Source organism: Pseudomonas marvdashtae, assembly GCF_014268655.2.
Lineage (GTDB): Bacteria > Pseudomonadota > Gammaproteobacteria > Pseudomonadales > Pseudomonadaceae > Aquipseudomonas > Aquipseudomonas marvdashtae.
This window is the reverse complement of the sequence record NZ_JABWQX020000006.1, coordinates 1-57,671: the sequence shown is the minus strand read 5'-3', so window position 1 is coordinate 57,671 and position 57,671 is coordinate 1. Positions and strand designations below refer to the sequence as shown.

49 protein-coding genes (1 of these 49 running past the window's edge) are annotated in these 57,671 nt (G+C 62.1%); 17 read left to right on the top strand and 32 right to left on the bottom strand.

Annotation, left to right across the window (positions count from 1 at the left end; genetic code table 11):
* The 5 genes in view from HU742_RS25130 to HU742_RS25110 are tightly spaced (at most 10 nt apart) and all read right to left on the bottom strand, a layout consistent with a single transcriptional unit that may run on beyond the window.
* On the bottom strand, window positions 1-277 hold the start of the coding sequence (locus HU742_RS25130) for an SCO family protein (RefSeq protein WP_186643358.1). Its footprint begins 359 nt before the window's first position; the window shows 277 of its 636 coding nt (coding positions 1-277); it begins with the start codon at window positions 275-277; the stop codon falls past the left edge of the window.
* Window positions 274-1,173 (bottom strand): heme o synthase, encoded by a 900-nt coding sequence (gene cyoE / locus HU742_RS25125; protein ID WP_018600879.1) that lies wholly within the window; start codon window positions 1,171-1,173, stop codon window positions 274-276. The genes HU742_RS25130 and cyoE overlap by 4 nt, the downstream gene beginning before the upstream one ends.
* Window positions 1,161-2,240, bottom strand: a complete 1,080-nt coding sequence (locus HU742_RS25120; protein ID WP_186643359.1) for a COX15/CtaA family protein — start codon at window positions 2,238-2,240, stop codon at window positions 1,161-1,163. Before HU742_RS25120 ends, cyoE begins: the two co-directional genes overlap by 13 nt.
* A 10-nt stretch (window positions 2,241-2,250) precedes the next feature.
* Window positions 2,251-2,844 (bottom strand): PA_0111/PP_0108 family redox-active disulfide protein, encoded by a 594-nt coding sequence (locus tag HU742_RS25115; RefSeq protein WP_186643360.1) that lies wholly within the window; start codon window positions 2,842-2,844, stop codon window positions 2,251-2,253.
* Window positions 2,810-3,547: an SURF1 family protein gene (locus HU742_RS25110; RefSeq protein WP_186633530.1), complete on the bottom strand. Its 738-nt coding sequence runs from the start codon at window positions 3,545-3,547 to the stop codon at window positions 2,810-2,812. Before HU742_RS25110 ends, HU742_RS25115 begins: the two co-directional genes overlap by 35 nt.
* Before the next feature lie 70 nt (window positions 3,548-3,617).
* On the opposite strand from HU742_RS25110, the gene HU742_RS25105 reads away from it, so the two are divergent.
* Complete coding sequence (locus tag HU742_RS25105) at window positions 3,618-3,821, top strand: twin transmembrane helix small protein (RefSeq protein ID WP_186633533.1); 204 nt, start codon at window positions 3,618-3,620, stop codon at window positions 3,819-3,821.
* A 24-nt stretch (window positions 3,822-3,845) separates the two neighbouring features.
* On the opposite strand, the gene HU742_RS25100 is transcribed toward HU742_RS25105, so the two are convergent.
* From HU742_RS25100 to coxB, 4 genes are all read right to left on the bottom strand, one after another.
* On the bottom strand, window positions 3,846-4,733 hold the full coding sequence (locus tag HU742_RS25100; RefSeq protein WP_186633536.1) for a cytochrome c oxidase subunit 3: 888 nt from the start codon (window positions 4,731-4,733) through the stop codon (window positions 3,846-3,848).
* Window positions 4,734-4,757: 24 nt separating this feature from the next.
* Complete coding sequence (locus HU742_RS25095) at window positions 4,758-5,309, bottom strand: cytochrome c oxidase assembly protein (RefSeq protein WP_186643361.1); 552 nt, start codon at window positions 5,307-5,309, stop codon at window positions 4,758-4,760.
* A gap of 39 nt (window positions 5,310-5,348) precedes the next feature.
* Complete coding sequence (gene ctaD / locus HU742_RS25090) at window positions 5,349-6,941, bottom strand: cytochrome c oxidase subunit I (protein WP_135843045.1); 1,593 nt, start codon at window positions 6,939-6,941, stop codon at window positions 5,349-5,351.
* Window positions 6,942-7,023: 82 nt separating this feature from the next.
* Complete coding sequence (coxB, locus tag HU742_RS25085; protein WP_186633542.1) at window positions 7,024-8,151, bottom strand: cytochrome c oxidase subunit II; 1,128 nt, start codon at window positions 8,149-8,151, stop codon at window positions 7,024-7,026.
* 374 nt (window positions 8,152-8,525) lie between these two features.
* On the opposite strand from coxB, the gene HU742_RS25080 reads away from it, so the two are divergent.
* On the top strand, window positions 8,526-9,176 hold the full coding sequence (locus tag HU742_RS25080; RefSeq protein ID WP_186633545.1) for a hypothetical protein: 651 nt from the start codon (window positions 8,526-8,528) through the stop codon (window positions 9,174-9,176).
* A gap of 64 nt (window positions 9,177-9,240) precedes the next feature.
* On the opposite strand, the gene HU742_RS25075 is transcribed toward HU742_RS25080, so the two are convergent.
* The 3 genes from HU742_RS25075 to HU742_RS25065 form a co-directional block, all read right to left on the bottom strand.
* Window positions 9,241-10,770, bottom strand: coding sequence for a SulP family inorganic anion transporter (locus HU742_RS25075; RefSeq protein ID WP_186633548.1), 1,530 nt, complete (start codon window positions 10,768-10,770; stop codon window positions 9,241-9,243).
* Between the two features lie 91 nt (window positions 10,771-10,861).
* The gene (locus HU742_RS25070; RefSeq protein WP_186615599.1) at window positions 10,862-11,593 is read right to left on the bottom strand and encodes a carbonic anhydrase; all 732 of its coding nucleotides are present in this window, start codon (window positions 11,591-11,593) and stop codon (window positions 10,862-10,864) included.
* A gap of 212 nt (window positions 11,594-11,805) precedes the next feature.
* A complete protein-coding gene (locus tag HU742_RS25065) occupies window positions 11,806-12,864 on the bottom strand; it encodes a PA0069 family radical SAM protein (RefSeq protein WP_186633551.1) in 1,059 nt (352 codons plus the stop codon).
* A gap of 179 nt (window positions 12,865-13,043) precedes the next feature.
* On the opposite strand from HU742_RS25065, the gene HU742_RS25060 reads away from it, so the two are divergent.
* Window positions 13,044-13,718, top strand: coding sequence for a phosphatase domain-containing protein (locus HU742_RS25060; RefSeq protein WP_186633554.1), 675 nt, complete (start codon window positions 13,044-13,046; stop codon window positions 13,716-13,718).
* On the opposite strand, the gene HU742_RS25055 is transcribed toward HU742_RS25060, so the two are convergent.
* From HU742_RS25055 to prlC, 3 genes are all read right to left on the bottom strand, one after another.
* Window positions 13,694-15,709, bottom strand: a complete 2,016-nt coding sequence (locus tag HU742_RS25055) for a M3 family metallopeptidase (protein ID WP_186643362.1) — start codon at window positions 15,707-15,709, stop codon at window positions 13,694-13,696. The genes HU742_RS25060 and HU742_RS25055 overlap by 25 nt on opposite strands.
* A 116-nt stretch (window positions 15,710-15,825) precedes the next feature.
* Window positions 15,826-16,104, bottom strand: a complete 279-nt coding sequence (locus HU742_RS25050; RefSeq protein WP_186633560.1) for a YheV family putative zinc ribbon protein — start codon at window positions 16,102-16,104, stop codon at window positions 15,826-15,828.
* Window positions 16,101-18,179, bottom strand: a complete 2,079-nt coding sequence (gene prlC, locus HU742_RS25045; protein WP_186643363.1) for an oligopeptidase A — start codon at window positions 18,177-18,179, stop codon at window positions 16,101-16,103. The genes HU742_RS25050 and prlC overlap by 4 nt, the downstream gene beginning before the upstream one ends.
* Window positions 18,180-18,251: 72 nt before the next feature.
* Between prlC and HU742_RS25040 the strand changes: the two genes are divergently transcribed.
* Together HU742_RS25040 and HU742_RS25035 are read left to right on the top strand one after the other, a co-directional pair.
* Complete coding sequence (locus tag HU742_RS25040; protein WP_186643364.1) at window positions 18,252-18,797, top strand: gamma carbonic anhydrase family protein; 546 nt, start codon at window positions 18,252-18,254, stop codon at window positions 18,795-18,797.
* 28 nt (window positions 18,798-18,825) lie between these two features.
* Window positions 18,826-19,476, top strand: coding sequence for an HAD family hydrolase (locus HU742_RS25035; RefSeq protein ID WP_186633569.1), 651 nt, complete (start codon window positions 18,826-18,828; stop codon window positions 19,474-19,476).
* An 11-nt stretch (window positions 19,477-19,487) separates the two neighbouring features.
* Here the strand turns inward: HU742_RS25035 and HU742_RS25030 are convergent, their stop codons facing one another.
* From HU742_RS25030 to tssA, 16 genes are all read right to left on the bottom strand, one after another.
* A complete protein-coding gene (locus tag HU742_RS25030) occupies window positions 19,488-19,844 on the bottom strand; it encodes a DUF6124 family protein (protein WP_186643365.1) in 357 nt (118 codons plus the stop codon).
* Between the two features lie 539 nt (window positions 19,845-20,383).
* Window positions 20,384-21,049 carry a hypothetical protein gene (locus HU742_RS25025; RefSeq protein WP_186643366.1) on the bottom strand — a complete coding sequence of 222 codons (666 nt, stop codon included), beginning with the start codon at window positions 21,047-21,049 and terminating at the stop codon, window positions 20,384-20,386.
* Window positions 21,050-21,086: 37 nt separating this feature from the next.
* Window positions 21,087-21,674, bottom strand: a complete 588-nt coding sequence (locus HU742_RS25020) for a DUF8309 domain-containing protein (protein ID WP_186633578.1) — start codon at window positions 21,672-21,674, stop codon at window positions 21,087-21,089.
* A gap of 33 nt (window positions 21,675-21,707) precedes the next feature.
* A complete protein-coding gene (locus HU742_RS25015) occupies window positions 21,708-26,186 on the bottom strand; it encodes an RHS repeat-associated core domain-containing protein (protein ID WP_186643367.1) in 4,479 nt (1,492 codons plus the stop codon).
* A gap of 9 nt (window positions 26,187-26,195) precedes the next feature.
* A complete protein-coding gene (locus tag HU742_RS25010) occupies window positions 26,196-26,633 on the bottom strand; it encodes a DcrB-related protein (protein WP_186633585.1) in 438 nt (145 codons plus the stop codon).
* An 18-nt stretch (window positions 26,634-26,651) separates the two neighbouring features.
* The gene (locus tag HU742_RS25005; RefSeq protein WP_186615132.1) at window positions 26,652-28,589 is read right to left on the bottom strand and encodes a type VI secretion system Vgr family protein; all 1,938 of its coding nucleotides are present in this window, start codon (window positions 28,587-28,589) and stop codon (window positions 26,652-26,654) included.
* Between the two features lie 90 nt (window positions 28,590-28,679).
* A complete protein-coding gene (gene tssH / locus HU742_RS25000) occupies window positions 28,680-31,370 on the bottom strand; it encodes a type VI secretion system ATPase TssH (protein ID WP_186643368.1) in 2,691 nt (896 codons plus the stop codon).
* A complete protein-coding gene (gene tssG / locus HU742_RS24995) occupies window positions 31,363-32,415 on the bottom strand; it encodes a type VI secretion system baseplate subunit TssG (protein ID WP_186643369.1) in 1,053 nt (350 codons plus the stop codon). Before tssG ends, tssH begins: the two co-directional genes overlap by 8 nt.
* Entirely contained in the window at window positions 32,379-34,238 is a 1,860-nt protein-coding gene (tssF, locus tag HU742_RS24990; protein WP_186633596.1) for a type VI secretion system baseplate subunit TssF, read from the bottom strand. The genes tssG and tssF overlap by 37 nt, the downstream gene beginning before the upstream one ends.
* Complete coding sequence (gene tssE / locus HU742_RS24985; RefSeq protein ID WP_186615140.1) at window positions 34,235-34,747, bottom strand: type VI secretion system baseplate subunit TssE; 513 nt, start codon at window positions 34,745-34,747, stop codon at window positions 34,235-34,237. The genes tssF and tssE overlap by 4 nt, the downstream gene beginning before the upstream one ends.
* Entirely contained in the window at window positions 34,741-35,190 is a 450-nt protein-coding gene (locus HU742_RS24980; protein WP_186643370.1) for a hypothetical protein, read from the bottom strand. Before HU742_RS24980 ends, tssE begins: the two co-directional genes overlap by 7 nt.
* Window positions 35,187-35,642: a type VI secretion system amidase effector protein Tae4 gene (locus tag HU742_RS24975; RefSeq protein ID WP_186633603.1), complete on the bottom strand. Its 456-nt coding sequence runs from the start codon at window positions 35,640-35,642 to the stop codon at window positions 35,187-35,189. The genes HU742_RS24980 and HU742_RS24975 overlap by 4 nt, the downstream gene beginning before the upstream one ends.
* A gap of 81 nt (window positions 35,643-35,723) precedes the next feature.
* Window positions 35,724-36,212: an Hcp family type VI secretion system effector gene (locus tag HU742_RS24970; RefSeq protein ID WP_186633606.1), complete on the bottom strand. Its 489-nt coding sequence runs from the start codon at window positions 36,210-36,212 to the stop codon at window positions 35,724-35,726.
* A gap of 155 nt (window positions 36,213-36,367) precedes the next feature.
* The gene (gene tssC, locus HU742_RS24965; protein ID WP_186615148.1) at window positions 36,368-37,864 is read right to left on the bottom strand and encodes a type VI secretion system contractile sheath large subunit; all 1,497 of its coding nucleotides are present in this window, start codon (window positions 37,862-37,864) and stop codon (window positions 36,368-36,370) included.
* 12 nt (window positions 37,865-37,876) lie between these two features.
* On the bottom strand, window positions 37,877-38,392 hold the full coding sequence (tssB, locus tag HU742_RS24960) for a type VI secretion system contractile sheath small subunit (RefSeq protein ID WP_186633609.1): 516 nt from the start codon (window positions 38,390-38,392) through the stop codon (window positions 37,877-37,879).
* Between the two features lie 80 nt (window positions 38,393-38,472).
* Window positions 38,473-39,498, bottom strand: coding sequence for a type VI secretion system protein TssA (tssA, locus tag HU742_RS24955; protein WP_186633612.1), 1,026 nt, complete (start codon window positions 39,496-39,498; stop codon window positions 38,473-38,475).
* A gap of 402 nt (window positions 39,499-39,900) precedes the next feature.
* On the opposite strand from tssA, the gene tagH reads away from it, so the two are divergent.
* The 12 genes from tagH (at window position 39,901) to tagQ (ending at window position 57,165) form a co-directional block, all read left to right on the top strand.
* Window positions 39,901-41,307: a type VI secretion system-associated FHA domain protein TagH gene (tagH, locus tag HU742_RS24950; RefSeq protein WP_186643371.1), complete on the top strand. Its 1,407-nt coding sequence runs from the start codon at window positions 39,901-39,903 to the stop codon at window positions 41,305-41,307.
* 69 nt (window positions 41,308-41,376) lie between these two features.
* Window positions 41,377-41,883, top strand: a complete 507-nt coding sequence (tssJ, locus tag HU742_RS24945; protein WP_186633618.1) for a type VI secretion system lipoprotein TssJ — start codon at window positions 41,377-41,379, stop codon at window positions 41,881-41,883.
* A 15-nt stretch (window positions 41,884-41,898) separates the two neighbouring features.
* Window positions 41,899-43,233 (top strand): type VI secretion system baseplate subunit TssK, encoded by a 1,335-nt coding sequence (gene tssK, locus HU742_RS24940; protein ID WP_186633621.1) that lies wholly within the window; start codon window positions 41,899-41,901, stop codon window positions 43,231-43,233.
* 6 nt (window positions 43,234-43,239) lie between these two features.
* Window positions 43,240-44,550: a DotU family type VI secretion system protein gene (locus tag HU742_RS24935; protein ID WP_186643372.1), complete on the top strand. Its 1,311-nt coding sequence runs from the start codon at window positions 43,240-43,242 to the stop codon at window positions 44,548-44,550.
* On the top strand, window positions 44,547-48,047 hold the full coding sequence (gene tssM / locus HU742_RS24930; RefSeq protein WP_186643373.1) for a type VI secretion system membrane subunit TssM: 3,501 nt from the start codon (window positions 44,547-44,549) through the stop codon (window positions 48,045-48,047). Before HU742_RS24935 ends, tssM begins: the two co-directional genes overlap by 4 nt.
* Window positions 48,044-48,697, top strand: a complete 654-nt coding sequence (gene tagF / locus HU742_RS24925; RefSeq protein WP_186643374.1) for a type VI secretion system-associated protein TagF — start codon at window positions 48,044-48,046, stop codon at window positions 48,695-48,697. Before tssM ends, tagF begins: the two co-directional genes overlap by 4 nt.
* Complete coding sequence (locus HU742_RS24920; RefSeq protein ID WP_186643375.1) at window positions 48,698-49,429, top strand: PP2C family protein-serine/threonine phosphatase; 732 nt, start codon at window positions 48,698-48,700, stop codon at window positions 49,427-49,429.
* Entirely contained in the window at window positions 49,426-52,509 is a 3,084-nt protein-coding gene (locus HU742_RS24915) for a serine/threonine-protein kinase (protein ID WP_186643376.1), read from the top strand. The genes HU742_RS24920 and HU742_RS24915 overlap by 4 nt, the downstream gene beginning before the upstream one ends.
* Entirely contained in the window at window positions 52,509-53,225 is a 717-nt protein-coding gene (locus tag HU742_RS24910; protein ID WP_186634427.1) for an ABC transporter ATP-binding protein, read from the top strand. Before HU742_RS24915 ends, HU742_RS24910 begins: the two co-directional genes overlap by 1 nt.
* Window positions 53,225-54,421: an ABC transporter permease gene (locus HU742_RS24905; RefSeq protein ID WP_186643377.1), complete on the top strand. Its 1,197-nt coding sequence runs from the start codon at window positions 53,225-53,227 to the stop codon at window positions 54,419-54,421. The genes HU742_RS24910 and HU742_RS24905 overlap by 1 nt, the downstream gene beginning before the upstream one ends.
* Complete coding sequence (locus HU742_RS24900) at window positions 54,414-56,141, top strand: formylglycine-generating enzyme family protein (RefSeq protein ID WP_437179912.1); 1,728 nt, start codon at window positions 54,414-54,416, stop codon at window positions 56,139-56,141. Before HU742_RS24905 ends, HU742_RS24900 begins: the two co-directional genes overlap by 8 nt.
* Before the next feature lie 85 nt (window positions 56,142-56,226).
* Window positions 56,227-57,165 carry a type VI secretion system-associated lipoprotein TagQ gene (tagQ, locus tag HU742_RS24895; RefSeq protein WP_186643378.1) on the top strand — a complete coding sequence of 313 codons (939 nt, stop codon included), beginning with the start codon at window positions 56,227-56,229 and terminating at the stop codon, window positions 57,163-57,165.
* Between the two features lie 385 nt (window positions 57,166-57,550).
* Here the strand turns inward: tagQ and HU742_RS27160 are convergent.
* A partial coding sequence (locus HU742_RS27160) for a DUF6124 family protein (protein ID WP_437179913.1) occupies window positions 57,551-57,671 on the bottom strand: 121 nt, incomplete at its 5' end.

The following is a 57,671-nucleotide window of genomic DNA, read 5'->3' as shown; positions in this document are numbered from 1 at the left end:
CGAGGGTGGTCGGGCAGATGTCGGGGCAGAAAGTGTAGCCGAAGAACAGCAGGCTCCATTTGTCTTTCAAGCCATCCATCGCCACCGGCTGGCCGTCCTGGTCGGTCATTTTCACGTCCGGCAGGTTGCGGCTTTGCGGCAACAGGATGATGCCGGCGTCGATCAGCGCGGTCGGGTCGCCTTGGCCTTTGCTGGAAAGCACTTTATTGATGGTCAGGCCGAGGATCACTGCGATCACGGCCGCAAGGATGAAGACGGTTTTCTGGGTTCGAGTCATAGGCTCAACAGTAGGTAGTGATCAACAAGCAGGGCGATGAACAGCAGGAACAAGTACCAGATAGAGTACTTGAACGTGTTGATCGCCGCGTGCGGCCGACTGCCACGGTACAGCACCACGGCCCATTGCAGGAACCTGGCACCCAGCACCAAGGCACAAATCAGGTAGAGCATCCCGCTCATCTGGATCACGAATGGCATCAGGCTCACCGCCAGCAGCACCAGGGTGTACAGCAGGATGTGGATCTTGGTGTAGTGCTCGCCGTGGGTCACCGGCAGCATCGGGATATCTGCCTTGGCGTATTCCTCTTTGCGATGAATCGCCAGCGCCCAGAAATGCGGCGGGGTCCAGGCGAAGATGATCAGCACCAGCAGCAGCGGTTCGGCGCTGACATGACCGGTGGCCGCGACCCAGCCCAGCAGTGGCGGCGCGGCGCCAGCGAGGCCGCCGATGACGATGTTCTGTGGCGTCGCCCGTTTCAGGAAACCGGTATAGACCACCGCATACCCTAGCAACGAGGCGAGGGTCAGCCAGGCCGTCAGCGGGTTGGTGAATGCCAGCAGCATCGCCTGGCCGGCCACCGCCAGGGCCAGGGCGAAGGTCAGTGCGGCGGCCGGTGAGACCCGGCCCTCGGCCAGTGGCCGCTTGTGGGTGCGGGCCATCACTGCGTCGATGCGACGGTCCACCACATGATTGACCGCCGCCGCGCCACCGGCGCACAGCGCAATCCCCAGGTTGCCGAACACCAGCACCGTCCACGGCACGCCGGCACGGGTGGCGAGGAACATACCGACCAGCGAGGTGATCAGCATCAGCACCACCACTTTCGGCTTGGTCAGCTCCAGGTAATCGCGCCAGATCGCCTGGCTGTGGCGTTCGCCGGTCAAGGTTGCCATGGCATCGCTCCTTTAATCGTGATGGGCCCGACGCTGTGTTTGTGCGGGTTGAAGCGCCAGCGCAGCGGGACCTGATGCTTGACCCGGACCAGGCTGGTCCGGGCGTGATAGTTGACCAGCACCAAGGTCAGCAACAGCGCTGCGCCCCCGGCGTTGTGGGCCACGGCCACCGGCAGCGGCAAGTGAAACACGACGTTGCTGATACCCAAGGTGATTTGCGCGGCGAGCGCGGTGAGCACCAGCCCCGCCAGCCGGGTCATGCCCACCGTTTTCAGTTGCCAGGCCAGTCCCAGCAGCACGAGCGTCACCAGCACTGCGCCGATGCGATGAGTCACGTGGATGGCGGTGCGGGCGTCGCTGTCCAGTTGCCCGCCCAGGTAATTCGGGCCGATGTGCTGGGTCAGGTGAAAGCCATTGGCGAAATCGGCGGGCGGCATCCATTGGCCGTGGCAGGTCGGAAAGTCGATGCACGCCACGGCGGCGTAATTGGAACTGACCCAGCCGCCCAGGGCAATCTGGCCAATCACCAACAGCAGTCCGGCGGTGGCCCAATGTTGCAAGCGCTTGGGCACGGTCAGCGCGGGTAATACGCCAGACAATCTCAGCGTCAACAGGAACAGCAGGCTCAAGGTCGCGAATCCGCCCAGCAAATGCCCAGTGACCACTTGCGGCCAAAGCTTGAGCGTCACGGTCCACATGCCGAACGCCGCTTGGGCGAATACCACCGCCAGCAGGAACAGCGGCAATTTCAAAGGCTGGCCGGGCCGGCGACGGTTCATCCAGGCCCGGGCGGCCAGTGCGGTAATCATCAGCCCCAAGGCTCCAGCGAAATAGCGATGGACCATCTCGTTCCAGCCTTTATGGGCTTCCACCGGAGCATCGGGAAAATGCAGTTCGGCATGGGCCAGTTGGGCTTCGCCCTTTGGCACGCTGATGAAACCGTAGCAACCGGGCCAATCGGGGCAACCGAGGCCGGCGTGAGTCAGGCGGGTGTAGGCGCCCAACAGTACGACAATCAATGCCAGCAGCGTGGCAAACAGCGCGAGGCGAAATCCTGGCTTGGCCATGTCGATGCCCTTATCCGATGTTGGACAATTTCAGCAGGTGCCTCAGATCGTTGAGCAGGTCCTTGCCCTTGACCCGGGCGTCGTAGCGCAGCACCAGGTTGCTGTGGGGGTCGATGATCCACAGTTGCGCGCCGCCGGAGCCCTGGGCGCCTTTCTGATACGCCGGCAGGTCCAGCGGGTAGCGCTGCAATTGCGGATATTCGCGCAGCAGTTGGGCGTCGTATTCGGCGTCCAGCGGTTGCGCAATCGCCAGCGCATGGCTGGCGCGTCCGGCCTCGCGGCCCAGGCCGATCTGTACCTGCCGGGCCAGATAGACCAATTGCCGGCAATCCACCGAACATTCCTGCGGCGCCGTGACGAGGATCTGCCAGCGTTGCTCGTCGGCCTGTACGCCAATCTCCGCGCGGGTCTGGCCATTGCCAATCAGCTCGCCGTGGTAGCTGCGGCTGTCGGGCACCCAGAACTGGAATTTGTACATGCCGGTGGCCAGGATCATCGGGCCGATCACGCCCAGCACAATCAACAGCAATTGCACGCGCCCCTTGCGCCGGCTGCGCGCCGTGGGTGCCTCAGACATGTTGGTTGGATTCATGGTGGTGCCCATGGTGTCTCCCTGCGTTGTGCCATCCGAGATAAAGGAAAAGACCGAACAGTGCCGCCGCCATGGCAAACCACTGCACGGCATAACCGAGGTGTTTTTCCGGCCCCATGGCCACGACCGGCCAATCGGTCCGGTAGGCGCCGGGGCCGCTTTGTTGGCGTAACTCATAGGCGAAACCGCCGCGGCCCAGTTCGGCCCAGAGCTTGTCCGGCTCGACGGTGGTGACCAGTCGCGGCCACGGTGCGCTGGCCGGGTCGGCATGCAATTGGAACGTGGCGCCAGGCGCGACATAGACCCACGCCTGCAAGTCGACCGTTTGTCCGGGGGTGCTGAAGACCGGCGGGGTGCGGCGATCAGGCCACGGCAGCCAGCCACGATTGACCAGCAGCCACAGTCCGGTGGCATGGTCGAGGAACGGTTGCAGCAACTCGACCCCGACCTTGCCGTCGTGCTGGCGGTTATCCAGCAGCAGGCTGTGCTCGGCGTCGAACTGGCCGTGCAGGCTGACGGGGCGAAAGGCCGGGTCCGCCGTGCGTTGCAGTTCGGCACTGTCCATCGGCGCCGCCACGCGACGCTCGGCGTAGGTGTCCATGAGCACGCGCTTCTGTTCGCCCCGGCTCAATTGCCAGAACCCCAGGCACACCATCACCGGCACCAGCACGGCGACCACCAATGACGGCACGATGCCCGGCCGGAAGCCTTTCATGGCGCCGTCCAAAAGCTGTTGAACGAGATAGCTATACTCACGTGCATCGCGTCCCCCCGGAGTGTCCCTAATGCTCAAAGCAGCCATCGCCCTGATGCTGATCGCCACGGTTGCCAGCCTGTTCAGCGGCCTGTTTTTTCTGGTCAAGGACGAAAGCAATTCCAATCGCCTGGTCATCGCCCTGGCGATTCGAGTCAGCTTGGCCGTCGTCACCGTCGGCTTGATTGCCTGGGGCTTTTTCAGCGGCCAACTGGTGTCGCATGCTCCTTGGTAAAGAGCCGCCCTGATAACGGTTGCTTCAAAGTATGTAGACGAAGAAGAACAAGCCGATCCACACCACATCGACGAAGTGCCAGTACCAGCTCGCGGCCTCGAAGCCGAACTGATGCTCGTTGTCGAAATGCCCGCGCATGACGCGCATCAGCATCACGAACAAAATGATCGTGCCGATGGTGACGTGGGCGCCGTGGAACCCGGTGAGCATGAAGAACGTCGCGCCGTAGATCCCCGAGCCCAAGGTCAGGCCCAGCTCTTTATAGGCGTGGATGTATTCCTCGGCCTGGAAGCCCAGGAAGGCGCAACCCAGCAGCACGGTGATCGCCAGCCAGATTTTCAGCGCACCGCGATGACCTTTTTTCAGGGCATGGTGGGCGATGGTCACGGTGACGCTGGAGGTGACCAGCAGGATAGTGTTGAGCAGCGGCAGGCCCCAGGGACTGATCACGTCCTTGGGCGGTGGGAAGAGTTTCGGATCGGGGTTGTTCAGCAGCGGCCAGACGTACTCGAAGTTCGGCCAGAGCATCTCCGACAAGCCCTTGCTGCCTTCTCCGGCCAATCCCGGCGCCGAGATCGTGCGCACATAGAACAGCGCACCGAAGAAGGCGATGAAGAACATCACTTCGGAAAAGATGAACCAGCTCATGCCCCAGCGGAACGAGCGATCGAGCTGTGCGCTGTACAACCCGGCGCGGCTTTCCTTGATGACCGCGCCGAACCAGCCAAACAGCATGTAGGCCACCAGCAGGCCGCCGACGAAAAAGATCAGCGGGCCGTTGGAGTCCGGGCGGTCGGCTTTCAGGTCGTTGAACCAGGTTGCCAGGCCATACACCGTGACGAACATCCCGACCGTGGCGATGATCGGCCATTTGCTCTGGGCCGGAACGTAATAGTGTTCGTGAGTTGCCATTTATTGTTCTCCTTATCGGGCACGCTATCGCTCAGTGTTTACGGCCACCGGTGGATGACGGGCAGTGATGTCGAACAGCGTGTAGGACAGCGTCAGGTGCTTCACTTCCTTGGGCATGTCCCGGTCGACGATGAAGCGCATGGGCATTTCGATGCGTTCGCCGGGTTGCAGCACTTGCTGGGTAAAACAAAAACATTCGGTCTTGTGGAAATACGCCGCGGCGTTGCTCGGTGCGATGCTCGGTACCGCCTGGGCACTCATTGGCCGGTTGGTGGGGTTGTGGGCGACGAACACCATCTCGTTGACCGCCCCCGGCTGGACCACCAATTGATCGCCCTTGGGGTAGAAGTCCCAGACCATGTCCACGGAATTGGTCGACAGGAACTGCACCCGCACCTGCCGCGATTCGTCGACGGTCTGCTCGCCCTCGTACTGCCCGCCGGTCTTGCCGTTGATGCCGAACGCCTTGCACATCACGTCGTAGATCGGCACCAGGGCAAACCCGAAGATGAACATGGCCACCACCACCAGCAGCAGGCGGGTGACCAGTTTTTTCAGTGAAATCGAATCAGCCATGGCGTCCGGCCCTCATCGAAAACCCTAGGGTAGCGGTGTTCATTTCACTTCCGGCGGCGTGGTGAAGGTGTGATACGGCGCCGGCGACGGCACGCTCCACTCCAACCCTTCGGCGCCATCCCACGGCTTGGCCGGTGCCGGCTCGCCGCCACGGATGGTCTTGATCACGATGAACAGGAAGAAGATCTGCGTGGTGCCGAACATGAACGCGCCGATGGACGAGACCATGTTGAAGTCGGCGAACTGCAGGTTGTAGTCGGGGATCCGCCGGGGCATGCCCGCCAGGCCGACGAAGTGCATCGGGAAGAACGCCAGGTTCATGCCGACGAACGACAGCCAGAAATGCAGCTTGCCGAGGGTTTCGTCGTACATGTGGCCGGTCCATTTCGGCAGCCAGTAGTAGGCCGAGGCGAAGATCCCGAAGATCGCGCCAGGCACCAGCACGTAGTGGAAGTGCGCAACCACGAAGTAGGTGTCCTGGTACTGGAAGTCCGCCGGGGCGATGGCCAGCATCAGCCCGGAGAACCCGCCGATGGAAAACAGGATCACAAACGCCACGGCAAACAGCATCGGCGTCTCGAACGTCAGCGAGCCTTGCCACATGGTGCTCGCCCAGTTGAACACCTTCACCCCGGTAGGCACGGCGATCAGCAGGGTGGCGTACATGAAGAACAGCTCGCCCACCAGGGGGATGCCGACCACGAACATGTGGTGCGCCCAGACGATAAACGACAGGAACGCAATCGCGGCCGTCGCGTAGACCATCGAGGTGTAGCCGAACAGCGGCTTGCGGGAAAAGGCCGGGATGATCGAGCTGACGGCACCGAAAGCCGGCAGGATCATGATGTACACCTCGGGGTGGCCGAAGAACCAGAACACGTGCTGGAACAAGACCGGGTCACCACCACCGGCGGCACTGAAGAAACTGGTGCCGAAGTGGATGTCCATCAGCATCATCGTCACGCAACCGGCCAGCACTGGCATTACCGCGATCAGCAGGAATGCGGTGATCAGCCAGGTCCAGACGAACAGTGGCATCTTCATCAAGGTCATGCCTGGGGCACGCAGGTTGAGAATGGTGGCGACCACGTTGATCGCGCCCATGATCGAGCTGATGCCCATCAGGTGGATGGCAAAGATGAAGAACGTCACGCTTTCCGGCGCGTAGGTGGTGGACAGCGGGGCATAGAAGGTCCAGCCGAAGTTAGGCCCGCCGCCGGGGGTGAACAACGTCGACACCAGCATCAGGAACGCCGCCGGCAGCAACCAGAAACTGAAGTTGTTCATGCGCGGCAGGGCCATGTCCGGCGCGCCGATCATCAGCGGGATCATCCAGTTGGCCAGACCAACGAACGCCGGCATGACCGCGCCGAAGACCATCACCAAGCCGTGCATGGTGGTCATCTGGTTGAAGAACTCCGGCTGGACGATCTGCAGGCCAGGCTGGAACAGCTCGGCGCGGATCACCATGGCGAACGAGCCGCCCAACAGGAACATCGAGAACGCGAACCACAGGTACAGCGTGCCGATATCCTTGTGGTTGGTGGTCAGTACCCAGCGCATCAGGCCCTTGGCGGGGCCGTGGGCGTGGTCGGCACCGGCATGACCGTGGTCATCGATCACAGCACTCATGTCCTGTCTCCTTCGAACGAGTGGGCTGGACGGTGCGGGACGATGAGCCCCGACCGGTTACGGGAACAAACGTCAGGCCGGCTCATTGGCTGTCCGCCTGTTTGAGTTCCAGCACTTCTTTAGGCGTCACCATGTCGCCCTTGTTGTTGCCCCAGGCGTTGCGTTCATAGGTCACGACGGCGGCAATATCGACTTCCGACAACTGCTTGCCGAACGCCGCCATGGAGGTGCCGGGCTTGCCGTGGAAGACGATGTCCAGGTGATCCTTGATCGGCCCTGTGGCGATTTTCGAGCCCTTGAGCGCTGGGAACATCGGCGGCAGGCCCTGGCCTTCGGCCTGGTGACAGGCCACGCAGGTGGTGTGATAGACCTTGTCGCCACGCTCGACGAGTTCTTCGCGCGTCCATTCCTTGCTGGTCAGCTCCTTGAGCTGCGCGGCTTCGGCCTTGCGTTCGCCCAGCCATTTCTCGTAGTCGGGCTTGCTCTTGACCTCCACCACGATCGGCATGAACCCGTGGTCCTTGCCGCACAGTTCGGCGCATTGGCCGCGATACAGGCCGGGCTTGTCGACACGGGTCCAGGCTTCGTTGACGAACCCGGGAATGGCGTCGCGCTTGACCGCGAAGGCCGGCACCCACCAGGAGTGGATCACGTCGGCGGAGGTCACCAGAAAGCGCACCTTGGCATCGACCGGCAGCACCAGCGGCTTGTCGACTTCCAGCAGGTAATGCTCGCCCTTGGCGCTCTGGTTATGGATTTGTTCGGCGGGGGTCGCCAGGTTGCTGAAGAACTCGACGTCCTGGCCCAGGTATTTGTAATGCCACTTCCATTGATAGCCAGTGACCTGGATATCGATTTCCGACTCGCTGGAGTCGTACATCTTGATCAGGGTGGCGGTCGCCGGAACCGCCATGGCCACCAGGATCAGCAGGGGCACGATGGTCCAGAGGATTTCGACGCGGGTGTTTTCGTGGAAGTGCGCGGCATTCTGGCCGGTTGAGCGGCGGTGCATCATCATCGACCAGAACATGGCGCCGAAGACGATGACCCCGATGACCACACAAATCCAGAAGATGGTCATGTGCAGGTCGAATACTGCGTTGCTGATCTGTGTCGCTCCAGGCGCCATATTCACAGTCCAGGCCGCTTGTGCCTGACTGAAAATCGACCACAACAGGAGGCCCATCCATACGTGTGGATGTCGCGTCATTGCGGGTTCCCCTTATCGTTCTTGTTATCCCGTAGGCTTAACGCCTGCGGCAAGGGATCGGCTATTGCAGACTGCTTACTTGACTCGCCGCGCCTTGCTGCACTTGCAATCGGGTGTCATCAGCTAACTCCATTCCAACCCGAGTATAGACAGCACCTGCAACCTCGCAACGCGATGGCGTAAATCGTTTGAAACAGCCGGGGCTTGCGCTAGAGCCCACGAATGGAGAAGGATGCGAACCTGAGTGATGGCAAACCGATATAACAGCGACGCATCAAGGAAGGGGCAGTTATGAAAAATAGGTCTTAGGAGTCGATTTGCGCCAGCTAAGTTATGTCATTCCTATTTCATTGCCGTTGTTTCCTGGAGTTGTCATGAACACCGCCGCATTGCGCGAGCAGATCCAAAAAGCCCAACAACACGAGGCCGAGACCGGCCTGTTGAGCCGCCAACTGACGGCCCAGCTGCCGAGCCTGCACCGTGCCATCCAATTGCCGGACGCCGACGCCAATGACGTCTTGGCGCGGTTTGTCGCTGCCTACATCGAAGAAGTGCCCGACCTGCTGGACGCCGCCAATGACGTCGCCAAGGAGGCAGGTATCGAGTCGCAAATCAAACCCGTACTGAAAATTGCCGAACAGTACTTCCTCCAGCCGCCGACAATCATGGCCGGGCATGTCGGGCTCGACAGCCTGTTGGACGAAGCTTACCTGGCGCACCGGTTTGTCGAAGAGGTCAACGACCTGTACATCAAGCATTTCGGCCAGCCGCTGATTCCCTTGGACATGACGGTGGCCAATCTGATTGCGCACCAGTTGATTGGTGAGGCATTTGCCAACCAACTCGATGAGGTGGTGCATCACACGTTCGATGAGATGCTCAACGACGAGACGTTTGCATTGGAGTCGGTAGAAACCTACCGCGAGAAACTCAGCAGCCCGGAAACCGGCGCGGCCTGGAAGCGCTGGCCGTGCATGTCACGCCGCTTGGGCGTGGGTCTGGAGTTGGATCAGCCGGCGGCTTGATCCGTAGCGACAGCGAGAACCCTGGAAGCGAGCCAGCTCGCTTCCAGGGTTCTTGATGGAGATGTCAGGAAGCCGTTGCGCCCACCCCAACGGTTGTACGCAATCGTCCTTCCAGCCGGCGCTTGAGTCCGCGCGATTCAATCAACAGCTTCGAACCCTTGCTGGCATTCGCCCGGCCCCATTCCTCCAGCAATTCCAGGCACGAGTGGTCGATGTAGCTCAGGTTGTTGAGCGGCACATGCACGGTCGCGCCTTCCGGTACGGCATTCAGCACTTGGGTCAGCGCGGGTACCTTCAGGAAGGTTGCCGCGCCCACCAGGCGCAATTCCATCTCACCGTCCTGGGGCAGATCGATCAGGCTGATCTTCAGGCGCGAGGCTTTCCACGCCAGTTTCGCCAAGGTCAGGCCGAAACCGATCAGCACGCCGGTCAGCAGGTCGGTGAAGATGATTGCCAGCGCCGTCGCGGCGTAGGTAAACATCGGCATTCGCCCATAACGGCCCAGACTGCGAAACGCCTTGAGGTCCACCAGTTTGAAACCGGTGTACACCAACACGCCCGCCAGGCTCGCCACCGGAATGCTTTGCAGCACGCTGGACAACAGGAGCACGAAGAGCAGCAGCCACAGGCCGTGGAAGATCGTCGACATCCGCGTGGTTGCGCCGGCCTGCACGTTGGCGGAACTGCGCACAATCACACCCGTCATCGGCAGGGCGCCGAGCAAGCCACAGAGCATGTTGCCGATACCTTGGGCGGACAGTTCGCGGTCGAAATCGGCGCGCTCGCCGCTGTGCATTCGGTCCACGGCGGCGGCCGAGAGCAAGGTTTCGGCGCTGGCGATGAAAGCGACGGCGAACGCCGCGATCAGTACCGACGGGTCGGCCAGGTTCAGCAGATCGGCCGGGCGCAGCCAGTCGATGGCTTCGGCCATATTTTCTGGGACTTCCACGCGCTTGACCTGCAACGCCAGCAACAGGCTCGCAACCGTTGCCAGGCCGACGCCGAGCAGGGCGCCGGGAACGAAGCGCAAACTGTGCGGACGAAATTTTTCCCACAGCCACATCACGGCAATTGTCGAAAGACCGAGCAGACCCGCCTGCCAGCCGAACGACGGCAAAGCCTGGGCCACTGCCGCGGGGAACGCCGCCAGGTTATCCAGTCCCGAGGGCTTGGGCGCTGCGTCGAGCATCACATGGACCTGGGACAAAATGATCAGCACGCCGATACCGGCCAGCATGCCGTACACCACCGCAGGCGCGGTGACCCGGAACCAGCAACCGAGGCGAAAGCGTCCGGCCAATAGCTGCAGAAGACCGGCCAGCAGCAGGATCGGCCCGAGCATTGCCACGCCATGCTGGCGCACCAGCTCGAAGACCAACACCGCCAGGCCGGCGGCTGGACCGCTGACTTGCAGCTTCGACCCGGCCAGGAAACCGACCACCAGTCCACCGATGATGCCGGTGATCAGACCTTTGGCGGGCGGCAGCCCGGACGCGATAGCGATGCCCATGCACAAGGGCAGCGCCACCAGAAACACAACCACGGAAGCCAAGAGCTCCCGTGGCAGAACAGCTTTTAATTGAGCAGCACGCATGGCGACTCTCCCGAAGATTTCTTCAGGCATGGCGAGGCCCGCCCGCGAAAAAGCGGGAAGGCTCGAACCATGCAAGGATTTTTAGGAGCGCTTAGAAGCGCGCTTTGGGCGTCGCCACCGGTATCGGGTGGCTGCCATCGAGCGGCAGGAAACAGCCGCGATCCGCGTCGAAGGCTTTGATCTCGCTGGTCTCGATGTTGTACACCCAGCCATGGATGAACAACTGGCCGCTGGCCATGCGAGAAGCCACCGAGGGGTGCGTTCGCAAATGCTGCAACTGCGCGATCACGTTCTCTTCGGTGAGGATGGGCATGGTCTGCTTCTCATCACCGCACGGGCAGTTGTCGTGAACCATGGTCTTGGCCACTTCGGCGTGGCGCAGCCAGGCTTTTACCGTGGGCATTTTTTCCAGGGTGTCGGGGTTGAGCACCGCGCGCATGGCGCCGCAATCGGAATGGCCGCAGACGATGATGTGTTGCACACCGAGGGCCAGCACGGCGTATTCGATGGCGGTGGAAACGCCGCCGTTCATTTGCCCATAAGGTGGAACGACGTTGCCGACGTTACGGGTCACGAACAGGTCGCCGGGGGAGCTATGGGTAATCAGCTCGGGCACGATGCGCGAATCGGCGCACGTGATGAACATCGCCCGTGGTGTCTGGGCGGTGGCGAGTTTCTTGAAGAGTTCTTCCTGCTGGGGAAAGATCTCGTGATGGAAATGCAAAAAGCCGTCAACTATATGCTGCAGCGCTGCATCGGCGGTTTCCGCCTCGGGTTGGGCTGAAGCCGACGCAGCCAACGGCTGTTTATCCTTGTCACTCATAATTCATCCTCTTGACGGTTACGCCAGTGGCTGGTTAAAAAACATCCAGGTCGAGATGCCCGACCCGTCAGTCACTCGCTGAACAAGGTAGCCGCCGAAACTTAACTCAAACTGAATCGAAGGCTCTAAACCGTGTCTTACAAGGCATAAACAGGCCGTTCCGGCGCGTTTGTCCAGCCATGGCCAAAGATTCAATTTAACGCCAATTGCAGTTAAATCAATGACATCTGTCGGCCCGGCGGACAGAACGCATCGCAGTCAAGATTGTAGCTATCGCGTCGATCAAAGCTCAAACGCTTCAGCATTTTGCTGAAGCGCTGGGCCAACAGGTCGGCAAAAGGTCCCTCGCCGCGCATTCGCGCACCAAACCGGCTGTCGTACAGCTCACCGCCGCGGCTCTGGCGCACGAGGCTGAGCACGTGAGCGGCGCGTTGCGGATAGTGCGCCTGCAGCCACTCTTCAAACAGCGGCGCCACTTCCAGCGGCAGGCGCAACATGACGTAGGAGGCGGTCTGCGCGCCGGCGGCCCGGGCTTCGGTCAGCAGGCTTTCGATTTCGCTGTCATTGATCATCGGGATGATCGGCGCGCACAGCACGCCGACCGCAATGCCCGCTTCGCGCATCACTTTGATCGCCCGCAAGCGCGCCTTGGGTGCTGCCGCGCGCGGTTCGAGGATACGTTTGAGTTCATCGTCCAGGGTGGTGAGGCTGATCATCACCTTGACCAGGCGCTGTTGCGCCAGCTCGGTCAGTAGGTCCAAGTCCCGCAGGACCAGCGAACCTTTAGTGACGATGGTCACTGGATGCCGATAGCGCAGCAGCACCTCAAGGATCCGGCGGGTAATCCGTTGCTCGCGCTCGATCGGCTGGTAGGGGTCGGTGTTGGAGCCCAGGGCGATCGGTGCGCATTGATAGCCGCGCTTGGATAATTGTTCTTCCAGCACATCGGCGGCGTTGGTCTTGGCGATCAGCTTCGTTTCGAAATCGAGTCCGGGCGACATGTCCCAATAGGCATGGCTGGGCCGCGCGTAGCAATAAATACAGCCATGTTCGCAGCCACGGTAAGGATTGATCGAGCGGTCGAACGAAATGTCCGGCGAGGTATTGCGGGTGATGATGGTCTTCGCCGTTTCGATGCGCACCTCGGTGCCTTGGGTGGGCGGGACTTCCTGGTACCAACCGTCATCCTCAACCACCGAACGACTCGGGGCGAAGCGGTTATGCGGGTTGGTGGCGGTGCCGCGACCGCGGGGCGGTAGGGAGACGGACATGGGGATACTCCGAAAACTGTATGTGCATACAGTATTGCGAGAATCCGGTTTAGGCCAGTGCCATTCGGCAGGCCGCGCCCTCGGCCCCTGGCTGATTCACAGCGCGTTGACATCTTTCTCACAGGTCTTTAACCGGAGCGAGCCGAGACTGCAGCCTTTCCAAATTGCTGGTTAACGTCATGTCCAAGCGCTTCTCCGTGTTGATGCTCTGCCTGGCCTTGCTCGCGGTGGCCGACTCCGGGGCGCAAGCCGCCGATGGTGCGCAGAGGCCCGATGAATGGGCCCAGCCAGTGGCCGAGCGCTACCACCTGTTCCAGATGTCGCCCACGCTTTATCGCAGCGCCTTGCCGGACGGCGCTGCATTGCCCTTGCTGGCCAAATTCAACATCGGCACCGTCATTACATTCCTGCCCGACTCGGATGCCAACTGGTTGTCGACCTCTGGCATCCGGCAAGTGCAGTTGCCTTATCGCACCAATCACGTCGACGACAGCGACATCCTCAACGCCTTGCGCGCCGTCCAGGCCGCCGAGGCCAACGGCCCGGTGCTGATGCATTGCAAGCACGGCTCGGACCGCACCGGGTTGGTGGCCGCCATGTACAGGGTGGTCGTCCAGGGCTGGAGCAAGGAAGACGCCCTGGACGAAATGACCGAAGGCGGATTCGGCGACAGCCACCACTTCAAGGATGGCGTTCGGTATGTGATGCAGGCTGATGTGGATAAGCTTCGTCTCGCCTTGAAGAACGGCGATTGCAGCACCAGCGTCTTCGCGCTCTGCTCGTTGAAAAGCTGGGTGAACTCAACGACCACCGCACACCACCTCGACCCTCAGGAGCCCGCGCCGGCACGATGATCGGTCGCTTGCAGGAACGCGGCGATGGACTCGGACAGCGGCCGTGAATCGCCCCGTTCGAAGATCGCCTCGCGCAAGGCTTTGGCCGTCTGCCTATCGTATAGCCCGTTGCGTTTGAATCGCTTGAACACAATGTCGGCCAGCCGTTTCGACCAGGCATAGGCATAGATGCCGGCCGCATACCCCGTGACGATGTAATCCAGGCCGTTGGGCCAGCGTTCGTTTGCAAACACCGGTAGATGCCCGACTTGCGCGTTGACTTGATCAAATACCTGCTGGGCCGTTCGCCCGTCGCCATGGCTGCGGTGCAGCTCCATGTCGAATAAGGCATCGCGCAAGAACGCAGCCGTGTCCCAACTGGTCTGCATGCCGAGATATGCCAGCAACTGATCGGCGATCGTCTCTGGCAGGGGCGCGCCAGTTTGGTAATGCCTGGACAACCGAACCAGGCATTCCTTGGAGAAACACCATTGTTCGAACAATACGCCAGCAAATTCGGCGGCATCCCGGGACAGTTCGGAAATGCCCGACACCGCACGGTACTCGACCAGGCTCAACACATGGTGCAAGCAATGGCCCAGTTCGTGAAAAAGCACTCGCAGTTGACGATGGTCCAGCAGCACGGGGCTGTCACCAGGAACACGCGGCAACCAGCCGTGCAGCGTGGCAATCGGATAGCGGGGCCGTCCCTCGGCGGTGATGCGGCGGTTTCGCAGGGTGCTGGTGTTGGGGAAGCTATCCTGGTTGGCGTCCTCGAACGGATCGAAATATAGGTAGCCGAGGATCTCGCCCCGTTCGCGAACCTCAAGAAGGCGCACCTGCGGATGCCAAGTAGCCACGTCCCGACGTTCGATGATGTCCACGCCGAACAGGTCCTTTGCCATCAGCAATAGCTGTGAAAATGTCGACTCCAACTCAAACCAGGCGCTGACGGTCTGTTCCGAGACGCCCGTCATTCGATGGCGGAGTTTTTGCGCCAGATATCGATAATTCCAGGGCTGCAGCCCGCTGAAACCTTGGGTTTCAGCAAATGCCTGCAACTGCGCGGCGTCTTCGATAAACACGCTTTCCTGCTGTTGCAGCATGCCTTGCAGGAATGCTTGGACCTCTTCCGGCGACCGAGCCTGTTCCGGTTCTAGCGCCAACTGAGCGTAATTCGAATAGCCCAGCAGGGTGGCCAACTCATGACGATCCCTGAGCAACTGCCACAGCACATCGCCGTTGTCGTACACGCCGGCATGTGGCCCTTGATCGGACGCGCGCGTGCTGTAGGCGACATATACCTGCTTGCGCAGCACGGCATCGTCCGCGTAACGCATGACGATGCGAAACGATTCCTCATTGAGGGTCAGCAACCATCCCGTGCGCCCCTGTTCACGAGCCTGCTCGGCCATTCGCTGCCTGAAGGAAAGCGGCAGGCCACTCAATCGGGCTTGATCATCGAATGTTCGGTTCCAGGCTTTGTTGGCCTCATGCAAATGTTCCAGGAACAGGCTACGGGCGCCTTGGATGCGCAGTTGCAAGTCCTTCAGGGCCGGCTGCGAATCGGACCCCAGTCCGTCGCGGCGAAACTGCCTGAGGATCTTTTCCAGGGTTCTCGTTCTCACCGAGGAGAAATGCTTGGCGATCTCGCTGTCCGCCAAGCGTTGATAGAGCTGAAACAGCTCGGCGTTCTGCCTCAACGACCGCTTGAACTGCTGCAAGCGTGGGGTGCAGTCGAGCGAAACCTGTTCCCAGGCTTCTTCGGTCCTGGTGGTAGCCAAGCGCTCCAGCACATAACCAAATCCCTTGAGTCGCGCATGAATTTCATCCATGGCCAGCACCAAATCGTCCCACGTGGGGAAGGGTGCTTGGGTCTTGATGATCTCGGCGACTTTGGCGCGGCTCTCGGTGATTATCTGATCGAGGGCCGGGGAAAAGTGTTCGGCTTGAATCTTAGAAAAAGGCGGCAGGTCATGGCGCTGTAACAGCGGGTTTTCGGTGGGGTGCATGGAGACTTCCTGTCAGTCTGAACGTGTCGGACCAGTCTGAAGAGGAAGGGGGTTGATGCGGCGGTATATAAGTATCGCTTCCGGGCCAGGCGGCCCGGAAGGTGATGCCGAAGATTTCAGTCGGTTTTTTTCTTCAACTTGGGGTTTGGGAAAAACTGTACCGCCTGGACCTTCACGTCAGGTGTCTTCAGCGCCGAGGTGTTGACCCGGGTGCCCAATTCCTTGGGCACCGACAGGCCTTGCTCGTTGAGTGTGTCGGAATAACCGCAGGCGACACATTCACGGTGCGGCACGCCATCTTCGTTCCACATCATCAGCTTGTCCGGCTCGCTGCATGCCGGGCAGACCGCCCCGGCGATAAAGCGTCGTTTGGTAATCACAGGCCCCTCGCTCATGCTGCCGCGTCCTCGCTCAGGCCGCTATGGCGCAAGAGTGCGTCAATCGACGGCTCACGGCCACGGAAGTCGACGAACAGCACCATCGGCTCCTGGGAGCCGCCACGGGCCAGGATTGCCTCGCGGAAGGCGCGACCGGTGTCGGCGTTGAGCACGCCGTCTTCCTCGAATTTGGAGAAGGCATCGGCCGACAGCACTTCTGCCCACTTGTAGCTGTAGTAACCCGCCGCGTAGCCGCCGGCGAAGATATGCGCAAAGCTGTTCGGAAAGCGGTTGTAGGCCGGTGGGCGCATCACCGACACCTCGTCGCGCACGCCTTCGAGCACTTGCAGCACGCTGCGGCCGTCGCCGTGGGTGGCATGCAGCTCGAAGTCGAACAACGAGAACTCCAACTGGCGGACCATCATCAGGCCCGATTGGAAGTTTTTCGCCGCGAGCATTTTCTCCAGCAGGTCCTGGGGCAGCGGTTCGCCGGTTTCATAATGGCCGGAAATCAGCGCCAGGCCTTCGGGCTCCCAGCACCAGTTTTCCATGAACTGACTTGGCAGCTCGACGGCGTCCCAGGCGACGCCGTTGATGCCGGACACGCCGGCATGTTCGACGCGGGTCAGCAGATGGTGCAGGCCATGGCCGAACTCGTGGAACAGGGTGGTGACTTCGTCATGGGTCAACAGCGCCGGCTTGCCGCTGTCAGCCGGGGTGAAGTTGCACACCAGGTTGGCAACGGGGCTTTGCAGGACGCCCTCGAAGGTACGACGACGGTCGCGGGCACCGTCCATCCAGGCACCGCCACGCTTGTTGGCGCGGGCGTAGAGGTCGAAGAAGAAGCGACCAACGTGCTGGCCGTTCTCCTTGATTTCAAACAGGCGCACGTCCGGGTGCCAGCTGTCGAAGCCTTTCAACTCGGCGATCTCGATGCCATAGAGGCGCTGGACGATGGCGAACAGGCCGCTCAACACCTTGTCGATCGGGAAGTAGGCGCGCAGGGCTTCCTGGGCCACGCTGTAACGCTGCTGGCGGAGTTTTTCACCGTAGAAACCGCTGTCCCAGCTTTGCAGGTCGGGGCAGCCCTGCTCGGCGGCATAGGCTTTGAGCTGTTCCAGGTCCAGGGCGGCGAACGGCTTGCTGCGCTTGGCCAGGTCGCGCAGGAAGCTGAGCACCTGATCGCTGGATTCGGCCATTTTGGTTGCCAGGCTCAGTTCTGCGAAGTTGGCAAAACCCAGCAGCTTGGCCAGTTCCTGGCGCAGGTCGAGGATCTGCTCCATCACCGGGCCGTTGTCGTTCTGGCCAGCATTCGGGCCTTGGTCTGAGGCACGGGTGCAGTAGGCCGCATAGACTTCTTCGCGCAGGGCGCGGTCTTCGGCGTAGGTCATCACCGCGTAATAGCTGGGGAATTCCAAGTTGATCAGCCAGCCGTCCAGCCCTTTGGCCTGGGCCGCGGCGGCCATTTGCGCCTTGGCCGAGTCGGTCAGGCCGGCGAGGGCGGCTTCGTCTGTGACGTGCTTGGTCCAAGCCTGGGTCGCGTCCAGCAGTTGGTTGGAGAAGCGGCTGCCCAGCTCGGACAGTTTGCTCTGCACTTCGGCGTAGCGCTTCTGCTGCTCGGGCGGCAGGTCGATACCCGACAGGCGGAAGTCGCGCAGGGAGTGTTCCAGGATGGTTTTCTGCGCCACATCAAAACCGGCCGCCTCGGGGCTGTTCGCCAGGGCTTCGAACGCCTGGAACAGCTCGCGGTTCTGGCCCAGCTCGGTGGAGTAGGCACTTAGCGCCGGCAGGCAAGCCTCGTAGGCTTCACGCAATTCCGGGCTGTTGCGCACGGCGTTCAGGTGACTGACCGGGCTCCAGGCAGCGCCCAGGCGATCATTGAGCTCGTCCATCGCCAATACCAGGCTGGCCCAGGTAGGCTGCTGGACTTGGGTCTTGAGGATTTCGGCGATGGCGGCACGGTTGTCAGCCAGAATCTGCTCGATGGCCGGTTGCACGTGTTCGGCACGGATCGCCGAGAATGGTGGCAGGTCGTAGGGCTGCAAAAGAGGGTTGTTCACGCTCACGGTTGACACCTTGGCTGGAAGAAACATGCGCCCATCTTAATTACAATCGACGTTCACCGCAGCTAGCAGCGCCTATCACCGGATAAGAGAGAGCCTATCGTGACCCTTCGCACGTACCAGAACCACAGCCCGCGGCTTGCCCGTGGGGCTTTTGTCGACAGCACCGCGGTGGTGATCGGCGACGTCGAAATCGGCGAAGACAGCTCCGTCTGGCCGCTGACGGTCATTCGCGGCGACATGCACCGCATCCGCATCGGCGCCCGCACCAGTGTCCAGGACGGCTGCGTGCTGCACATCACCCACGCCGGTCCGTTCAACCCCGATGGATTCCCGTTGCTGATTGGCGACGACGTGACCATCGCCCACAAGGTCATGCTCCATGGCTGCTCCGTCGGCAGCCGGATCCTCATCGGCATGGGCAGCATCGTCATGGACGGCGCCGTGGTCGAGGATGACGTGATCATTGGCGCCGGCAGCCTCGTGCCGCCGGGCAAACGCCTGGAAAGCGGCTTCCTTTATGTCGGCAGCCCGGTGAAGCAGGTCCGGCCGCTGACCGATAAGGAGCGGGCCTTTTTCACCTACAGCGCGGCGAACTACGTAAAACTCAAGGATCTGCATCTGGCCGAAGGCTACGACCAGCCCTGAACCGTCCCGCCATTGCCCAGGATTTTTCATGCACTACCAAACCGTACTGTTCGACCTCGACGGCACCCTCACCGACCCACGGGAAGGCATCACTCGTTCGATCCAGTTCGCCTTGAGCAAACTGGGCATCGATGAGCCCGACCTGACCCGCCTCGAACACTTCATCGGTCCGCCGCTGTTGCAGGCGTTCATGCAGTTTTATGACTTCGACGAAGCGAAGGCCTGGGAAGCGGTGAACTTCTATCGTGAACGCTTCAAGGTCACCGGCCTTTACGAGAACCGCGTCTTCGATGGAGTGCTGCCCCTGCTGGAAACCCTCGGCGGCCAGGGTCGGCAGCTGTACATCGCCACCTCCAAACCCTGGGTCTTCGCCCGGGAAATCGCCCGCCATTTCGACTTCGCCCGACACTTCAAGGTGATCTACGGCAGCGAACTGGACGGCACCCGAACCAATAAAGTCGAGCTTATCGCTCACCTGATGGCCGAAGAAAACCTCGACCCGAGCAACACCCTGATGATCGGCGACCGCAAACACGACCTGATCGGCGCCCGCAGCAACGGCCTGGACGCGGCGGCGGTGGGGTATGGGTTTGGCAGTTTCGAAGAGCTGAGCGCTGAAAACCCGGTGCATCATTTCCAGACGCTGGATGAGTTGCACCGGGCGTTTTTGCGGGGGTGACGGTGTGGCGATTAGCGTGGGTCGACGTTATCCAGCACACGGCTGGCCAGCATTGAACTCAGTTCGATCAGTTGCTGAATGCCGAGGGCAATGTGGCGGCGGGGGCCTTCCAGGTCGAAGGCCAGGTTGCTGATCATCGCGTCGGCGGATGCCAGGTTTTCGCTGAGGTTGGCGAGCAGGCATTCGTTGTCGGCTTTTTTTGACACGGTGAAGAGCGGGTCCGGTTTGGATGCATCTTCGGACTTTTCCGGTTTGGGTAGCAGGTAGTGATCCAAGACGCGTTTGGTGGTTTCGTCGTGCTTTTTGGCTTTGGATTTGGTTTGCGCGGAGTTGTCCGTTTCCGGAGGGTTTGGAGTTATTTTGAACATAAGCTGGAATCCTTGAGTTGGGCCGCGACCCTTTCCCTACTAAAAGAAGGGTGGCGGCTGTACGCAGGTTAGTAGACCGGGGATTCCAGCATTGCCGGCGCGCCGAAGCGCCCTGCGCACAGCCACCATCAAGGACAGGAATTGGAACACCTGCCTGAGTGGATAGCTCGTGCATCTTGCGGAAAACCTCGGGCTACTAAACCCGACCACTGGTGGGCAGTGGCAGGAAGACGATAGGCCCCGGGGGCAAGGCGCACAAGCCAGCGGATTCTGGCGTAGTTGTAGGCAATGGCGCAAGGATGCGTAGCTTGGTGGAGGCGTTGCGGAGGGAGAATAAACAAGCCTTCGTAATGCCTAGGATTTGGGGCGAGGAAGCGTGCTCTCGCTCAATGGCGCAGCGGTTTTTCTGTAGGAATGCGCCGGCCTTTTTGGGGCGGCTTCGCCACCCAGCGGGAGCAAGCTCCCTCGCCACGAGATCTGTGTTTCGGATCAGGCCCTGTGGTGTTGGCTCGATCGGCATTTCGCCCTTTGGACAGCTGTCAAAGCTTGTCCAAGCTAGAAACCGTGGTGGTGTAGAAGGCCACGCCCGATTTGTCGATGACCTTGATTCTGCCGCCTTCTTCCTTGAGGTCTTTGAGGTACGGACCGAACGCTATTTCGTCGGGTGCGGTTCGCAGAATTTCTTTATCGAGTACTGCTGTGTCTTTCCTCAAGACCTTAAGGTTCATGAGGAAGCAGTCGATGGTTAACTGGCACTCCAGGGCGCAGACATAGTCAGACCCTTTTATTTTTTTCTGCTTGAAAGTCCACTCGTTTTTATAGTGGTTGCGGCGGAACTCATCCATTGCGTTTTTCAGCAAATCAAGGGGCAAGGCAATGTGTGGGCGGCATTTTTCCAGGCCTTCCAGCAACAGTTGTATAAAGAGCTCATTGAGCTCGTTGACCGATGTGCATTTTTTATACTGTTCGGTATCCAGGCTGACATTGACGATGAGCGCGCCGCTGGAGTTTACATAGGGCTCGTCGACGGCTTGGCGCGTGCCGACAAAGCAGATTTTCTTGAAGTTCGGCGTTTCGAATTTTTCTGCACTCAGGTGGCGCTCAAGAAAATTGCAGATCGAGCGGCTTTGGTCGCGAAACGGATGAATAATTTCGTCGCTGAATTCGCCCAAGTCGGGGTACAGGTAGATTTCTTTTAAGATCATGGTCTTGAATGCCTTAAAGCCCGCTCACGCCGCCGGTCTATCGAAGCGGCACAGGTAAGCGGCGGGTTAACGGCCTTAGGCTCTCACGGTCCGTCCAAAGCCCTGGGAAGACTTCGAACTTCAGATCGTCGCGGTTAACGCCAGTATCGAAATAGCGGCACAACCTGTCGCTCAAGTCTTCATCCCCCCACATATTGGTGAGCTCGTATTTCTCAATGACGTCGCGGTTTTTCGAAAGCGTCAGATCTTCTTTCAGTGCGGGCACCAAGCTGTAATCGGCAGCGCAATCTGTGCCGATATCGATCAGGTCGGCGCCCCGAAACGGGAAACCACCTTCGAAGTTGACGTGTGGCCTGAGCCAATAACGTTCATGGTCTGACAGGATCAAGGAGGTTGTGCAGGTTAGTTTTTCCACCGCCAGCCGTTGGGTAATCACTTTCCCTACGAAGCCGCTGAATAAAATCATGCTGTTATCCAGTACGAGGTCGGGCCAGGTGCCATCCTCGCTTTTCACGTCGTAAAAACGCATGACTGAATGCTTGGTCATTTGACCCAAGGTGTATAAATCGTCTCGCAGTTTGAGGCTGACTAGATCGCCTTCCTTCAAGGTGATGCGCTTGGCCATGGGTTCACTCCATTCCGAATATATTGATGATGCTCACGAGCACCGGCCTGCCCGTGCTCCTCGACCTTTGCTGGCCCCTTTGGCGGCGGCTTTGGCTATGGCTTTATTTGCCGCTTTGATACGTTTATCCAGCGCCTTGCCTGCCGGTGTCTTGGACAGATGTTTATCCGCCGCCGCCAGGTATTTGTCCCTTCGGGCATTGCCTTTGCCGACTGGGTTCTGCGCGTTGGCGGTGCCGTCTTTTCCACCCAAGCCTTCATAAACGCGTTGCTCGAGTCCTCGGGTAGTGTCCTTGCCGTCCTGTCCGTAGGCGGTATGCAGGACTTGAGGTGCCTGGCCACCAAAGCGGTCAAAGTTTGATCCATAGCGATAGTTCAGCACGTCTGAACCTACCTGCTTGCCTTGCATGCTGGCATAGCCTACGTAGGGTTTTCCTGTCGCCTTATCGACGCCCAAGTAGGTGATGTGGGTCGCTGTGGTCGGACTGCCCGCCAGCCCCCATGCGTCACTCCAGCCCATTGGGTTAGGGCCATACTGATAGAGATTCAGGCCCCCAGCGAGTCCTATGGGGTCCGGCGTAATAAACCGACCGATGTCAGGGTCGTAAAATCTGAACGTGTTGTAGTGCAACCCGGTTTCCCGGTCCAGGTATTGTCCCAGGAACCTCAGGTTCTGTTCTTCGATGTAGTAAGGCTCGCGAATTTCTTCGGCGGTATTACCCCAAACGTAATAGCTGGCCTGCCAGACGCGGCGCCCGTCCTGTTCGGTCAATTCTTGCGGCAACCCGTTGGGGTCGTTGTGGTAGTACCTGACCTTTTGCAGGGCCCCAATGCCATCTACGCGTGCCAGCGGCTCATAGCTTTCATCTTCGTAGAGGTACAGGCTGGTCTGGCTATTGCGGTGTTCCTGGACCAGTTGCAAACCGTCCCAGACAAAGCGAGTGGTGCCTAATGGATAGCCATGGCTGTCTCGCTCGGTTTTTTCAATGCGACGACCTAACGGGTCATAGCTCATCGTGACGATGGTTTCGCGGGCGGCATGCTGGTTTCGTACTTCGATCACTCTGCTTTCAGCGTCGTACTTGAATCGTTGAACCCCTCGGCTAGCACTGCGTTTTTCGATCAGTCGACCGAAGCCGTCATACCGATAACGTTTGTCTCGGTAGGTCAATAATTTGTTATGCACGACCAGGCCGGCACTGGGTTGCGGGCCGTCCAACAGGTTGGCTGCCGCATCATAGGCAAAAGCTTCATGCTGCCCTTGAGCGATGTTTTGGCTGGCAATGATTCGATCGGTGGCGTCGTAGTGAAACAGTTGTCGAGACGTAGCACCTTTTTTTTGTTCGAGGCGGCTTATCAGGTTGTCGCCAGGGTCGAATTCGAAATGTGTTTGCCCCGTTCCAGGCAATGACCGTGGCTGGCTGTTTGAACGTCGAACGCGTGAACGCAAGCGCCCTCCACGATCATATTCAGTCCTGGTATTGATCTGACCCTGGGTGCGAAGGACCTCACGATGCAACCGATCACGCTCGAAGTCGCAGACGACCTGGCCGTCGAGGTTGATCTGGTGCAGGTGGCCGCTGCCGTAATACAGGCGGTTGATCCAGCGGCCATCAGCCAGTTGGGTCTGGATGAGATTGCCGAGTTCGTCGTAGCGATGTTTCAAGCTGCCGGCTGAGCTTTGCTCTTCGAGTGGCTGGCCCACGGCGTCATAGAGGTAAGCCAGCTTCTGTTCGTGGCCCTGGGTATCCCTGAACGTAATTGCGATGAGTCGGTCCAGCGGATCGTAGGTGTATTCGGTGCGGCCATCATCTGTAATCTTGGCAACCAGACGCCCCACGGCGTCACGCTCCAGACAATGAATAATGGGTGCTTGCGGTGTTTGCGGGACGACACCGAGCCCGTCACCATATTGCGCAGGCAGCGAGGTGACGCGGGTAATGCTGTTGAGTACATCGTAGTCATAACGATGGGCGCTCCCATCAAGATCCGTCTGCTCGACCAGACGATCATTAGCATCCCAGGCAAACCGATAACGCTCGCCGTTCTCGTTGGTCAGCGATTGCAGTCGTGCGTAGTGGTCATAGCTGAACTGCACGTTGCGACCGTGGGCATCCGTTCGCTGGTGAATTCGGCCGCGAGGGCTGTACTGATAATGGGTGGTATGGCCAGACGGATTGGTATGCGCCGTCAGTTGCCCGCAGAGATTGCGCTGAAAATGCTCGATACGACCATCGGGCAACTGGCGGCTGAGGATTCTGCCCATGGTGTCGTAGGTGAAGGTTATCCGTTCGCCAAGCGGATCGGTAATGACCTGTAAATAACCCCGCTGGTCATAACTGAAACGCGTCGGATAACCCGAGCAGTCCACGTGTTCCACCAATTGGCCGAACGGGTTCCAGCGTAGCTTCTTGCTTTTGCCGGTGGCGTCGATGATTTCCACGACCTGGCCGTGGGCGTCGTAGCGGTAGCGGGTGATGTGGCCCAGCGGGTTGGTTTGCGCCGTGCAGTTGCCGCGTTGATCGTAGCGGTACTTCCAGCTTTGGCCGGCGGCGTCGGTGTCCACCAGCGGCAGGGCCCAGTGTTCGAGCCAGAGGGTGGATTCGCTGCGGCCCAACGGGTCGGTTTCGCTGATCAGGTTGCCGGCGTCGTCGTAGCTGAATTGATACTGGCCGCCCTGTGGATCGGTGGCGCTGAGCAACTGGCGCTCATCGTTCCATTCGAACAACCAGGTCTGGCCGAGGTTGTCGCTGTACTGGGTGATCTGGTGCTGGCTGTTCCAGTACCGAATGCTGACCCGTTGCAGGCTGTCGCTGATGCGGGTGATGCCAGCCTTGAGGTCATAGTCGAACTGGTAGGCGTCGCCTTCGTCGGTCCAGTGCCGGACCACGCGCCATTCCTGGTCGTCGATCAAGGCCCATTCGTAAAAGCAATGCAGGCCGGTGGGCAACTGGTGCTCGACCATTCGTTGCCCGGCGTCGTAGCTGAAGCGCCGTTGCACCTGGCCGGTGGCGTCGCTCACTTCGGCGAGGGTGTTCGCCGCGTCGTAGGCGTAGCTGACCAGCACTTCGCGGGATTGGTCGGGGTAGAGGCGCTCGATGTGGGCGACGCGTTCGCCTTCGCGGATCAGCTCGACCTGCACCAGGTCGAAGGTGTCGCGCAGTCGCACCAGGCGTCCGGCGTCGTCGTAGTCGAGGTGGATGCGGTTGTCGTTGCGGTCGCCCAGTTGGCTCAGCCGCAAATGTGATGGGTTGGCTGGCGAAGGTTCGAACAAACGGTAAAGGCCGTCTTCGCTCTCGATCAACAGTTGCCCGTTCACATGACGGCGCACGGCCAGGCCTTCGCCGGCGCTAAACACCGCGCCGCCCAAGGGGATGGAGCCCATGTCGATGGGCCTGCCCTGTTCGTCGGTATAGATCAGGGTTTCGCCGCCCTCGGGGTGGGGCAGGATTTCCACTTGGACTTCGTAGGCGACGCTCCAGCCGGCGCCGAACAAACTGTCGCGGCGTTCGTCGCGGCTGTTGTACACGCGCTGCCAATCGATGGGCAGGATGCCGGGCAAGACGAAATCCAGCTCCTCGTCACCGCCCAGCACTTTGGCGCCGGTGGCGGCGTGCACCGGGTTCGACGAACCCATGGCCGCATTGGCGGCCGCGTTCGCCGCGCTGCTGGCGGCCATGGACACCGCGCCGCCCACCAACATGCACGGCAGCTTGCTGAAGAACTTGCCTTTGCCGCCCTTGAGCATCAGCAGCGCGGTGACCGCCAGGCCGACGCCCGGCGTCTTGCCGCTGCGAATCTCGCGCACCACCACCGAACCACCGCCAATGGTCACGTCAGGGGAAATCAGCCCGGACGACACCACCGTCGCATCGCAGGTGCTGCGGTCACCGCTGCGCACGGCGGGCTGGCTGTTGATGGTGACTTTGTCCGAGCCTTCGGCCATGAACTGCGGTGGCATCGGCGGGTGCTTCATGCAGATGACCAAGTCTTCCGGCTTGGGCACGGCGCCAGGGGCGGGCGAGGCAACGGTGGGGCGCCACATCTGCGAGAAAAAATTCCCGGCCATGTCCAGGTAGCTGGGTTCTTCTTCAGGCTCGGGGGCCTCCAGCTCCGTACCGGCGGGGGCAACGTGGGACTCAATCGCTCCGGCGGCGCGAGCGGCGGGGATGTTGTTGGTGAGGGTGTCGGTGGAGCCGGTAAGAATGTTGGCCTGCACCGTGGGCGGAAAGAGGGCGTTGCCGATGCCCTCGCATATATTACTCAGGCCCTTGTCGGCCCCGGTCTTGCTCATGGCCAGGCCGACAATCGTGCCCACCACCAAGCCGAGGACGAAGCAACCCAGCCCGCCGGTGACCACGGTAATACCCGTGGCCGCCACTACGGCAGCCGTCGCCACGGCCGTGATTGCAATGTTCGCCGCCACTTCCAGCACGCCGCCGAGGATGTCGGCCATCATCGAGGTGTGGTTCAACGCATCGCCCAGTCGGGCGGCCCAGAGTGCGTCAGACATGCACGTTGCTCATCCGGCCGGAGCGTCGAAAATCAGCGAACCCTTGATCGTCGCCCAATGTGCCGCCTCAGCATCCCCCAGCTTCTCGGCCTTCACGTAACTCAAGGCAAGCATCTTGCGAGTACCTGGCAGTACCAGCGCCAATTGAAACTGGAAGACCTTTTCGTTGCCCTTGTTGAACTGGCTGCGCAGTTCGATGGCTTCGACTTCCTGATTGGCCCCCACACGCAACGTGGCGCCTGGTTGGCAGCGCAGGTCCTGGACTTGTTTTTCCAGGCGCTTGAGCTGGTCATCCAGGTTGCTTTGCAAGGTTTCACCCTCGGCCAACAGGCTGCGGCTGACGATCAAGGACGTACCCAATTCGGGGAACTTGAGGATGTTGATCGAGGCGTCCAGCAGTTCGCTGGGCGGTAGCTGGAGCTGGAATTCGTTGAGACGGTAAGTCATGGGGCATATATCTCGTGGTTAGCCCTTGGGCGGCGGGAACGCGGCGGCGACGTTGGCGTCGATGCTTGCCTTGACGCCCTGGCCGTCCGGGGTGGCGCCGGGACCGCCGCCGTTGTTCAGGTGCAGCACGCCGCCGGTGTTGAACTCGGCATCGCCGCTGGCATAGAAGCTGATTTGCACGCCGGTCAGGTTGATCTGGCCGCTGGCGTTGAGCTCCAAGATGCTTTCTCCGCAGACCAGGCGCAGGTTCTCGCCCACTTCGATGACGTAGCTCTGGCTGATGCTGTCGGTCTTGCGCTGGCCCACGGACAGGATGTCCTCCTGCTTGACGATACGCAGCCGGTTGTTGCCGATGGTCACCGTCTCGTTGTGGCCGATGCTTTTGTTGCGGTCGTGGCCCACCGAATGGCTTTCATCCACCTCGACCACGATGTCCTGGTTGCGCTCGGCATGGATGTACAACTGCTCTGCGCCTTTTTTGTCTTCCATGCGGATTTCGTTGAAGTTCGCCGGCGTACCGCCCTTGCTGGAACGACTTTTCATACCGCTCTGGGTGGCGTTTTCCGGCAGGTCGTAGGGCACGGTCTGCTCGGCGTTGTAGACGCGGCCGGTGATGATCGGCCGGTCCGGGTCGCCTTCGAGGAAGCTGACGATGACTTCCTGGCCGATGCGCGGAATCTGCATCGAACCCCAGTTTTTACCCGCCCAGGATTGCGACACGCGGATCCAGCAGGAGCTGTTTTCGTTGGACTGGTCGTGACGGTCCCAATAGAAATGCACCTTCACCCTGCCGAACTGATCGGTCCAGATTTCCTCGCCCTTGGGGCCGACCACCAAGGCGGTTTGCGGTCCCTTGACGATGGGGCGGTGGGTAATCGCCATCGGGCGAAAGCTTTGCTGGGCGTCGATGCAGGTCAGGCTGCTTTCGAATTGCGCCGAAGGCGCGCCGACACCGGATTCACCGCTCTCCTGGGAGACGTAGTAACGCGCGCCGACGATCAGGTATTCGCGATTCTGGTCCTGGCGAGTGAAGCCGGTGAGGCTGAACAGGTGCCCCGAACCCAGGCCGCGGGCGTTGCCCGCCAGCTCGACCTGCTCATGCAGGGTCTGCAAGGCTTCGATGCGGGTGCGCGCATAATGTTCGCCATCTTCGCTTTGCACGTAGGTGCCGGGGTAGTCATACAGCGGATAGTCACCGGCGGCATGCGGGCGCGGCATGGCCGAGCGCACATCGATGCGGGCGCTGGGGCGCTGGAAGTCGTAGTCGTTAAGCTCCAGCGAGCCGGGCTGGACTTCCTGGGCCAGGTGCCAGTCGTGAATATGATCGCGTTCGCGCTGCTGCTCGTTCTTCGGATAATAAGGCACCGAACCGTAGCCGGGCACGGTGGTGTGCGCGCCATAGGCGTCGGCCAGCACCAGCACATGGCGACCCTGCTCGTGGCGGAAGAAGTAGTAGATGCCTTCCTGTTCCATCAGGCGACTGACGAAATCGAAGCTGGTCTCGCGGTACTGGACGCAGTATTCCCACTCGCGATACGGGCGGCTGAGGGCGTCTTCAAAGTCCGAGAAACCGAGGTCGCGGAACACCTGCTTGATGATCTGCGGGATGGTCAGGTTCTGGAAAATCCGGCAGTCGGAGGTGCGCGTCAGCAGCCACAGCCATGGTCGCAGCGTGGCCTGGTAGCTGGCGAACTGGCCTTGGTCGATGTTTTGGCTGAAGCGCGCAACGATGCCGTGGAAATGCCGCTCACCACCGCCGTCCAGTTGAACGCTCACGCACATGGGCTTGCCGAGCACCTGGTTGAGATCGATGGCGTTGTCCAGCGAGTGCAGCTGCAACTCATAGTTGAACAGCCGCCCCAGCTCTTCGCCGCCACCCATGTCCTTGAGCAACAGCACCTCGGGTCCCAGGGGGCTGGTGATTTTTGCCAGGCGTGAGGCTTGGTTGAATAACATCGAGTGTCCCGTGCAAGTTGTATTAGCTGACGGCGCCGAGTTCCATGTGGGCGCAAGCGCGCGCCCACATGGTTATCGCGTTCCTGCAGGTCAGGCCGCGTCGCTGAAATCGTATTGCAATTCATTGTCCCGAGCGCTGATACGTACGCCGGCCAAGGCTTTCCCTTCAAGCATGCGGGTCAGGAACTCGCGGCTCATGTCCGGCAACAGGCTGTTGGTCAGGATGGTGTCGATCATGCGCCCGCCGCTTTCGGTTTCGGTGCAGCGCGAGACGATCAGGTCGATTACCGCGTCGTCGTAGTCGAAGGCCACTTTGTGAGTGCTCTCCACACGCTTCTTGATGCGGTTGAGTTGCAGGCGGGTGATCGCCTTGAGCATCTCGTCGCTGAGCGGGTAGTACGGAATCGTCACCAGGCGTCCGAGCAATGCCGGCGGGAAAATCTCCAGCAGCGGCTGGCGCAGGGCCTTGGCGATTTCTTCCGGCTCGGGCACGTTCCGCGGGTCCTTGCAGACCTGGGCAATCAACTCGGTGCCGGCGTTGGTGGTCAGCAGGATCAAGGTGTTCTTGAAGTCGATCACCCGGCCTTCGCCGTCCTCCATCACGCCTTTGTCGAACACTTGGAAGAAAATCTCGTGGACGTCCGGGTGAGCTTTTTCCACCTCGTCCAGCAGCACCACGCTGTACGGTTTGCGCCGCACGGCTTCGGTCAGCACGCCGCCTTCGCCGTAGCCGATGTAACCCGGTGGCGCGCCCTTGAGGGTGGATACGGTGTGGGCTTCCTGGAACTCGCTCATGTTGATGGTGATGACGTTCTGTTCGCCGCCGTACATGGCTTCGGCCAGGGCCAGGGCGGTTTCGGTCTTGCCCACGCCGGAGGTGCCGGCGAGCATGAACACGCCAATCGGCTTGCTCGGGTTGTCGAGGCCGGCGCGGGAGGTCTGGATGCGTTTGGCGATCATCTGCAAGGCGTGATCCTGGCCGATGATGCGTTTTTTCAGGTGCTGGTCGAGGTTGAGCACGGTTTCCAGTTCGTTGCGGGCCATGCGGCCCACCGGGATACCGGTCCAGTCGGCGACCACCGAGGCCACGGCCTGGTAATCCACGGTCGGCAGGATCAACGGGGTTTCGCCTTGCAGGGCGGTCAGGCGCTGTTGCAGGTCCACCAGTTTCTCGCGCAGTTGGTGACTTTCGTTGTCGCAAGCTTCGCTGTTGTCCTCGCTGTCCACCACGCCGACGCGCTCGCGCAGGGTGGCGCGGGTGGCGAGCAGTTCGTCCACCAGGGTTTTCTCTTCGGCCCAACGGCTTTCCAGCTCGGCCAAGCGCTCACGCTCAGCGGCCAGCAGGCTTTCGCTCTGGGTTTGGCGGGTGCCGATGGCAATGCCAATCGCGTGTTCACGGGCGATGATCTGCAGCTCGGTTTCCAGCGCCTCGATGCGCCGACGGCTGTCGTCCACTTCGGCCGGCACGGCGTGCAGGCTGATGGCGACGCGGGCGCAGGCGGTGTCCAGCAGGCTTACGGATTTGTCCGGCAGCTGGCGCGCGGGAATGTAGCGGTGGGACAGCTTGACCGAGGCTTCCAGGGCTTCGTCGAGGATCTGCACCTGGTGGTGTTTTTCCATGGTAGAGGCCACGCCGCGCATCATCAGCAGCGCCTTGTCTTCCGAAGGCTCAGCCACTTGCACCACTTGGAAGCGACGGGTCAGGGCCGGGTCTTTTTCGATGTGCTTCTTGTACTCGGCCCAGGTCGTGGCGGCCACGGTGCGCAAGGTGCCGCGGGCCAGGGCCGGCTTGAGCAGGTTGGCCGCATCACCCGTGCCGGCGGCGCCACCGGCACCCACCAGGGTGTGGGCTTCGTCGATGAACAGAATGATCGGCTTGGGCGAGGCCTGGACGTCTTCGATGACCTGGCGCAGGCGCTGTTCGAATTCACCTTTCATGCTCGCGCCGGCCTGCAACAGGCCCACGTCGAGGCTGCGCAGTTCCACGTCCTTGAGGGCCGGCGGCACGTCGCCGGCGACGATGCGCAGGGCAAAGCCTTCGACCACGGCGGTCTTGCCCACGCCGGCTTCGCCGGTGAGGATCGGGTTGTTCTGCCGGCGGCGCATGAGGATGTCCACCAGTTGGCGGATCTCTTCGTCACGGCCGACGATGGGGTCGAGCTTGCCGCTGCGGGCCTGCTCGGTGAGGTCGACGGTAAAGCGCTTGAGGGCTTCCTGCTTGCCCATGGCGGCTGGGGCCATGGCGCCGCTGGCTTCGCCCGGCACGGCGCCGGCATTGAAGCCGTCGCTGGCGGTCAGGGCGTTTTCCGGCGAGTCGCCGACGTATTCGTCAAAGCGCTCGCTCAGGGCTTCGACCTTGACCTTGTCGAACTCCGACGACAGGCCCAGCAGCGCGTGGCGCAGGCTTGGGGTCTTGAGGATGCCCAGCACCAGGTAACCGGTGCGCACCTGGCTCTCGCCGAACATCAGGCTGCCGTAGACCCAGCCGCGTTCCACCGCTTCTTCCACATGGGAGGACAGGTCGGTGATCGACGTCGAACCCCGTGGCAGACGGTCCAGTGCTTCGGTCAGGTCACGGGCCAGGCGCGCCGGCTCGATGTTGAACTGGCGGATGATGCGGTGCAGGTCCGAATCCTGCAGTTGCAGCAACTGATGAAACCAGTGGGCCAGTTCCACATAGGGGTTACCGCGCAGCTTGCAGAACACGGTGGCGGCTTCGATGGCTTTGTAGGCCACGCTGTTGAGTTTGCCGAACAACGCGGCGCGACTGATTTCACCCATGCTCATGGCTCCTTGAGGTCTGTGAGGTGTTGGCCTGATCGGCGTAGTGCCGGGCCAGTATTAGATCGTTGGCATCTGTTTCGGGGCGTCCCAGCCAGGTGTTGAAACCCAGGCGGAAACGCCCATTGAGTTGTAGCGCCGGGACTTCAGGCTGCTCCAGGACCAGGTTCAAATCCCAGTCCAGTTCATGGCCCAGGTATTCGGCGACCCAGGCCACCAGTTCGTTGAACGGTTGGCTGCCAGGGAGCATGCCCATGTAGTCGACGAGCTTGAGCGGGCCCAGGCGGATGCGGAATTTGTGCTGGCGATCCCAGACGAAACGACCCAGGCAGAAATCCATGCCCAGTTGATGAGCGCTGACACCGACGCGGCTGCGCTCCGGCAGTTCCAGCCATTGGCCGACGTATTCTTCGATCTCCACCGGCAAGCCGAAGTACTCACCGAGAATCGCCTTCAAGCCGTCCGGGTAGCGCGTTTGCGCCGAGAGGTGGCCGCTGTAATGCAGCTTCGCCGTGTCGGGGATCAGCCCCTGATCGAGCAGGCTCGGCATGCCCCGGCCGCTGAGTGCCGCCAGGCGCGCCGACCAATAATCGTCGTCCGGACGATCATGGCTGACGGTTGGCCGTGCTTCGGCCCAGGCCCGGTAGAACAGGCTGAGCAGGCGATGGTGGAACACATCGAGGAAGCGTTTGCTGGTGCTGTCGCCATTGTTGCGCTGGCGTTCGCGCACGTATTCAGTGATGTGCAGCGGCATCGGGCCGTTGGGGCCGCCGAGGCCGAAGAAGAATTGCTCCAGGCGCGCCGGCGTGCCGTCGGCGCCCGGTTGTACCGAGGCCAAAGTCGCCGGGGCGAAGGTGCATTCGGCCTGTTGTCCGAGACGCAACGGGTCATCGGCCAGGCGCAGGGAATGGCCCAGGCGCGGCAGCTCGGGGGATTCGCACTCGATGCGCCGCAACGCCTGGAAGAAATCGTATTCCCAGGGTTCCTGGTGCATCGCCTCCAGGGTATTCACAGGGTCGGACGACGTCCGGGCTTGGCTTTCCATCGCATGATCTCGCCGCGTTCGGTGGTACGGATCACCGTCTCGGTAAAACTGTTGATCGACACGTAGCGTGCCAGGAAGCGCTCGAACACTGCGCCGAGCAGGAACACCCCGGTGCCGCGAAACGCGTTTTCATCGAATTCCAGAGTGATCTCCAAGCCACGACCGAACACGATCGGCCCAGGCATCGGCAAGCGCCGGGTGCAGGCCTTGCTGCTGACTTCGCGCAGGCCTTCGATCTGCAATTGCAGCGCCGCGTCATTGCTGTCGCCGTACAGGCGCAGCAGTTCGCGCAGGGCGGCGGCGCCTTGGCCTTGCTCGCTCAGCGACAAGTAGTTCAGCGACAACTGGCTGATCAACCGCCAGGCCTTGGCGTCATGGGCATGGCTGGCCCGTGGACGACTGGGACCTGCCACACAGCGCACGGCGCCGACCGGCGCGCTGTCGGCGAGGGTGAAGTCGGTCTTGCCGTTGCCCACGCTCATGAACAGCGGCAGGTCGCGGTTGGTGCACAAAGCGGTGACGCCCAGTTGGCGCAAGTCGTTGCGATAGGGCGCCTGCTGACTGTCCACCAGGCTGACGAAGGTCTCGCTGCCGACGTAAGTCGAGCGCGGACCATTGCGCCGCTGATCGCTGGACAGCACGCGCGGTTCGCGCCTTACGGTGTAGTAAGCCTGGTCGCGGCCATAGCGGGACGGATCGCGCACCGCATAGAACGGCAGGAACGGCTGCTCTGGCCCGGTGCCATGACCGGTCAGGCCGGTAAGCGAATGCACCTCGAAATCCATCGGCCGGGTGCGGTCGGCGATCACGTGGTGTTCGTTGACTCGGTCCGACAAATGAATGCGGTCCAGGCGCTTGGGAAACAGATTGATCGCCGGCGTGCAGAACGGCAGGAATTGCGAGGCGCCGACGCTGCCTTCCAGGCTCGGATCGTGGCGGTCGAACAGCACGATCAATTCCAGCTCCTGGCCATCGCAGCGCTTGACCGCACGGCCGAGCTGGGTGAAATCGACAAACAGGAAGCGGTGCGGCAGGGCGAAATATTCCTGTAGCAAGCGATAGCCCTGGAACGCCCGCGGCACCACTGGCAGCGCGGCCTCGGCGTCATCGAAGCCCTGGGAGCGCAACGCATCCTGCGGCAGCCGTTCGACCCAATCGCCGCCCGGCTGGCGAGCGAACACCGCGCAGGCGTTACTCAACAGTTGTTCGTAAAGGCGGAACGGTTGTTCGTCAGCGCCGCTCAAGTACAGCGGCAGGTTGTCCAGGGCCAGGCTGTTGAACGGCAGCTCGGCGCCAGTGCGCAGGGTCAGGCGCAGGCCGGCCTTGGCTTTCGGTTCGCTGGCGGCCAGGCGCCCGAGCACGGCGGACGGGTTGCCGAAATACTCGGCCTGGCTGACCTGCAACGGCCACAACGTCACCGCGTGAGCGGTGCGGTACTCGCAGCAGGTCTGTGATTCACGACCCAGGGCGGCGCGCAGGATGGTGTCGCGAGGCAGCGGGAATCCACTGCTCAGCGAGCCTTCGTCCGGGTCGGCCTGCATCTGCACCACGGTCATCGACGGCGTCGGCGCAAGGTAGTGCGGGTAGGCGATTTCCAACAAATTGTGGGTGAAGGTCGGGTATTCGGCGTCGAGCTTGAGCTGCACCCGCGCCGTCAAATAGGCAAAGCCTTCCAGCAGACGCTCGACGTAGGGGTCGGCGCAGTCCATGCCGGCCAGGGTCAGCCGACTGGCGATCTTCGGGTATTCCTTGGCGAACTCCGCCGCGCTTTCGCGCACGTGGTGCAGTTCCTGGTTGTACAGCTCGAGCAGGCGCGGGTTCATGGCCGTCTCCGCTGGTCGGCGTTGACCACGCGCACGTGACCGGTTTCCAGGTCCAGGTCGGTTTGCAGCATCAGGCGCAGCGGCACCGGCTGGGCCCAGAGGTCGCCTTCGATCTCGAAACTCAAGGCGTTATGGTTCATCTCGGCGGTCGCCCGGGCCCGCACGCGCAGGGTGTGGCGCAGGATGCGCGGCTCGAACGTGGCGATGGCTTGGTGGATCAGGCTTTCCAGCGCGGGAACATCGATGTTCGAAGCACTGTTGCCCGCCAGTGCCGGCAGCCCGAAATTCACCACCGAGGTGCCCGCCGGGGTGTGCAGCGTGGCATCGGCGTCGAGCAATGACGTGGTGTTGAGCAGCCACGCCAGATCCCGCAGCACCGAGGCTTTCAGCTGGGTCAGGGAGAGCACGCGCTTGTCGGCGCTTTCCTTGGGGTTGCTCGGATCGTCGTCGGTCAGCCGGTCCAGCAGGGACGGTTGCAGGCGATCGCGGGTGGCGATTTCGGTTACCAAGTGAAAAGGCCCGTGTAATTTTTCTGGTCACCTGTGCCAGTCATGCAGCTGGCGGTACGAGCGATTATCGAGGGTTCGAGTTGTCCATTGATCTGGCGTATGGCGCGATACTCGGATCGACACTCCTGATTGTTATGGGGGCCAGCAGATACATGGACAACGATGACAATAGGCACCTCACCGAAGGTCTCGACGTGGGGTTTGCCTTGTCGATCGACCCTGAACTGGCAGGGCCAGGCCAAGTCGAGTGGCATCAGGGTCTGGTCGGGTTTGCGCAGCGCGCAGCGCGCCTGGTCGTTCTCCAATGTCAGCGTTTGCCCGCCCATCGAGACGACATGCTCCACCGGGACGGAGGAGATTGCCGATGGCGATTGCTGCTGGGCACAGGCGGTCAGGCTGGTCAACAGGCAGCCGACCCATATCGCGCAATGGGCCTTGATCATACGAGCTCCCAGAACCAGATCGCTCGGGATCGATAGGCCGGATCGTCATAGCCTAGGGTCAGGCCACGGTTCCAGAGGTCGATATGATCGCCGGTGCGACCTTCCGAGGCTTCTCCCACTTGCTGGAAACAATCCTTGAAGAAAATCAGGCCGGTCTTGTCTTGCAGCTTGCGCCGGTCCGCGGCCGTTCCGCCAAGGATCAACGGGCGGCCCAGATGATGTTTCCACAGCCAATTTGCCAATGACTCGGCCCCACGAGCATGCCCATGGGCACATTTGGGTTCGGTGTAGGTGGATTTGTTGACCTTGATGGTCAGTTCGGTATTAAGCGTGATGCTCATGCGAATCGCGCATTGGTTCGCCCAAGGGCCGTCGCAAGGTTTCGCGTCGGGATGGGTGACCAGCAAATCGGAATAGGCTTTCCACAAATTGATAAACGCAGGCTTGGCCATGACTCAGACACCGGAGGGGAAAGGATTGGTTGCGAGCAAGCACCAAACACCCCCGGCGCGTGGCGCCGGGGGCGTGTTCGATTACACCTTGACGTTCTGACGGATGTTCCAGCCGAACTTGACCGGCCCGCCTTCCTTGGTGCCGTCGGCTTTCTGCGGCTGGTAGTCCACCATCACCTTGGCGAAGTTCAGGGTGACGTTTTCGGTCAGGCGATCATCGCCGCCCGAACCGCCAGTGCTCAGGGACGTGATCAGCACTTCTTCCAGGTTGATGATCATGTACTCGACCTGGCTTTCGCCACCGGCCTTGCGCACGGTCAGCTTGACCTTATCGACGTGCTTGCCGCTGGCGCAGTGCATCATCAGGTTCGGCGATGCCTTGTCGACGTACTTGGTCAGCGACAGGTCCTGGATGCTCACCTTGCCCGCACCACCGCCACTGCCAACATGCATGTTGCCGGTCTGGGACATGCCCCAGCTCCAGTTCAGGACGTCGATCTCGTCCTTGTGGGCCTTGTCCATGGACTCGCCCTTGATGTCGCCGATCTTGATGAAAATATCAACAGCCATGTTTTCTCCCTGTGTGGCACTGGCCACTTGATTTGGTGATCGTTCCTACGCTCTGCGTGGTAACGCATCTTGTGACGGTCTGCGTCGCTGGGACGCGGAGCGTCCCGGGCGGTATTCCCACGCAGAGCGTGGGAACGAGCGAGTCAAGGTCGGTGTTATGCGCCCTTGGCCGACGGCAGTTTCGATACCAGGCGCAGCGACACGGTCAGCCCTTCGAGCTGGTAGTGCGGGCGCAGGTAGAACTTGGAGTTGTAGTACCCCGGGTTGCCTTCGACTTCTTCGACGATCACTTCAGCGGCAGCCAATGGATGCTGGGCCTTGGTGGTCTCGGTGGAGTGCGCCGGGTCGCCGTCGACGTAGTTGAGGATCCAGTCCTGCAACCAGCGCTGCATCTCGTCCTTCTCTTTGAAGGAACCGATCTTGTCGCGCACGATGCACTTCAGGTAATGGGCGAAGCGGCAGGTGGCGAACAGGTACGGCAGGCGCGCGGCCAGGTTGGCGTTGGCGGTGGCGTCCGGGTCGTCGTATTCGGCTGGCTTTTGCAACGACTGGGCGCCGATGAACGCGGCGAAGTCGGTGTTTTTCTTGTGCAGCAGCGGCATGAAACCGTTCTTCGCCAGTTCCGCTTCACGGCGGTCCGAAATGGCGATCTCGGTCGGGCACTTCATGTCCACGCCGCCGTCATCGGTCGGGAAGGTGTGGGCCGGCAGGTTCTCTACTTCACCGCCCGACTCCACGCCACGGATGCGCGAGCACCAGCCGAAGTGTTTGAACGAACGGTTGATGTTCACTGCCATCGCGTAGGCAGCGTTGGCCCAGGTGTATTTGGAGCTGTCGGCACCGTCGGTGCTTTCTTCGAAAGCGAAGGCTTCCACCGGGTCGGTCTTGGCGCCGTACGGCAGGCGTGCCAGGAAACGTGGCATGGTCAGGCCGATGTAGCGCGAGTCTTCCGATTCGCGCAGCGAACGCCAGCCGGCGTATTCCGGGGTGGTGAAGATCTTGGTCAGGTCGCGCGGGTTCGACAGTTCCTGCCACGAGCCCATGCCCATCACGGTCGGCGAGGCGGCGGCAATGAATGGTGCGTGCATGGCGGCGCAGACTTTCGACAGCTCGCCCAGCAGTTCCACGTCCGGCGGGGACTGGTCGAAGTAGTAGTCGCCGACCAGGCAGCCGTAAGGCTCGCCGCCGAACTGGCCGTATTCTTCTTCGTACATCTTCTTGAAGATCGGGCTCTGGTCCCACGCGGTGCCCTTGAATTTCTTCAGGGTCTTGTGCAGGTCGGTCTTGGAGACGTTGAGCACGCGAATCTTGAGCTGCTCATCGGTCTCGGTGTTGTTGACCAGGTAGTGCAGGCCACGCCAGGCGCTTTCCAGTTGCTGGAAGTCGGGGTGGTGGATGACTTGGTTGACCTGGGCGGTGAGCTTGGCGTCGATGGCGGCGATGATCGACTCGATCGACTTGATGGCGTCGTTGGACACCAGGTCGGTCTGCGCCAGAGCCTGTTCGGCCAAGGTCCGCACGGCGGTCTCGACCGCTTCGCGGGCGCGCTCGGTCTTGGGTTTGAATTCTTGCATCAACAGCGAGGCGAACTCGCTGGTTTCTTCGGTGGCGCCCAGGTTCTGGGGCTGATTGTCGCGTACCAAATCGTTCATGATCGTTAGTCCTTAAGCCTTGGGCTCAGCGTCGGCGGGCTTCGGCGCGCTCGCCAGGGCTTGCAACAGCGCTGGGTCCTTGATCGCCTTCATGATGATTTCCTCGGCACCGGTCTTGCCGTCCATGTAGGTCAGCAGGTTGGCCAGTTGGGTGCGCGCTTCGAGCAGCTTGTTCAGCGAATCGATCTTGCGAGCCACGGCCGCAGGGCTGAAGTCGTCCATGCTTTCGAAGGTCAGGTCCAGGCTCAGGTTGCCTTCGCCAGTCAGTTCGTTCGGCACGTGGAACGCCACGCGAGGTTGCATGGCCTTGAGGCGCGAGTCGAAATTGTCGACGTCGATCTCGAGGAACTTGCGGTCGGCCACGGGTGCCAGAGGCTCGGCAGGCTTGCCGGCGAGGTCGGCCATCACCCCCATGACGAAGGGCAACTGGACCTTCTTCTCGGCGCCGTAGAGCTCGACGTCGTACTCGATCTGCACTCGAGGCGCGCGGTTGCGCGCGATGAATTTCTGAGAACTTTGCTTCGCCACGTTGCTGCTCCTGGTCGCTTGAGCGACGGTGTTGGCGTCATCGGGGGTACCTATGACGTGACTGCGTGATCCGCTGGCTTTTATTCGCTATCTGGGCCGCGCAGGTTTTCAAATTGACTCATGCCGTCGGGAATCAGGTTGCGCACGATGGCCGCGAAGTCGGCGTGCACCAGATTCTTGGCCCGATTCAACAGCACCGGCAGCGGGCTGGAGGGCTCATGACGGGTGTAGTACGCGAGGATCCGATCCAGGCTGCGCAAGACGTCGTCGCGGTTGTTGATTTCTCCCGGGACGGTACTGCGCGGCGCGCTGGGGGCGCTGGCGTATTCAACCGGCGCGGCGCTGTCTGGTTCGACAGGATCAGCCAAAGCGCCGTCGCCGCTCTGCGGGGCGAACTGACCGAGAATCTGCAAGGCCATTTTCAGCGGCTGTTTCAACGGGCCGAGGTCCACGCCTTGGGCGGAACCGACCTGGTCGCTGACCTGCTGTTCAATGGCTTCGGCGGCGCTGCGGGCTTCCAGCAGGGCGGCGCGGATGACTTCCAACTGCTCGGGATCGCTGTCGAGCAGGGCGCCGGCGAGCTGCTCGGCACCAAGGCTTTCATCGGCAAAACTTTGCAGGCCGCTGGCGTTGGCGGCGGCGCGCAGGCTGACGGCACCAAAGGTCCGGGAGCGGGCCAGGATGCTTTCGCGCAGCAGGCGAATGGTGACGTCCGACGTCAGGCCGGCGAGGGCATTGATGCGCACGGTAGGATCGTTGTCGTCATCAGCATCCAGGCGTGGATGCAGGTCGGCCCAGTATTGCTTGAGCAATTCGCTGATCAACGTCAATACGCGGGCAAGGCCGGGAATGCCTTCCAGGGCCAGGGAGCTTTGCAACAGGAAATGGGTGATGCGCAGGTCTTTGCTGCGTTGCAGCAGGTCCAGGCTTTGCTGCTGGATGCTGCGCCATTCAGGGGGTTCGGCCGGCAGGATCGAGTCGCCCATGCTGCGCTCGGGCTGGCCTCGGGAATCGCGTTCCAGGCGCAAGAAATCCGCGTCATATTCCAAGTCTTCACCGCAAGGCGAATTCGCGGAAACGGCGGCGAGCAACAAAGGCACATCCACTTGGATCGATCTCCCTATCACCCGCTGAAGAAGTCGGGCAGTGCACACGAAAGTTTCGGATGAAACTTCACATGTTCCTTGACGGTAATGGCGCTATAAATGCGCAATGATCTTATAGTGCCATCATGTATATTCAAGAAGTTGTGCATTTTTGGTGTAGCACTTATCCGTTGTCAAGGTAAGCTATTTCGCCGATGTGACAGTTGTGAGGTGCTTAACAACCCGCGCGACTCGCAGGTCTGAGTAGGTACTGATGCAGGTTTTTTGTCACGCAAGCCGGTTAAGATCAGCAATCATGCTGGCAAAAAGCCGTTTCGCGGTGGTTGGCAAGGTTTGTTGGCGCGTTCGTGGCTTAGGCCCGATGTATCGCCGCCGACAAGAAGTATTCAGCAAGGAGGCGAAATGCCGCTGTGTTTGACTATCACTAGTTATCACAAGATTACCCCCGGCCAGTGTTCTGAAAAGACGCTGGACCAGGGAATGATGGCAATTGGCCGTAGTTCCGATAATGACTGGGTATTGCCGGATCCGGAGCGTTTGGTCTCGGGTAAACATTGCGTTATCCAATACAAGGACGGACGTTATTACCTGACCGATAACAGTACTAACGGTGTGGAATTGGTCAAGGCCGGTATTCGCCTGCGCAAAGGAAACAGCGAGCCGCTGCAGGATGGCGAAATAATCCGCATTGGCGACTATGAGATTCAGGCGCGGGTGGACTTCAACCTGCCGGTGACCGACAGCAATCCGTTTGCCGAAGCGCCCAGCAGTTTCGAAGCCTTGATGGGACGCCAGAGTGCTCCAGTGAACTCGCCGTCGCCGATGCCCGTGTCCGTGCCCGCGCAATTCCAAGGCGTGTCGGCCATGGACACGCTGCCTGATTTGTTCGACTTCCTTGCCCCGACCAGCGTCCCCCCAGCCCCTCAGCCTGACCATGTGCCGGCCGAGCAGCATGATTTTCGTCCGCCTACACCAGTTCCCCGCCCAAGCCCGCCGCCAGTGGTTGAGCCCGTGGCAATGACGTCTGCTCCAGTGATCCCGGATGACTGGGACCTGTTCAGCGACAAGCCCGCACCGATGCCGGTGGCGCCCATCGCCGTCGCGCCGCAGCCGGTGGTTGAGCCCGTTGCCGTGCCGCCAGCTCCACTGGCTGAAGCCAGCTCGCCAGTCGAGCCTGCGCCTGTGCGCGAAGCGCCGATTACTCCCATTGATGCTCCCCAGCCGGACTTGCTGCAAGCCTTCCTGCGCGGCGCCGGACTGGATCAGTTGCGATTGGACAAGGCCCAGGCCGAAGCGCAGATGGAAAGCATCGGACGTAGCTATCGGCTGATGGTCGAGGGACTGATCGATGTACTGCGCGCCCGTAGCAGCCTCAAAGGCGAGTTCCGCATCCAGCAGACGATGATCCAGCCGGTGGAAAACAACCCGTTGAAGTTCGCTCCCAATGTCGACGAGGCGCTGCTGTTGCTGTTGCGCCACGGCAACCAGGCGTTCATGGCCCCGGACGTGGCGGTACGCGACAGTTTCGATGATCTGCGTGCCCATCAACTGGCGGTGATGGCCGGCGTGGAAGCGGCGATCAAACACCTGCTGGCGCGTTTTGAGCCGGCGCAGTTGGAGGCGCGCATGGGCAAGCCCGGCGGACTGTCGGGTATTTTCAGCGGTTCGCGACAGGCCCAGTACTGGCAGCAATTCACTGAGCTCTACAGCAACATCTCCCGCGAGGCCCAGGAAGATTTCCAGGACCTGTTCGGTCGTGAATTCAGCCGTGCCTACGAAGAACACAGCACACGACAGCGACGCCCTTGAGCGTCGCCGGGCCAAGAAACTTTTCATAACGCACACAACGGATAGCTCAAACGTCATTGAGGACGCAGGATGATTCCCAGGTTTTTACTCGTCGTCGCCACAGCGCTGCTGCTGACGGCGTGCGCCAAGGATGCGGCCGCACCCGAGCCCGAAGAGGCCCAGGCCGATACCGCGGCGGTCGAGCTGCACTTTCACGCCATCTCCGGCCTCAACCCCGGCGCCACTGGCCAGCCGGCACCGGTCCGGGTGCGTATCTTCGAGCTCAAGAATGCCGCGACCTTCGGCCGTGCCGATTATTTCGCCTTGGCCGAACGGGCCCAGGCAACGCTGGGCACCGACCTGATCGACCAGGACGAAGTACTGATCCAGCCCAACCAACAGTTGAGCCTGCAACGCGACCTCGACCCGGCCACCCGTCACATTGGAATACTGGTGGGCTATCGCGAGCTGGACCAGTCGCTGTGGCGCACGGTGATGAATGTCCCGGCGCGCCAATACACCGAATACCAGATCAGCCTCGACGTGCGCGCCGTACGCAGCGCCGTTGTCGTCCCCCCATCCAGCCCTGCCCAATAAGCAATCGGAGCCCCCATGTCCTGGAACAATCGCGTGGTCTGGTCGGAAGGCATGTTCATTGGAACGCAGCACTTCCAGCAGCATGACCGTTACCTGGAAAACCTTATCGACGCTCGCAGCCGTCCATTGTCGGCCGGCGCCTGGGGTTTTTCCGAATTGCTGATCGACCAGGGCCTGTTGGCCCAGGGCAAGCTGGCGATCATTTCGGCACGCGGCCTGTTACCGGATGGCACCCCGTTCAACATTCCCCAGGATGACCTCGCGCCGACGCCGCTGAATGTCGACGACAGCCTGCGCGACGGCGTGGTGTACCTGGCCCTGCCGCTCAAGCGTGCCGGTGCCCGCGACACCGTCGATGAAGGTGAAACCCTCGGTGCCGCGCGCTACGTGAGCCAGGTCTGCGAAGTGCGCGACGACAACGCACCGTTCGAAAACCGTGCGCCGGTGGCCGTGGGTTCACGGGCGCTGCGCTTGTTGACGGCCCAGGATGGCCTCGGCGATTACGCCGCGATTGGCGTGGTGCGCATCAAGGAAAAACGCGCCGATCGCGCCTTGGTGCTCGATGACACTTACATCCCACCGCTGCTCGATGTGGCGGCCTCCAAGCCGCTGACGGCGTTTCGCAGTGAACTGCTGGGCCTGCTGCATCAGCGCGGTGAAGCCCTGGCCGGGCGCGTGGTGGCTTCCGGCGCCGGCGGTGCCTCGGAGATCGCCGATTTCATGCTGTTGCAGCTGGTCAACCGTGCCCAGCCGTTGATTCAACACCTCAGCCAAGTGACGCCGCTGCACCCTGAGCGTTTCTACAGTGAACTGGTGAGCCTGGCCGGGGAGTTCTCGACCTTTACCGCGTCCGGGCGACGACCGCAGCAATACCCGCAATACCAACACGACGACCTGGCGCTGAGCTACGCGCCGGTGATGCAGGCCCTGCGCGAGGCCCTGTCGATGCTGATCGACAGCAGGGCCACGCCGATCCCGATTGTCGAGAAAGCCTACGGCATCCACGTGGCGATGCTGGCCGACAAGACCTTGCTCGACAGCGCCAGCTTCATCCTGGTGGTGCGCGCCGACGTGCCGGCCGAAACCCTGCGCGGCCGCTTCGGCCAGCAGAGCAAGGTGGGTTCGGTGGAACACATCCGCGACCTGGTCAACCTGCAACTGCCGGGCATCGGCCTGCTGCCGTTGCCGGTAGCGCCACGGCAGTTGCCGTACCACGCCGGTTCCACCTACTACGAACTCGACCGGGGCAGCGATCACTGGCAGCAATTGAGCAACTCCGGCGGCTTCGCGTTCCACATCGCCGGCCAGTTCCCGGGGCTGAACCTGGCTTTCTGGGCGATCCGAGGATAAACCGCGATGAGCAACGACGATCGTACCCAGTTCATGCCGACACCCGGTGGCCGTGGCGCGGACCCTTTCCGCCCGGACCCGGGACGGGGGCAACCGGCACCCTCGCCGGCGCCGCTGTCGATGCCGGCCGCGCCCGTCCTGACCGGCAAGGCCCAGGGCCTCAATCCGCTGGAAAGCGCCGCCGGCCCGCTGCTGGCGCTGTTGACGCGCCTGCGCAGCACCATCGCCCACCCGGCGCCGGCCAGTTTGCGTGCGCAGCTGCTCGCCTACCTTCGCCAGTTCGAAGAGCGCGCCGAGGCCGCCGGCGTGGTGCGCAACGAGGTGTTGCTGGCCCGCTACGCCTTGTGCACCGCGCTGGACGAAGCCGTGCTGAGCACGCCGTGGGGCGGTGCCAGCGACTGGGGCAAGCAGAGCTTGTTGATCACCGTGCACAACGAAGCCTGGGGCGGCGAAAAAGTCTTCCAGCTGCTGGAGCATTGCCTGCAAAGCCCTCGCGAGCGCTTGTACCTGCTGGAGCTTCTGTACCTGTGCATGTGCCTCGGATTCGAAGGCCGTTATCGGGTGATGAACGACGGCCGCAGCCAACTCGAAGCATTGCGTGAGCGCACCGCTGGCGTCATTCGCAGCGCGCGTGGCGACCACGAGCGCGAGCTGTCGCCGCATTGGCGTGGCGTCGCCGTGGCTCGTGATCGCCTGGCGCAGTTCATGCCGCCGTGGATTGCCGTGGCCATCGGCGTGGCCCTGCTGCTGGCGCTGCTGTTCGGCCTGCGCATGAAACTGGCCTCCGACGCCGAACCGGTGTTCAAGAACATTCATTTCCTGGGCGAGATCCCGGTGCAGACCATCGACCGTCCGGTGGTGCAGCCGAAGGTGATCGAGCGTCCACGCCTGGCCGGTTTCCTCGCCGATGAAATCAGGGCAGGGCGGATTGCCGTGGAAGACGCAGTGGACCGTTCCGTGGTGACGATCCGTGGCGATGAACTGTTCGCCTCGGGCAGCGCCAGCATCAAGGATGATTTCCAGCCGTTGATGCTGCGAATCGCCGACGCGGTGCGCAAGGTCAAGGGCCAGGTCCTGGTCACCGGCCACAGCGACAATCGTCCGATCGCCACGCTCCGGTTCCCATCCAACTGGGCGTTGTCCGAAGCGCGGGCCAGGTCGGTGCTGGACATTCTTTCGGCCAAGACCGGCCAACCCGAGCGCTTCAGCGCCGAGGGTCGCAGCGACACCGAGCCGTTGGCTTCCAATGCCACGACCGAAGGGCGTGCGCGTAATCGTCGGGTTGAAATCACAGTATTGGCGGAGGGGGTCGAGTGAAGGCGTTTTTCAATTTTATGATCCGCTGGGTCATTCCGCTGCTGGGCCTGATCGCCCTGAGCCTGATCATCTGGTTCGTCGGCCCGCTGCTCGATTGGCTGGTTCCCGAAGGCCGCCGCTGGGCGCTGATCATCCTGGTGTTCGCGGTATGGATTGCCTACCGCGTGTTCCGCATCATCCAGGCCCGTCGGCAGGCCGCCGAAGTCATGCGCAGCCTGGCCGAGCAAACCCCTCCGGACCCGACCAGCGTCGCCACCGCCGAAGAACTCGAAACCCTGCGCCAGCGCATGGACGAAGCCTTGGCCTTGCTCAAGAAAGCCAAGCTGGGCGGCGACGAGCGTCGCAACCTTTATGAGTTGCCGTGGTACGTGATCATCGGTCCGCCGGGTTCGGGCAAGACCACCGCGCTGGTCAATTCCGGGCTGCATTTCCCGCTGGCCGCGCAACTGGGTGCCGGTTCGGTGCGTGGCGTGGGCGGCACGCGCAATTGCGATTGGTGGTTCACCGACCAGGCGGTTTTGCTCGACACCGCCGGCCGCTACACCACCCAGGACAGCGACGCGACGGTCGATAAAGCCGCGTGGCTGGGCTTTCTCGGCTTGCTGAAAAAGCAGCGGGCGCGGCGCCCGATCGATGGCGCGTTCATCGCCATCAGCCTGTCGGACCTGTTGCTCGGCAGCGACGCCGAGCGCGCCGCCCACGCTGCGGCGATCCGCTTGCGTATCCAGGAGTTGTACAGCCAATTGGGCGTGCGTTTCCCGGTGTACCTGATGCTCACCAAGCTCGACCTGGTGCCCGGCTTCATGGAGTACTTCGACAACCTGAGCAAGGAAGAGCGCGCCCAGGTCTGGGGCATGACCTTCGCCCTGGATGACGGCAAGAGCAACGACAGCCCACTGGCACATCTGCAAAGTGAGTTCACCCTGCTGGAGCAGCGCCTCAACGACCGCTTGGTCGAACGCCTGCAACAAGAGCGCGACCCGGCGCGGCGCGACTTGATTTACGGTTTCCCGCAGCAGTTCGGCGCGCTGAAGGATTGCCTGCAAAGCTTCCTCGACGGCGTATTCAAGCCCAACGCCTTTGAAGAGCGCGTGTTGCTGCGCGGTGTGTATTTCACCAGCGGTACCCAGGAGGGCAGCCCGATCGATCGCCTGATCGGCTCCATGGCCCAGAGCATGAACCTGGACCGCCAGCACCTGGCGCGCCAGACCGGCACCGGTCGCAGTTATTTCATCGAGAAGCTCTTCACCGCCGTGGCCTTCGCCGAGCGCGGGTTGGTAGGCGTCGACCCGAAAGTCGAGCGTCGGCGCAAATGGATCGCCCGCGGTGTGCTGGCCTCCACCGTCGTGCTGGTGCTGGTGGTCAGCACCTTGTGGTGGGTCAGCTATCGCGCCAATCAGGCCTACATTGCCCAGGTCGACCAAAAGGTCGCGCCACTGGGCCAGACCGTGCAGAACCTCAGCCCGGCACAGCGCGATGTGCTTGCAGTATTGCCGCTGCTCAACGCCGTGAAGCACCTGGCCGACGACGCTCCGGACTGGGCCGAAGGCCTGGGTTTGTATCAGGGCGACATGCTCGAAGCCGAGTCCGGCAGCGTCTATCGCAAGCTGTTGATTGCGGTGTTCGCGCCACGCCTGCTGACACGCATCGAAGAGCAACTGCACAGCGGCGGCAATTCGGATTTCCTCTACGAAGGCTTGAAGGCCTACCTGATGCTCGCCGACACCGAGCATTACGACGCCGACTTCATCAAGGCCTGGATCGCCCTGGATTGGGACCGCAGCCTGCCGCGGGACTTGCCGGCCGAGCAGCGCCAGGCCCTGGCCGCACATTTGCAGGCGCTGTTCGAGCGGCGTCCGCCCCTCGCGCGCCTCGACCCGCGTCTGGTCGAAGACCTGCGCCGCCAGTTGCAGCAATTGCCGGTGGCCCAGCGGGTCTATGACCGGATCAAGCGCCAGAAACTGCCCGAGGGCATCCCGGACTTCCGCATCAACGAAGCCGCCGGGCGTGACGCCGCGCTGGTGTTCAGCCGCAAGAGCGGCAAGCCATTGGGCGAGCCGTTGAGCGGGTTCTTCACCGTCAAGGGCTACCGCCAGGGCTTCTTGCTCAGCAGCCTGAGCCAGACCGGCACCCTCGCCGAAGAGCAATGGGTGTTGGGTCATGAAGAGGCTGATCAACAAAACGTCGCCAGCCTGGCCGCCGACGTGCGTCGCCTGTATTTCCAGGACTACCAGCGCCAATGGGACGCCTTGCTGGCCGACATCGACTTCGTGCCGATCACCAGCGTGGCCCAGGCCGCCGATGTGCTGCGGGTGCTTTCCGGCCCGACCTCGCCGTTGAAAAAACTGTTGGTGGCGGTGGCGAAGGAAACCGATCTGCAACAGGACGAACGCTTGCTGGCCGCCCAAGGCGTGCCGGCGGGCGACGGTGTGGACAAGCTCAAGGAACGCCTGGGCAGCTTGCTCGGCCAGGAGCAGGCCACGCCAAACGCGCCGACGACCAGCGATGACCCGATCACCGCGCATTTTGCCGAGCTCAACAGCATCGTCAGCAAAAGCGAAGGCGAACCGGCGGCCATCGACGGCTTGCTGGCGGACATGAACGCCCTGTACGTGCAGGTCAGTGCCATGGTCGGCGCCAGCGGCGACGCCTTGCTCGGTGAAGCCAAGAACCAGGCATCGGCCGCCGCTACCCGCGTCAGCCTCAACGCCGAACGCCAGCCGCCGCTGGTGCAAGGGTTGGTCAAGTCGGTGGTCAACTCCACCACCAACACCATGATGGGTGGGGTGCGCAATCAACTGAATGCGGCGTGGACCAGCGAAGTGGTGAACATCTATCGCCAGTCCCTGGCCGGACGCTATCCGATGTCGCCAGGCAGCGCGCGGGACGCGACGCTGGATGACTTCGGCCAGTTCTTCGGCGTTGGCGGGGTGATGGACAACTACTTCCGCAAATACCTGCAACCCTACGTCGACACCTCGACCCAGACCTGGCGCTGGCAGCCGGGCGCGGCGCAGAAGCTCGGTATTTCTCCAGGCGTGCTGCAAACGTTCCAGCGCGCGGCGACCATTCGCGATGCGTTCTTCCGTTCCGGTGGCACCCAGCCGATGGTGCGTTTCGAACTCAAGCCGGTGGCGATGGACTCGACCATCACCCAGTTCCTGCTCGACCTCGACGGCCAGCAGTTGAGCTATGACCACGGCCCGAGCCGGCCGACCGCCATGCAGTGGCCGAACCCCGGCAGCATCGGCGTGGTGCGGATCTCGATCATGCCGCCGTCGTCCAGCGGTCGTTCCGGTATCACCCTGGACGGGCCATGGGCCTGGTTCCGCCTGCTGGAGCAATCGGACCTGACTGCCGGCAATTCTCCGGACCGCTTCAACCTGCGGCTGCGGGTCGATGGCGCCAGTGCTTCTTATGAGCTGCGGGCCAACAGCGCCTTCAACCCGTTCAAGAGCCGGGTGCTCAGTGGCTTCAGCCTGCCGGAGCGTCTATGAGTACACCGGGTTTCTATGGAAAGTTGGCCAGCCGCGGGGATTTCGTCAGCCGTGGCTTGCCGCAGAGTTTTATCGCCCCGTGGGATTCGTGGCTGGCGGCGGGTTTGCTCGCCAGCCAGACCAGCCTCGGCGAGCGCTGGCTGGATGCCTACCTGGTCAGTCCGCTGTGGCGCTTCATGGTCGCGCCCGGCGTGTGCGGACCGGACGCCGCCGTGGGTGTGGTGATGCCGAGCATCGACCGGGTCGGGCGCTATTTTCCGCTGTCCGTCGCGGTGTTGCTCGACCCGGAGGCGGACCCGGCCTCGGTGGTCGGTGGTGCGGACGATTGGTTCGAGCGGGTCGAGAATTTGCTGCTGAGCACGTTGAGCGTGGAGGCCAGTTTCGAGGCGTTCAACGAACAGCTGGAAACCCTCGGCAGCCCGATATGCCTGCCACGCACGCCGAGCAGCCGCTTCGCCAGCCTGCATCGTTTCGATGCCACTGACTCGCAACGACGGATGAGCGCCCTGGCCGAGTCGGCCTGTGAAGGCGTCAGCCTGTGGTGGGGCCAGGGTTCGGAGCGCATCGCGCCCGGTTTGATGCGTTGCCAGGGATTGCCGGCCGCCGCCGATTTTGCGCAATTTTTGCTCGGCCAAGAAGGTGTTGTGTAGATGCGTCCAAGTGCTGGAAAAGCCTTCAAGTCTGCAAGCAAGAGCCATGTCGGCATGGTCCGCCAGGTCAACGAAGACGCCTGCCTGGACCTGCCCGAAAACGGTCTGTGGGTGGTCGCCGACGGCATGGGTGGGCACGCGGCGGGCGACTACGTCAGCAGCCTGATCGTCGACAGCCTGCGCGGCATTGCCGTGGGTCGTTCTTTGGACGAATACGTCGCGGCGCTGCAAAGCGACCTGCTGCGGGTCAACGCCGCCGTGCGTGAAGAAACCGCCAACCGTGGCGTGACCATGATGGGCAGCACCGTGGTGGTGCTGGCCACCCGTGACTTGCGCGGCATGTGCCTGTGGGCCGGGGACAGCCGCTTGTATCGCCTGCGCGACGGCGTGCTCGACGGCATTTCCCGGGACCACAGCTACGTCCAGGATTTGCAGGACAGCGGCCTGCTCAGCGAAGCCGAGGCGCGGGTGCATCCACGGGCCAACATCGTCACCCGCGCCATTGGCGTCGAGGGGCAACTGAACCTGGCGATGACCGAGTTGCTGCTGGTGCCTGGCGACAGCTACCTGTTGTGCAGCGACGGCTTGACCAAGACCGTCGAAGACGAAGAAATCCGCGAAGTGCTGAGCCACGACGAGCCCGGCGAAATTGCCAGCAGCCTGGTGTCCCTGGGCTTGATGCGCGGTGCGCCGGACAACATCACCGTGGTCGTTGTGAAGGTGCCGTCATGAGCTTGCCCCTGAACATTGTCATCCCCGGCTACGACATTGAAGGGCCGATCGGCGAAGGCGCGATGGCCAGCGTGTACCTGGCGACCCAGCGTTCGCTGGAGCGCAAGGTGGCGTTGAAAGTCATGGCCGCTGCCCTGGCCGCCGACCCGACCTTCTGCGAGCGTTTTTTGCGCGAGGGCAAGACCCTGGCGCGCTTGTCGCACCCGCACACCGTCACCATCCATGACATCGGCAATGTCGGTGAGCTGTACTACATGGCGATGGAATACCTGCCCAACGGCACGCTCAAGGAACGCATCGCCGCGGGCCTGACGCCGGAGCAGGGCCTGACCTACATCCGCCAGATCGCCTCGGCCCTGGGTTATGCCCACGGTTTGGGGCTGGTGCACCGGGACGTCAAACCGGCCAACATCCTCTTTCGCGCCGACGGTACGGCGGTGCTCTCGGACTTCGGCATCGCCAAGTCCCTGGACGACCGCACCCAGTTCACCCAGGCCGGCTTTGCCGTCGGCACGCCCAGCTACATGAGCCCGGAACAGGCCCGTGGCCAGGACATTGACGGCCGCGCCGACCTGTATGCCCTGGGCGTGGTGCTCTACGAAATCCTCGTCGGCAAGCTGCCGTACACCGGCAACGACGCACTCTCCACGGCCCTGGCCCACCTGACCGAACCGCTGCCGGAATTGCCGGTGCACCACGGTCGTTATCAGGACGTATTGCGCAAGTTGCTGGCGAAGGACCCGGCGGAGCGCTTCCCGGATGCGACGGCGTTGTTGCGGGCGTTGGATAACCTGCCTGAGGCATCGGCGCAAGCGACGCTGATCCGGCCGTTGTCGTTTGAACTGCCGGCCACGCCGCCTGCCGTGGACGACTTGGCGGGCCTGACGCCGATGTCCATCGACATTCCCAGCGGCCCGGCGCAACCGCAATCACAGCTACACCCCAAGCCTGTCCCGCCGCCGATCAAACCGACGCCGCACTCCACGGTCTCGGAGCAACGCAAAGGCCCGGTGTTCGCCCTCGCTGCCGTTGCGGTGGCGGTAGCCCTGGCGTTGGGTGGCGCGGGTTATTGGTGGTTGTCGGGTGATGACGCAAAAGCGACGAAGCCGCCCGTGGTTTCAACGCCTCCCGTCTACAAGACAGCCGAAAAAACACCTGAAGCGCCGCCGGCCAAACCTCCCGTGGCGCCACCGGTGACGCCGCCCGTGGCGCCCGAGGCCGACGGTGGCCAGCGCCCGCTGTTGATGGCCGGCAAGAAAACCCTGTTCCAGCGCGTGCTCAGCAAACCGGGGGCCAAGCTGGCCGCCGAACCGGGCGCCGCGCCGGGCAAGGCATTGCCGGCGTTTTCGGTGCTGTACGTCTACCAGCGCAAGGACGTCGACGGCGGCGCGTGGGTGCGGGTCGGCGCGGCCACCGACGGGCGCAGCGACGGCTGGTTGCCCGCCGCCCAGGTCAGCGATTGGAAGCAGAGCCTGGTGCTCAAGTTCACCGAGCGCTCCGGCCGTGCGCCGGTGATGTTCCTGCGCCAGCCCGGCGAAGTGGAGAAGCTGCTGGCGAACCCGTCAGCCGCCAAGAATGCGCTGCTCAAAGCCCAGCACAATCCTCAGGACAATCAGCAAGTGCTGGCCCTGGAGCCGGCCGCCAGCGCCGTGCCGCAGAATCAGTTCTACCTGTTGCCGATCTTCGATTCCCGCGAAAGCTTCGACGATAACGGCCAGCCGGTGCAGTTGCTGAACGTGGCCTCCATCGACCCCGGAAGCGCGCAGAAAAACGCGACCAACACGCCGATCACCGCCGCCAATGCCGATGCGTTCCGCACCGCCGTGGTGTTGGTGGTGGACACCACCGTGTCGATGCAGCCCTACATCGATCAGGTCCGCGACGTGGTGCATCAACTGCAAACCCGCATCGGCGAACGTGGCGAGTTGGACAGCGTCAGCTTCGCCATGGTCGGTTTTCGCAGCAGTACCAAGAAAACCCCGGGCCTGGAGTACACCGCCAAAACCTTGATCACCCTGGAACAGGGTCGCGACCCACAACGCTTCCTGGAAATGGCGCGGCAGGTCAAGGCCTCCACCGTGTCGAGTCATTCGTTCAACGAAGACGCGTTTGCCGGCGTCATGGAAGCGGTGGAGGGCATGGACTGGTCCGGTTACGGCGGGCGTTTGATCCTGCTGGTCACCGACGCCGGTGCGCTGCGCAAGAACGACCCGTTTGCCGCCACGCAAATGAACGAAGCCGAAGTGCGCCAGGCGGCGTTGGGCAAGCAGATCAAGATCTACGCCCTGCACCTGCTCAGCGACGCCGGCAAGAAAACCCATGCCGGCGCGCAGGTCCAGTATCGCACACTGACCGCCGACGCCAACCCGCAAATCGGTGACCTGTACATTCCGGTGCCGGGCGCCGATGTGCGCAAGTTCGGCGAACGCGTCGACGAGATCGGCTCGGTGTTCGCCGACCTCGTCCATCAAGTGCGCAGCAACAAGCCGCAGAGCGTACCGTTACTCAGCGCCGCGCCAAGCCTGGCCGACAAATCGGCAGCGGTCGGCTACGCGATGCACATGGATTTTCTCGGGCGCAAATCCGCCAGCCAGGCGCCGCAGCTGGTCAGAGCCTGGACCGCCGACCGCGACCTGACCAACCCGGCGCTGCCGGCGTTCCAGGTCTGCGTGATGCTCACCAAGCTGCAACTCAACGACCTGCAGCAGTCGCTGAAGCTGATCGTCGATGCGGCCCGCAAGACCCAGAGTTCGCCCAAGGATTTCTTCCAGGAAATCGCCAGCGCCAGCGCCTATATGAGCCGCGACCCATCAGCCTTGCGCAAGGGCGGCAACCTCGCCAACGGGGGAGTTCTCGGCGAGTACCTGGAGGGGCTGCCGTACCGCAGCAAATCGCTGAGCATGACCCAGGACCTGTGGCTGTCCTTGAGCGTGGCCGAGCAGGAAGACTTTATCGACGAGCTGGAATCGAAAATCCGCCTCTACGAAACCTTCCACAATGACCTCGCCAACTGGGTGCGCTTCGGCGATGCCGAGCCGGGCGATGCCTTGTACCGCGTTCCGTTGTCGACGCTGCCGTGATGCTGAACCTTAGCGCAGTGCACAAAAGCCGGGGCGCCGGCAGCCAGCGCTACAGCCTGGTGATTCCACGGCTGCAATTGCGCGGCGGTGAACATCTGGCGGTGGTCGGCCCTAGCGGGTGCGGCAAGAGCACGTTGCTCGATTTACTGGCATTGGTGCTGGCGCCGGATCAGGCCGCTCAGTTCGACTTCACCCCCGCCAGCGCGCCGCTGGACATCGCCAGATTGTGGCGTGCGTCGCAACAGGACACCTTGGCCGAGCTGCGCAGTCGTCACCTGGGTTATGTTCTGCAGGCCGGTGGCCTGTTGGGCTTCCTGGACGTACGCGGGAACATCGAGTTGTCGCGCAAACTGCTGGGTTTGAAGGATGACGGCAGCGTGAAGCGCCTGGCCGGACAATTGGACATTGCCGATCAACTGGACAAGAAACCGGCGGACCTTTCCGTCGGCCAGCGCCAGCGGGTCAGCTGCGCCCGTGCCTTGGCCCACGGGCCGCGCCTGCTGCTGGCGGATGAGCCGACCGCCGCGCTGGATCCGCTGAATGCCGAGCGTGTCATGCAACTGCTGGTGAGCCAGGCCCGCGAACACGGCGTGGCCTGCGTGGTCGCCACTCACGACGAGGCGCTGGCCCGCGCCAGCGGTTTGCAGGTGCGGCGTATCAGTTGCCGTCGCGACACGGACGGCGGCGTCACCGCCACACTCGGGGAGGCTTGCTGATGCGCGGCGCGCTGGTGGCTTCCCTGGCCTGGCAGGACTATCGCAACGACGCCTGGCTGTCGGCCTGTTCGGTGCTGGCGTTGGTGGCCGTGGTGGCGCCGTTGCTGGTGTTGTTCGGCCTCAAGTTCGGCCTGGTCAGTAGCTTGACCGAACGCTTGCAGAACGATCCGGCCACCCGGGAAATCATCCCGTTGGGCGGCGGTCGTTTCAGCGCCGGACTCGTCGAGCAGTTGGGGCAGCGCAGCGACGTCGCCTTCGCCTTGCCGCGCACCCGGCAGATCGCGGCCACGGCAGATTTGTCCACCGAGGCGACGGCCGTCACGGTCGAGATGATTCCAACGGCGGCGGGCGATCCTCTGTTCGATCAACGGCCGGTGCCTCAAGGCTTGGAACAAGTGGTGCTCAGCCAGACCACCGCGGAAAAACTCGGGGCCAAGGCCGGCGATTGGTTGCAGGCCAGCTTCGGTCGGCAAGTGGCCGGCCGCAGCGAGGCGCAGCGTACCCGCGTGCAAGTGCTGCATGTGCTGCCACTGGAAGCCTTCGCCCGGGACGGCCTGTTTGCCCCGCTGGCATTGCTGGAGGCTGCCGAGGATTACCGCGACGGTCGCGCCGTGCCCGCGTTCGGCTGGCCGGGCGACGGGGTGGGCGAGGCCGGGCAGCGGGTCTATCCGGCGTTTCGCTTGTATGCCCGCAGCCTTGGCGATGTCGAGCCGCTGCGCCAGTATTTTGTTGGGCAGAACCTGCTGGTATCGACCCAGGCCCAGACCATCGCACAAGTGCAATCGTTGAGCCGCAATCTGTCGATCGTATTTTGGATCATCGCCGGGTTGGCCTTGGCCGGCGCGTTCGCGGCGATTTTTGCCGGTGCCCTGGCAGCAGTCGAACGCAAGCGCCGGGAGTTGTCGGTGTTGCGCCTGTTGGGTGTGTCCACGGCGGCGCTGTTGTTGTTCGTGGTGTTGCAGGCGCTCTACAGCGCCACGTTTGCCGCCCTGCTGAGTGCCGGCCTGTATGGCCTGGCGCAGTCGGGCCTGAATCATTTATTTGCGCAGATGCCCGGCGAATACGCCAGCCATCTGCTGGTGCGTCACTACACCTTGGCCCTGGTGGCCGTGCTCGGCATCAGCGCCGTCGCGGCGGCTTGCGGTGGCTGGCGGGTGGCGCGCATCCAGGCGTCTGAAGGAATTCGCGATGTATAAGTTATTGGGCGCCGCCGTGGCGCTGAGCCTGGCCAGCCTGACATGGGCTGATGAGGCCACGGACAAGCTGGACAACCCCAAGCCATTGCCCGACGACGTCAGCCTGCCGCTGCCGTGCGAAGGGCAGATGGTGTTCCGCTACGTCTACATCCTCGCCCAGGGCACCCTGGACGACCGCGAGATCAGCCTCGGCTACCCGTTCAGCGAAGGCGAGGCGGGTTATCAGCAGTCGTTCATTTCCGGCTACCGGCGCGATTTCATCAACGGCCAGTTCACCCTCAAGGACTTGCCTAAGGATTGGAACAAGACCATCACGCCGTTGATGCCCAAGACCGACGCCAAGACGCCGCTCAAGCCGATGCTGTACTTCATCGGCAAATACGAAGTCACCGCCCGCCAGTACGCCCAGGTCATGGCCCAGGCGCAATCGCTGGCCAGCGGTGAGCCCGCGCCGGCCTGCGAGGCGCTGCTGGCCGAGCTGCCCCAAGGCATGGCCGGGCGGTTGCCCAAGGTGAAACTGTCGAAGTTCGAGGCCGAGCGTTTCTCGGCGGTGTACAGCGCCTGGCTGATGAAATACCACAAGGACTTGCTGCCAGTGAGCGGGCGCGGCAGCTCCGCGGAAGACGGCGGGTTGGGCTTCGTGCGCCTGCCTACCGAAGTGGAATGGGAGTTCGCCGCCCGTGGCGGCCACGCCGTCAGCCGCCAGGACCTGGAAGGACGCCTGTTCCCCCGGCGCCTGGAAGGCAGTGAAAGCGACGGACCGCTGGCCGATTGGGCGGTGTTCAACCAAGTCGCCGGCGGCACCGGCCAGGCAGCGCGGCTGATGCCCATCGGCACCAAATTGTCGAACCCGATTGGTTTGTTCGACGTGGTGGGTAACGCAGCCGAGATGGTCCAGGAATCCTTTCAATTGGTGCACGCCGGTCGCCGCCAGGGCGCCTATGGCGGCTTCGTGGTCAAGGGCGGCAATTACCTGGAAGGCGAGGGCACGCTATTCACCGGCATGCGCCGCGAGTACCCGTTGTTCGCCGCCGATGGCACCGAGCAAAGCAACGAAACCACCGGGTTCCGCGTGGCCGTCGGTGCCTTGTCCGCACCGCGCTCGCGCTACAAGGAACTGTTTGCCCAATGGCAGAAAGAAGGGCGGCTCGCCTCACTGACCGACGCCATCGACGACGCCGACGACCCGACCAAGCGCCTGGACAGCATCATTGCCGCCAGCGCCGATCCGCGCTTGCAAGCCGAACTCGGGCTGGTCAACGAAGAACTCAAGCGCAACGTCTCGCTTATCGCCCAGCAGCGCGAGGAAGCGGCGGGCAACCTGATCCAGTCTTCGGCCCTGGTGGCCGAGACGATCAACAACTACAACATTCGCCTGACCAATTTGCAGAACAGTCGGCAGATCGCCTTGGACGCCAAGGATGAGGCCAGCGCCCAACTGTTCGCCACGGCCATCGACAACGGCCGCAGTGCGCTGGATGGCGCGGTGGCGATCTACATCGACAACCTGGCAACCGGCACGCGCTACACCGATGCCGTGATCCAGGCGCAGTTCCAGCGCATCAAGGAAGAATTGGAGCGCAAACCGGTACTGGGCAAGAGCCTGGTGGCGCGTGCAACGTTATTCGTTCGTCATGTCGGGGATTATCGTCAGCAAAAACGAGCCGACCCGGCGGCGATATTGAAGGAATTGCTCGCATCGAGCGCTCAGCGGTCTTGAGTGTTCGTTGTCAGCGAGCTTGGAAGGGACTCAGGCGGCGATGGGGCTGTGCTGAGCTGGTCAAAACTTAAACGAGAACACAACTATGCTTTTCTCCCGTAAACCTTTTGCTTCGGTTTCCAAGCGTCACTTGCTGATGGTCGCTGTCGGCTTCAGCACTGTACTGACCGGTTGCGCCACGTCGCCGACTTCCAAGGTCGCCTCGAGCACCAAGGTCGAGTACTACCCGAACTGCTACGAGCCGGTGCAGCACTTGCGTGCAACCGAAGGCAGCATGACTAAGTCGGTCGTCACCGGCGCAGCCGTTGGCGCTGTTGGCGGTGCACTGTTGGGCGCCCTGACCGCTGACAAGGAAGACCGTGGTCGCAACGCCGCCATCGGTGCTGCTGGCGGCGCACTGGCCGGCGGTGCAGCCGGTTACTACACCGAACGCCAGAAGCAGATCGCCGATGACAACATGCGCATCGCCTCTTACGCTGCCGACGTCAGCAAAAGCGCTTCGGACATTGACCGCAGCACCGCCTACGCCAGGACCTCGCAGCAGTGCTACCAGAACGCGTTCAGCAAATTGGTTGCCGACCGCAAGGCCAAGACCGTCAATGACATTGAGGGCCGCAAGCGCCTGGCAGAAATCGTTGCTGGCCTGAAAGAGTCGAATGACCTGATCGTCGCGGTGAACGGCAAGGCGTCCGAAGACCTGAACAACTACACCCAGGCTTATGAGAAAGATCTGCAGCAAGTGGGTGTGCAGCGTACTGACGTGGTGACCGTGGCGACGGCTGACACTACCCAGGTTGTGGCTCAGACCACCAACAAGAAAAAGAAGATCGTACAGCCGGCGAAGAAGAAGGATTTGCCAACCGTTCCGAAAGAAGCGGTCGCTACTGAGAAGACCTTGCAGGACGCCAAGGCTAAGCAGGATCAAAGCAAGCAGATCGCCAATGCCGGCACCACTCAGGTGAACAGCATGTGCAAGAGCCCGGACCTGGGTGATTGGGCACCGGTGCCTTGCCCGAATGTTTGATTGAGTGCATATCCATTGCTGCGGTGATGGCGGCTGGCGGTTACGCCCTTACGGCGTGTCACTTTTGGCAGACGCCCCAAAAGTAACCAAAAGGTCTTGCCCCACCACTCGGCACCTCGCCTAGGCTCGGCGTGCCCGAACGCAGGCATTGCTCCGTGGGCCGCCGCGAAGGGTCATCCATGACCCAGCGCGGCTATCCCGGCATCCATGCCGGGATGCCCACTGCGCAATACCTGCGTTCGGCCAGCGTGGTTAACGGGGCCCGCAGATCAAAAGCAAAAGCGAGGCGGCCTTAAAGCCGACCTGGTTTCTTGTCGTACTCCGCTCCAATTGTGACCGCGAGTCTGCTCCCGAAGGGTTCTTTCAGCTTGCCTCGATGCCCGTCCTATCCCTTGGCCGAAGGTGTCGCCATCCCCTTTGTTTCCAAATGATCCAACGCTCGCTCAACCAGCAGCTGAACTCCATCGGCCATGCGGCTGATCGCCAGGGCGACGCAGCGGCGTGAG

Bases quoted from the DNA above. Each gene is read 5' to 3' on its own strand.
- cyoE (WP_018600879.1), bottom strand. From the start codon at position 1,173: ATGGCAACCTTGACCGGCGAACGCCACAGCCAGGCGATCTGGCGCGAT.
- HU742_RS25120 (WP_186643359.1), bottom strand. From the start codon at position 2,240: ATGGCCAAGCCAGGATTTCGCCTCGCGCTGTTTGCCACGCTGCTGGCA.
- HU742_RS25115 (WP_186643360.1), bottom strand. From the start codon at position 2,844: ATGGGCACCACCATGAATCCAACCAACATGTCTGAGGCACCCACGGCG.
- HU742_RS25110 (WP_186633530.1), bottom strand. From the start codon at position 3,547: ATGAAAGGCTTCCGGCCGGGCATCGTGCCGTCATTGGTGGTCGCCGTG.
- HU742_RS25105 (WP_186633533.1), top strand. From the start codon at position 3,618: ATGCTCAAAGCAGCCATCGCCCTGATGCTGATCGCCACGGTTGCCAGC.
- HU742_RS25100 (WP_186633536.1), bottom strand. From the start codon at position 4,733: ATGGCAACTCACGAACACTATTACGTTCCGGCCCAGAGCAAATGGCCG.
- HU742_RS25095 (WP_186643361.1), bottom strand. From the start codon at position 5,309: ATGGCTGATTCGATTTCACTGAAAAAACTGGTCACCCGCCTGCTGCTG.
- ctaD (WP_135843045.1), bottom strand. From the start codon at position 6,941: ATGAGTGCTGTGATCGATGACCACGGTCATGCCGGTGCCGACCACGCC.
- coxB (WP_186633542.1), bottom strand. From the start codon at position 8,151: ATGACGCGACATCCACACGTATGGATGGGCCTCCTGTTGTGGTCGATT.
- HU742_RS25080 (WP_186633545.1), top strand. From the start codon at position 8,526: ATGAACACCGCCGCATTGCGCGAGCAGATCCAAAAAGCCCAACAACAC.
- HU742_RS25075 (WP_186633548.1), bottom strand. From the start codon at position 10,770: ATGCGTGCTGCTCAATTAAAAGCTGTTCTGCCACGGGAGCTCTTGGCT.
- HU742_RS25070 (WP_186615599.1), bottom strand. From the start codon at position 11,593: ATGAGTGACAAGGATAAACAGCCGTTGGCTGCGTCGGCTTCAGCCCAA.
- HU742_RS25065 (WP_186633551.1), bottom strand. From the start codon at position 12,864: ATGTCCGTCTCCCTACCGCCCCGCGGTCGCGGCACCGCCACCAACCCG.
- HU742_RS25060 (WP_186633554.1), top strand. From the start codon at position 13,044: ATGTCCAAGCGCTTCTCCGTGTTGATGCTCTGCCTGGCCTTGCTCGCG.
- HU742_RS25055 (WP_186643362.1), bottom strand. From the start codon at position 15,709: ATGCACCCCACCGAAAACCCGCTGTTACAGCGCCATGACCTGCCGCCT.
- HU742_RS25050 (WP_186633560.1), bottom strand. From the start codon at position 16,104: ATGAGCGAGGGGCCTGTGATTACCAAACGACGCTTTATCGCCGGGGCG.
- prlC (WP_186643363.1), bottom strand. From the start codon at position 18,179: ATGTTTCTTCCAGCCAAGGTGTCAACCGTGAGCGTGAACAACCCTCTT.
- HU742_RS25035 (WP_186633569.1), top strand. From the start codon at position 18,826: ATGCACTACCAAACCGTACTGTTCGACCTCGACGGCACCCTCACCGAC.
- HU742_RS25030 (WP_186643365.1), bottom strand. From the start codon at position 19,844: ATGTTCAAAATAACTCCAAACCCTCCGGAAACGGACAACTCCGCGCAA.
- HU742_RS25025 (WP_186643366.1), bottom strand. From the start codon at position 21,049: ATGATCTTAAAAGAAATCTACCTGTACCCCGACTTGGGCGAATTCAGC.
- HU742_RS25020 (WP_186633578.1), bottom strand. From the start codon at position 21,674: ATGGCCAAGCGCATCACCTTGAAGGAAGGCGATCTAGTCAGCCTCAAA.
- HU742_RS25015 (WP_186643367.1), bottom strand. From the start codon at position 26,186: ATGTCTGACGCACTCTGGGCCGCCCGACTGGGCGATGCGTTGAACCAC.
- HU742_RS25010 (WP_186633585.1), bottom strand. From the start codon at position 26,633: ATGACTTACCGTCTCAACGAATTCCAGCTCCAGCTACCGCCCAGCGAA.
- HU742_RS25005 (WP_186615132.1), bottom strand. From the start codon at position 28,589: ATGTTATTCAACCAAGCCTCACGCCTGGCAAAAATCACCAGCCCCCTG.
- tssH (WP_186643368.1), bottom strand. From the start codon at position 31,370: ATGGGTGAAATCAGTCGCGCCGCGTTGTTCGGCAAACTCAACAGCGTG.
- tssG (WP_186643369.1), bottom strand. From the start codon at position 32,415: ATGGAAAGCCAAGCCCGGACGTCGTCCGACCCTGTGAATACCCTGGAG.
- tssF (WP_186633596.1), bottom strand. From the start codon at position 34,238: ATGAACCCGCGCCTGCTCGAGCTGTACAACCAGGAACTGCACCACGTG.
- HU742_RS24980 (WP_186643370.1), bottom strand. From the start codon at position 35,190: ATGATCAAGGCCCATTGCGCGATATGGGTCGGCTGCCTGTTGACCAGC.
- HU742_RS24975 (WP_186633603.1), bottom strand. From the start codon at position 35,642: ATGGCCAAGCCTGCGTTTATCAATTTGTGGAAAGCCTATTCCGATTTG.
- HU742_RS24970 (WP_186633606.1), bottom strand. From the start codon at position 36,212: ATGGCTGTTGATATTTTCATCAAGATCGGCGACATCAAGGGCGAGTCC.
- tssC (WP_186615148.1), bottom strand. From the start codon at position 37,864: ATGAACGATTTGGTACGCGACAATCAGCCCCAGAACCTGGGCGCCACC.
- tagH (WP_186643371.1), top strand. From the start codon at position 39,901: ATGCCGCTGTGTTTGACTATCACTAGTTATCACAAGATTACCCCCGGC.
- tssJ (WP_186633618.1), top strand. From the start codon at position 41,377: ATGATTCCCAGGTTTTTACTCGTCGTCGCCACAGCGCTGCTGCTGACG.
- tssK (WP_186633621.1), top strand. From the start codon at position 41,899: ATGTCCTGGAACAATCGCGTGGTCTGGTCGGAAGGCATGTTCATTGGA.
- HU742_RS24935 (WP_186643372.1), top strand. From the start codon at position 43,240: ATGAGCAACGACGATCGTACCCAGTTCATGCCGACACCCGGTGGCCGT.
- tagF (WP_186643374.1), top strand. From the start codon at position 48,044: ATGAGTACACCGGGTTTCTATGGAAAGTTGGCCAGCCGCGGGGATTTC.
- HU742_RS24920 (WP_186643375.1), top strand. From the start codon at position 48,698: ATGCGTCCAAGTGCTGGAAAAGCCTTCAAGTCTGCAAGCAAGAGCCAT.
- HU742_RS24915 (WP_186643376.1), top strand. From the start codon at position 49,426: ATGAGCTTGCCCCTGAACATTGTCATCCCCGGCTACGACATTGAAGGG.
- HU742_RS24910 (WP_186634427.1), top strand. From the start codon at position 52,509: ATGCTGAACCTTAGCGCAGTGCACAAAAGCCGGGGCGCCGGCAGCCAG.
- HU742_RS24905 (WP_186643377.1), top strand. From the start codon at position 53,225: ATGCGCGGCGCGCTGGTGGCTTCCCTGGCCTGGCAGGACTATCGCAAC.
- HU742_RS24900 (WP_437179912.1), top strand. From the start codon at position 54,414: ATGTATAAGTTATTGGGCGCCGCCGTGGCGCTGAGCCTGGCCAGCCTG.
- tagQ (WP_186643378.1), top strand. From the start codon at position 56,227: ATGCTTTTCTCCCGTAAACCTTTTGCTTCGGTTTCCAAGCGTCACTTG.